The organism is Marinovum sp. PR37 (genome assembly GCF_028807375.1).
GTDB lineage: Bacteria > Pseudomonadota > Alphaproteobacteria > Rhodobacterales > Rhodobacteraceae > Marinovum > Marinovum algicola.
In genome coordinates, this window is record NZ_JARAML010000033.1 from 1 (window position 1) to 48,564 (window position 48,564).

Genomic DNA, 48,564 nt, shown 5'->3' on the forward strand with positions numbered 1-48,564 from the left:
TCATTCAGGGGATTGCCTTCGAAGACGGCATCAAGCAACTTCCAACCGCCGCCTGATCACACCGTCACCAACTTTCGGGCATAGCTCCATCCGGTGTCCCGGATGCCCTGATATCGTTGCCCAAGCGGTCTCCGCCGTCAGAAGCGGTCTCTCCCATAGCAAACACAGGGTACGCGCGATGGCGGCCCTCACCGTCCTTAAGACGAGAGCCAAAATCCCAAGCGGAAGACCTGAACATTATCTACGAGGTCAGCGAACTGCCTCCACGGCTCTGATGAGACAAGGGTCCTTCCGCCTGGGCTCATCCCCTCGAAGAAGGGGCGACAGGGTTCGCCGTGTTTGACCACGGAGTGTACGGTGCGCGCCATTTTCGCGGCGATCGCGGCGTAGGCCTTGCGTCGCAGATGGGCATTGTGTCGGTCCCGCGCGATCACTGCAAGATGGAGGGCATACCTGATCGCCCAGGCTCCAAATTCAAGATCAGACCCGATGGCCAGGAGCCGAGATGAGGGGAAACCTCATTATTCACCAATAACTTATTCAAGCATACAAAGCCGAACCTGCTGAGTCATCGCCTTCTTTCGAGCGCACCGGTACGGCGCAACTGAAGCCTAGGAGGGCCGCCCCCGGCTGCTTAGCTATGGCAGGCCCCGGTCGTTCCCGCCGCCCCTCCAACATCTTGCATTTTCGGTCTGCAGCCAGCGCACATGACCGGCCTGCGCCTGCTCCTCGGTTTGATGGGGCGATGAGAGAAGTGCGCCCTTGGAACTGTCGCTTGAATATAACTTTTCGTCTTGGATGAACGATAGAACTTTCATTATCCATTACCAAAAATATGGAGTTAAGTCATGAACAAGAGCATCGGGATCTTAGGGAGGACTTGGGATGCAGCGTACCATTTTGCCTGTCCTGCGCGGAAAACACGCGCGGTTGACGGCCTCTGCACAACGTCGGCCCTCGGGTCTGCAAACGCTCACGAATGCGCTGGAGCAGTCTGAATGACGGATATTCAAGTAGGTTTCGTGGGCATCGGGCTTTTGCTGACGTTGATTGCCCTGCGGGTGCCGATCGGGGTCAGCCTGATCGGCGTGTCGTTTGGCGGCATCTGGGTGCTGGTCGGCGAACGCGCGGCCTTTGGCTCGCTGGGGATCATTCCCTACAACATGGCGGCCACTTGGCAGCTGAGCTCGGTGCCGATGTTCCTTTTGATGGGGTTCTTCAGTTTTCATGCCGGTCTGACCAAGGGGCTCTTCGATGCGGCCCGGGTCTGGCTTTCTGGCTTGCCGGGGGGGCTGGCCATCGCGTCGGTCTTCGGGGCGGCGGGTTTCGCCGCGGTCACCGGGTCCTCGGTGGCCTGCGCGGCGGCCATGGGACGGATCGCGGTGCCGGAGATGCTGCGGCGCGGTTATGACGTCAGCCTGGCCACGGGTACCGTCGCTGCGGCGGGCACCATCGGCGCACTCATTCCGCCGAGCATCCTGATGATCATGTACGGCATCATCGCCGAAGTGCCGATCAACCAATTGTTCCTTGGCGGCATCGGCGCCGGCGTGATCACCGCCGCAGGCTATATCCTGGTCATCATGGTCCGGGCCACCTTGCAGCCCGAGCTGGCGCCGCGTCTGAAAGAGACCGTGCCGCTGTCGGAGAAGCTGTCGGCGCTCAAGGAAATCTGGCCGGTGCTGGTGCTGGTGATCTGCGTCTTCGGCGGGCTTTTCGGGGGGATTTTCACCCCAACTGAAGCCGGCGCCGTCGGGGCCTTCATGTCGATGGCCATTGCCGCGATCAAGGGCCTGCTGACGCTCAAGAAGATCCGCGACGCCCTGCTCGAGACGCTGCTGACCTCTGGCGCGCTGTTCATCATCGCCATTGGCGCAAGCATGCTGACCCGGTTCCTGGCCTTCAGCGGCGCCGGCGACTACCTGAGCGAGATCGTCATCGCCATCGGTGCCAATGAGGTCCTGCTGCTGCTGGCAATCGCCGTGATCTACCTGGTGCTTGGCATGTTCCTCGAGCCGTTGGGGGCGATGTTGCTGACCCTGCCGATCCTGTTGCCGATCATCGAAAGTACGGATTACTCGCTGGTCTGGTTCGGTATCGTACTGACCAAGTTCCTCGAAATCGGGATGATCACGCCGCCGATCGGGCTCAATGTCTTTGTTATCAAGGGCGTGGTCGGCAATCTCGCCTCCACCTCCACCGTCTTCCGCGGGGTCATGTGGTTCCTGGTCGCCGACCTGCTGGTGGTGGCGCTGCTGATCCTGTTCCCGGAAATCACCCTGTACCTGCCCCGCGTGCTGAACTGAGCCCCGCCCGGCCTGTCAACCCATCCGTTCCGGCCCCTGCGCCGAAAAGCTCGAGAGGAGTACCCCAATGATGCATGAGAAACTCGACGTTGTCGTCGTCGGTGCGGGATTTGCCGGCATGTATCTTCTGCACCGTCTGCGCACGATGGGCCTGACCGCCCGGATCTACGAGGCTGGCTCTGACGTCGGCGGCACTTGGTACTGGAATCGCTATCCCGGCGCCCGCGTCGACGTGGAAAGCATGCAGTATTCCTACCAGTTCGACGAGGAGCTGCAGCAGGAATGGGAGTGGAGCGAACGATATTCGCCGCAGCCGGAAATCCTGCGCTATGCCCGCCACGTTGCCGACCGCTTCGATCTGCGTCGCGACATCCGCTTCGACACCCGCGTCCAGGCGGCGCATTTCAACGACGACAGCCAAACCTGGCATGTCACCACCGAACCGGGCGAAACGGTCGAGGCTCGGTACTTCCTGCTGGCCGTCGGCTGCCTGTCGTCCTTCAACAAGCCCGACATCCCCGGCATCGATGACTTCAAGGGCAACACTTATTTCACCGCGCAATGGCCGCATGAGCCGGTGGACTTTACCGGCCAGCGGGTGGCGATGATCGGCACCGGGTCGACCGCCATGCAGTCAAGTCCGGTGATCGCCAGCCAAGCGAGAAGTCTGACACTGTTTCAGCGGACGCCCAACTACTCGATCCCGTCGCACAACGGGCCGCAGGACCCCGAGTATGTCGTCTACGTCAAAGAGAACTACCCCGAGCTGCGCGCCAGGGCCAAGCGGATCTACGGCGGCGTGCTCGACGATTTCGGCGAGAAAGAGGGCAAGACGACGCCCAAGGACGAGATGCAGCGCGAGCTTGAACGGCGCTGGGAGCGGGGCGGTCTGACCTTCCTCGGCGGCTACACCGACTCGATGTACGACAAGGAAACCAACGAATTTGCCGCCGAATTCGTGCGGCAGAAGATCAGGCAGATCGTCAAGGACCCGGAAACCGCCGAATTGCTCTGTCCGAGCAACGAGATCGGGGTCAAGCGGATCTGCGTCGACACCGGCTACTTCGAGATCTTCAACCGCCCCAACGTCGACATCATGGAGGTGCGCCAGACGCCGATCGAGCGAATTTCCGACAAGGGCATCGTCCGCGGCGGCATCGAGCACGAGTTCGACAGCATCGTCTATGCCACCGGCTTTGACGCCTTCACCGGCAGCTACAACCGCATCGACATCCGCGGGCGCAACGGGCTGAAGCTGCGCGATCACTGGAAGGACGGCCCGCGCAATTTCCTCGGAATGGCGGTCGCCGGTTTCCCCAACATGTTCACGGTGACCGGCCCGCTCAGCCCGAGCGTCTTTACCAACATGCTGCCGTCGATCGAACAATCGGTCGAATGGATCACCGAAACCATCGACTACGTCCAGAAAAACGCCCGCACGGTGATCGAGGCTACGCTCGATGCCGAAGACTACTGGGTACGCCATTGTGACGAGGTCGCCCGCCCCAGCCTGCGCTACCACGCCGACTGCTGGTACCTGGGCTCCAACATCCCCGGCAAGCCACGGGTTTTCATGCCCTACAACGCCGGCCTGCCTGCCTACATCGAGAAGTGCAACGAGGTCGTGGCCAATGGCTACCAAGGCTTTGCCGTAGCCTGACCCGGCCCTTCCGACAGACGACCTTCAAGTGCGAGCGGCTGTCCCTGTTCGCGCACCGGCTGAGTTCAGCCTGCCACCAGAGAAATCTATGCCTGAGGAACTGACATGAGCATTGATCGTAAAGACGAAGCCGGTCACCGCGCCGCCGAAAGCCCCGAGTATGATGCCATCGTGATCGGGGCCGGAATGTCCGGGATGTACCAGCTCTACCGCCTGCGGGAACTGGGCTTGAAGACCCTGGTTCTGGAGGCGGGGTCCGGTGTTGGCGGCACTTGGTACTGGAACAAGTACCCTGGCGCGCGCTTCGATTCAGAAAGCTGGTCCTATGGCTATTCCTTCAACGAAGAGATCCTGAAGGAATGGAGCTGGTCAGAGCATTTCGCTGGCCAGCCCGAGATCAAGCGCTACTGTGATCTGGTCGCCGACAAACTCGAGCTTTGCGATGACATCCGCTTCAAATCGCGGGTGGCAGAGGCGCAGTATCTGGAAGACCGCAACATCTGGCGGGTGCAGCTGACCGACGGAACCGAGTTCTTCAGCCGCTACCTGATCACCGGCATCGGCCTGCTGTCGATCCCCACCATGCCGAGGTTCGAGGGCGTCAATGATTTCAAGGGCACTTGGTGCCACACTGGTCTCTGGCCCGAAGAGGGCATCGATTACGACGGCAAGCGCGTCGCCGTCATCGGCACCGGTGCCAGCGGCATTCAGGCGGTGCAGGAAATCGCCAAGACCGCCAAGAGCCTTACGATTTTTCAACGCCGTCCGAACTGGTGTACCCCGCTGCACAATTCGCCAATCTCCGAACAGAAAATGGAGGATATCCGCAGCCGCTATCCCGAGATCTTCAAGCATTGCCAGACCACCGCGGCCTGCTTCATCCACACCCATGACCCGCGTGACGCGCGCGCGGTGTCCAAGGAAGAGCGGCTGGCCTTCTGGGAAGAGCTCTACAAGACGCCGGGTTTCGGCATCTGGCAGGGCAATTTCCACCAGATCCACACCGACCGCGAGATCAACCGCGAGATTTCGGACTTCGTGGCCGACAAGATCCGCCAGCGCGTCAAGGACCCGAAAGTGGCCGAACAGCTGATCCCCAAGGATCACGGCTTCGGCACCCGTCGGGTGCCGCAGGAGACCGGCTATTACGAGGTCTTCAACCAAGACAATGTCGAGCTGATCCCGGTGCTGGAAACGCCGATCGAGCGGATCACCCCGACCGGCATCCGCACCACCGAGCGAGAGTTCGAGTTCGACGTGATCATCTATGCCACCGGTTTCGACGGCATCACCGGCGCTTTCGACCAGATCGATTTCCAGGGCGCAGACGGCCAGACCCTGCGCGAGGAATGGAAAGACGGGCCTACCACCTTTGTCGGCATGATGGTCAAGGGCTTCCCGAACATGTTCATGGTCATGGGTCCGCACGGCGCGCTGGGCAACCAGCCGCGGTCGATCGAACATAATGTTGACTGGATCAGCCGCATCATCGGCCACATGGAGGAGGAGGGGATCACCAAGGTGACGCCCAAGCCCGCAGCGGTCGACGAATGGCATGACTTCGTTGCCGAAAAGGCCAAAGGCCTCTTGGCCAACGAGGTCGACAGCTGGATGACCGGCGTCAACATGAACGTCAAAGGCAAGGAAAAACGTGGGCTTGTCCGCTACAGCGGCACCGCACCGGAATTCCGCGCCCGCTGCGAGGCGGTGATCACCGGCGGCCACCGCGAGCTGGAGTTCACCCGGCCGACGATCGCCTTTCCGCTGTCGAACGACTTTACCGGAACCAAATCCAAAGGAACGGGACAATGACGGAACACATGCATGCGACCTCTGCCGCCAGTACATGGGGCCGGCGGCTCTTTCATCCGGCTCTCGCGGCGCTGACGCTCGCGCTTTCGGGCGTGGCACTGCCCGCCAGCGCCTGCAGCGTCGAGGCCTGGGCCGAGTGCCAGGGCAAGCCCTGGGTCGACGGCGAGACCATGGACACCCCGATGGGCGAGAAGTGGTGGCCGAACCCGCTTTGGGGTGAAGGTGACGAGGCCGGCTCGACCAACTGGTATCTGGATCCCGAGGTGGTGCTGCGCGCAGTGTCGCAAATTCAGACCGGCAAGGTCTATCGCCTGGGCCATGACTACCACTCTGAAATGCCGATGTTCGGCGTGCGCAAGTGGACGATGCATATTCCCGGCGCGCCGACCGGCGGCCCGTTTGGCACCAACGCGCTGATCTGGAACGACGAATACCTCGCCACCGAGATCGGCCAGGTCGGCACGCAGTTCGACGGTCTGGGTCACGTCGGGGTACAGGCCGGCGCGCCCGGCGACAAGTCGAAGATGTACTTCTACAACGGCTTCACCGCCGAAGACATCAACGGCACCTACGGGCTCAAGAAGCTGGGCGTCGAAAAGCTGCACCCGATCGTGGCGCGCGGCGTGCTGATCGACTTTACCTCGCTCAAGGACTGGGACGTCGGCGACTGCGCCTCCGTGGCTGACGTTCAGACGGCGCTGAGCAACCAAGGCATGGCGGATTTCGAGTTCTTGGACGGCGATGCCATCCTGCTCCGCTTCGGCTGGGAGCAATTCTGGACCGATCCGGCCAAGTACAACTCGGGCGAGCCGGGCCTCTGCATGGATGCCGCCCGCTGGGTGGTGGCGCAGAACCCCGGGGTGACCGGCGGTGACACCTGGGGCGCAACCGATCCGGTGCCTTACCCGGACCCGACCTGCGCCTCCTGCGTCCACAGCTTCTTCCAGACGCGCCACGGCATCGTCAACCAGGAGAACCTGCGGCTGGGGCAACTGGCCGACGATGGGACCTTTGTCTTCACCTACATCTACAGCCCCATGCCGATCCGCGGCGGCACTGGCTCGCCCGGCTCGCCGATCGCCATCCGCTGAGAGGCACGCGGTCAGGCCGGGCACAAGCGACCCGGCCTGACCGGCCCAGGACCGCAAAGGAGCAAGCGCCATGAGGCTTGAAAACAAGGTCGCCGTCGTCATCGGCGCAGGACAGTCGCCGGGCCAGACCATCGGCAACGGGCGGGCCACCTGTCTCGTCTTCGGCCGTGAGGGCGCCCGGGTGCTCTGCGTCGATCGTGACCTCGCCAGCGCCGAGGAAAGCGCTGCCATGGTGCGCGAGGAAGGCGGCACTGCGCAGGCCTTCCAGGCCGATGTCACCCGCGAGGTCGATCTCGCGGCGATGGCCGCCTTCTGTGTGAAGGAGTGGGGCCGCGTCGACGTGCTGCACTACAATGTCGGCATCGGCACGGTTGGCGGCGACGCCCAGCTGCCTGGCATCACCGAAGAGGCCTTTGACCGGGTGATGGCGGTGAACCTGCGCGGCAACATCATGGCCTGCAAGCACGTAGTGCCGATCATGAAGGCGCAGGGTGGCGGCTCGATCATCAACATCTCGTCGCTGGCCGCGATCGAGAAGAACCCGATGGTGACCTACAAGACCAGCAAGGCCGCGATGGTGGCCTTTACCGAGCAATTGGCGATCACCAATGCTGCCGACGGCGTGCGCGCCAACGCGATCCTGCCGGGGCTGATGGACACGCCCATGGCTATCGACATGCGCGCGCCGATCCTCGGCCAGACCCGCGCCGAGATGGAGGTGTCGCGCAACAAGCGGGTGCCCTTGCGCAACAAGATGGGCACCGCCTGGGACGTGGCCAATGCCGCACTCTACCTCGCGTCGGATGAATCCGGCTTCGTCACCGGCATCTCGTTGCGCGTCGACGGCGGCGCCGGCGTGAACGTCGGCTGAGCCAGGGTCAGGAGGGCAGTCATGGATACAGTCAGTCAGCGCAGGGGGATCGCCGGAAAGGTGGTTCTGGTCACCGGCGGAGGCCAGGGCATCGGCGCCGCAATCGTACGCCGGTTTCATGCCGAGGGCGCGCTCGTGTGCATCAGCGACATCCACATCGGCCCGGCCGAGGTGCTGGCAGAAGAACTGAACGCCACCGAGGGACGCCCCCGCGCCCAGGTGGTCAGGCTCGATGTCACCCGCGCCAAGGAGTGGGACAGGGTCGTGACGCAGCTGACCGAAGATCACGGCGGCGTCGATATCCTGATCAACAATGCCGGCATTCTCGACCCTGTGCCACTGGACGAGATCGACGAAAACGCATGGGACCTGACCATGGCGGTGAATGCCAAGGGACCCTTCCTCGGCGCGCAGAAAGTCCTGTCCGCGATGCGCCAGCGCGGCGGCGGGGCCATCGTCAATGTCTCCTCCATGGCCGGCATCATCGGTGGGCGGGCGGCGCATTACGTCTCGTCCAAGGGGGCGGTCCGGATGCTGACCAAGTCGGTGGCGCTGGTGGGGGCTGCCGCCAATATCCGCTGCAACTCGGTGCATCCCGGCATGGTGGAGACCGCCATGGCACAGGCGGCGGTGGCCCGACCCGGCGCGCGCGAGGCGCGGCTGGCGCGCCTGCCGCTTAACCGCTTCGGCGAGCCGTCCGAGATCGCCAACGTGGTGGTCTTTCTCGCCTCATCCGAGGCGTCGTTCATGACCGGGGCCGAGGTCTGTGTCGACGGTGGCGGAGCGATTGTATGAGCCACAGCCCAGCCCCCCGGACCCGCTTTGCCCCTGCAGCCCACTGTTACAGACAGGAAAACCCGTGATGGATTACGATTACATAATTGCCGGCGCGGGGTCGGCAGGCTGTGTCCTGGCCAACCGGCTCTCGGCGGATGCCAAGATCAAGGTGCTGCTGCTCGAGGCCGGGCCAGAGGATCGCCACTTCTGGCTCAGCATCCCGCTGGGTTTCGGCAAGGTGCTGACCAACGAAAAGCTCAACTGGTGTTACGAGAGCGAGCCGGAACCCCATGCCAACAACAAGCGCGATTTCCTGCCGCGCGGCAAGGTGCTGGGCGGGTCGAGCTCGATCAACGGCATGATCTACATGCGCGGCAACCGGCGGGACTACGACGGCTGGGCGCAGATGGGCTGTCAGGGCTGGTCTTACGACGAGGTGCTGCCCTATTTCCGCAAGTCCGAGAACAACCAGCGCGGCGAAAGCGAGTTTCACGGCACCGGCGGGCCGCTGCAGGTGACCGACCAGACAGAGGTCATGCCGGTCAGCAAGGCGCTGATCGCCGCCGGCGCCGAGGTCGGTCTGCGGCACAACCCGGATTTCAACGGCGCCGAGCAGGAGGGTATCGGCCTAGCCCAGGTGACGATGTCGCGCGGCCGCCGCTCCAGCACGTCGCAGGCTTATCTGAAACCGGTCCGGTCTCGGCCCAACCTGCATGTCCATACCCTGTCGCATGTCCGCAAGGTTCTGTTCGACGGCAAGCGCGCCACCGGCGTGCGCTACGAGCGAGAAGGCCGGATGACCGAGGCGCGGGCCCATCAGGCGGTGATCCTCTGCGGAGGGGTCTACGGCTCGCCGCAGATTCTGGAACTGTCGGGCATCGGCGACGCCGACCGGCTGCGCGACATCGGCGTCGAAGTGGTTCACCATCTGCCGGGGGTCGGCGAGGGCATGCAGGACCACCAGGTCTATCGCCTGCGCTGGAAGCTCAAGAACGCGCCGGGCACCTTCAACGAACGCACTCGCGGGTTGCGGGCGCTGCGCGAGGGGATCCGCTACTACATCAACGGCACCGGCGTGCTGGCCAGCCCGACCAACCCGGTCAACGCCTTCTTCCGCACGCGGCCCGATCTGGCCACGCCCGACACCCATCTGCAGGTCTTCCCCGGCACCTATACCTCAATGCAGGACCGGCGGTTGCACGATCATCCCGGCATCACCCTCGGCCCGACGCTGCTGCGGCCGCAGAGCCGCGGCTCGGTACATGCAAAGTCGTCAGACCCTCATGTGCCGCCGGCGATCCTGACCAATATCCTCGGCACCGAGGCCGACCGGCAGACCGCCGTGCTGGCCATGCGGTTTACCCGAAAGATCATGGAAACCACGCCGATGAAGGCCTTCTATGATTGCGAGATGACGCCGGGCAAGGCGGTGCAGACCGATGATGAATTCCTGGCCTATGCGCGCGAGACTGGCGGCAGCAACTTCCACGCCACCAGCTCCTGCCGGATGGGGCGCAGCGATGATCCGATGGCGGTGGTCGACACCCGGTTGCGGGTGCGCGGCATCGAAGGCTTGCGGGTGGTCGATGCTTCGGTCATGCCGATGGTGGTCGCCGGCAACACCAATGCGCCGACCATCATGATCGCCGAAAAGGCCGCTGACCTGATCCTCGAGGATGCCAGGGCCAAGGTGGCGGCCACATGACCGGCGCTCTGACCGAGACCTGAGACCAACCGCAGCAAAGGTGCCCGATGCCCGAAGACGTTCATCCGCAAGTCCAGGCACTGCTTGATCGCGCGCAGGAACTGGGGCTGCAAAGCCTGCAGCATCTCGATCTGGCAGCCGCACGCGCCCAGGCCGAAGGTCTGGCAGCAGCGCGCCGGGCGTCTTATCCGCCGCCAGAGGTCCATCAGGTCGAGAACACCACCACCGGGCCGGGCTATGGCCATGTGCCGGTGCGGATCTATCGGGTGTCCGACGCCGCTGATGCCCCGGTGGTGGTCTATTATCACGGCGGCGGGCATGTGGTCTGCAGCCTCGAAACCCATGACACCCTGGCGCGGTTCCTGGCCTTAAAGAGCGGCTGCACGCTTGTTTCGGTGGATTACCGGATGGGGCCGGAACACCCGTTCCCGGCGGCGGTCGAGGATTGCTACGACGCCACCCGCTGGGTGGCCGACAGGGCCGAGGCCTTGCGGGTCGATCCCGACCGTCTGGCGGTCTGCGGTGACAGCGCCGGGGCCAATCTGGCCGCCGTAGTGGCGCTGATGGCGCGCGACAGCGGAGACTTCTCGGTCACCGCGCAATCGCTGGTCTACCCGGTGATCGACTACCGCGGCGGCACGGCGTCCTATGACCGTTACGGCAGCGGCTACGGCTCGCTCGAGACCGAGACGGTGCGTTGGTTCATGGAGCGCTATCTGCCGGATCCGGCGCTGCGCGACGACTGGCGCGCCTGCCCTGCCAACGCCCGACTTGATGCCCGCCTGCCGCCGGCGCTGGTGCTGACCGCCGAATGCGATGTGCTGCGTGACGAGGGCGCGGCCTATGCGCAGCAGCTGCGCGCCGCCGGGGTCGACGTGCAGTACCAGAACTTCATGGGCATGACCCATGGCTTCATGGGCTTTCTCGGGCTCGTCGATGCGGCGGAACAGGCGCATGTGGCTGTGGCCAGCTTCCTCAACGACATCTGGCGCAAGACGCCCGCGTGACCGCGCGCAAGCGGAGTGAGGCCTGCCTTGGCGGTGACGCCAGCGGCGGGCTTTGTCGTGCCGGCGACCTTCCATAAGTTGTATTACTTTTTGAACCGTTAAGTAAACGCCTATTCATTATGCATAACAAAACATTTGGCCGAAGATGGTTCGGGAAGAACATTTCGATTGGGAGGAATCAAATGGAACTGCCGTCACTTACCGGGCCCCGAGGTCTGAAGGTCGCCAGTGCGACCGCGCTCGCAGCCGCGCTGGCCTGCGCCTCGGTCCAGGCCTCGGCCGAGCCACTGAAGGCGGCTGTCGGCCTGCCCCCCAAGAATTCCACGGTCAAGAGCTACGAGGCCTTTGCCGATTACGTCGCCGAGAATTCCGACCTCGAGATCAAGGTCTACTCGCTGTCGCTCTTGAGCATGAAGGAAACCTCACCCGGTATCCGCGACGGTCTGGCCGATCTCGGCTTTGTCCTGCCGGTCTATTACCCGGCCGAGTTCTCCGAGAGCAACCTGGTGGCCAACCTGTCGATGCTGTCGACCGCGGGTCGCAAGGTGCCCAGCCCCGGTGCCGCGATGACCGGCGCGATGAGCGAATATATCTTCTTCGAATGTCCCGAATGCCTGGCGGAATACACCGCGCAGGGGCAGGTCTTCCTCGGCAGCATGTCCAGCGCCTCCTACGTGCTGCTGTGCAACCGCCCGGTCGAGACTGTGGCGGACCTGCAGGGCACCAAGCTGCGCTCGGGCTCGCCCAATTTCTCGCGCTGGGCCGAAAGCTTCGGCGCCATCGCGGTGTCGATGTCTGGCAATGACCAGTACGAAGCCCTGGGCCAAGGCGTGATCGATTGCACCATGGCGGCGATCAGCGAGCTGACCAACAACTCGCTCGCCGATGTCACCAAGTACGTCACGCTCGACGTGCCCGGCGGCGTCTTTGCCGGCGCGGCGACGGCCAACTTCGGCATCGACAGTTGGCAGGGTCTGAGCGGCGACCAGCGCGCGGTGCTTCTGCGCGGCATGTCGATGATGCAGGCCGACATGACGCTGGGCTATCAGGACCTCTCGGATGAGGACAAGGCCGGCGCGGCGGGCCGCGGCGTGACACTTGTCGACCCGACGGACGAACTTGTGGCGCGGACCGATGCCTTCGTGATGGACGACATCAAGGTGATCGAGGAACAGTTTTCCAGCGACTACGGCGTCTCCAATACCGTCGAGAAGGTCGAGACCATCAAGGCGCTGGTCGAGAAGTGGAAGGGCCTGACCGCCGAGGCTGGCACCGACCGCGAACGCCTGGCCCAGGTCTATTGGGACAACATCTATGCCCGGCTCGATCCCGAGACCTTCGGCATGCCGTAACCTCGAATTCGACAGTCACGCCCGCCCGTTCCTATGCTCCCCGCGCGGACCAGGACGGGGGTGTCTGTCGGATGCCACGTGGGGACTGGCCGACCTGGCTTCCGCGTGGCACCTTGAACCTGACCTGATGGGTGGAGTTTGAACGATGTACTTGATTGGCCGCGCGATGGCCGGAATGATCCGGGTTCTGACCTGGGTGGGCATGTTGGCGATCATCCTTATGATGCTTCAGATCACGATCGACGTGGCGGGCAAGTTCCTGTTCAACGCGCCCATTCCGGCGACGATCTCGATGGTGTCGAGCTATTACATGGTGGTGGTGGCCTTCATCCCGCTGGCCTATGTCGAGACCCGCAACGAGCATATCACCGTCGAGGTGGTAACCGAGTTCCTGCCGAAGACCGCGCGCTACCATCTCTACTCCTGGACCTACCTCGTGTCGGCGGTGGTTTTCGGGCTGCTGGCCTACAAGACCTGGCAGGAGGCCGGCAATGCCTACAACGCTGGCTCCTTCATGATCGAACAGGGGTTCAAGGTGATCACCTGGCCGTCCTACTACCTGCTGCCCATCGGCACCGGGCTGATGACGGCGGTGCTGATCTATCGCTGGCTGGTCTATATCACCGGCGCCAAGAGCGGCCTCGGCGAGGCCCCCACGGTCTGACGCCCTCGCGCGTCCCATCTTCACAACCAGGATCGCGGCAGCTGGCTGCGGTCCCGCCGCCCCGGATCGGCCTTGTCCGGTCCTGCCGGCGAGAACTCATGGAACATCGCACATGTCGCCCCGTCTGAACCCCCATACCCCCGAGACCATGACGCCGCGACAGCGGGAGATCCACGATGACATCGTCTCGCGCCGGGGGCGTCTGGGCGGGCCGTTCCCGGCCTGGCTGCGCAATCCGGAGCTGGCCGAATGCGCCCAGAAGCTCGGGGCCTATTGCCGCTACGATTCCAACCTGACGCCGCAGATGTCCGAGCTTGCCATCCTGGTGGTCGCGCGGCACTGGACCGCCTCGGTTGAATGGGCGATCCACGCGCCGATTGCCGAGCGTGTCGGGGTGCCGGCCGCAGCCATTGCCGCCATCCGCGACAATGATCAGCCCGAGTTCGACGATCGGACGTCCCAGGTCATTTACGCCTATGCCAGCGAGTTGCTCAGGACAACGCGGGTGAGCGATACGCTGCACGAACGCGCGGTCCAGGTGATCGGCGAGCGCCGCACCGTCGATCTGGTGGCGCTGATCGGCTACTACAGCCTTGTCGCTCTCACGCTGAATGCCTTTGACATGCCGTTGCCGGCCGGGGCGTCAGACCCCTTTGCGCCGCAGAGCCGCTGACCCCATGACCCGCGACCCCAGCGCCGCGCCGCGATTTTCGCCCCGAGGGGCACAGGAACAGCTGCACGCCGAGGCGGGCGGAGATGAACACAGGGAGGAGAGCCGGAGATGAATAGCCAAGATCTCGACGTAGTCGTTGTCGGTGCCGGGTTCGGGGGCATGTACCTGCTGCACCGGTTTAGCAAGATGGGCCTGAAGGCCCGGGCCTTCGAGGCCGGTTCCGACGTCGGCGGAACCTGGTACTGGAACCGCTACCCCGGTGCGCGGGTCGACGTGGAAAGCATGCAGTATTCCTATCAGTTCGACGAAGAGCTGCAGCAGGAATGGGACTGGCCCGAACGCTATTCGCCGCAGCCGGAAATCCTGCGCTATGCCCGCCACGTGGCCGACCGTTTCGATCTGCGCCGCGACATCCAGTTCGACACCCGAGTCCAGGCGGCGCATTACGACGATGCGACACAGGCCTGGGATGTCACCACCGATGACGGCAAGGTGACGCGGGCGCGCTATTTCGTGCTGGCGGTCGGCTGCCTGTCGTCCTTCAACAAGCCCGACATTCCCGGTCTCGAGGATTTCGAAGGCAACACCTATTTCACCGCGCAATGGCCGCATGAGCCGGTGAATTTCACCGGCCAGGATGTGGCAGTGATCGGCACCGGCTCGACCGCGATGCAATCAAGCCCGGAGATCGCCAAGCAGGCCAAGAGCCTGACGGTCTGTCAGCGCACCGCCAATTACTCCATCCCGGCACAGAACCGGCCGCAGGATCCGGAATACGTCGCCTATGTAAGGAAAAATTACCCCGAACTGCGCGCCGAGGCCAAGACGCTTTACGGCGGGCTGCTTGACGACTTCGGCGAAGTCCGGGCCGTCGACACCCCGCGCGAAGAGGTCGAAGCCGAGCTGGAGCAACGCTGGAAGAAGGGCGGGCTGACCTTCCTCGGCGGCTTTTCCGACATGCTCTATGATGAGCGCGCCAATGTCATCGCGGCCGAGTTCGTCAAGGCCAAGATCCGTTCGATCGTCAAGGACCCCGAGACCGCCGAACTGCTCTGCCCCAGGAACATCATCGGCGGCAAACGGCTCTGCGTTGACAACGGTTTCTTCCAGATCTTCAACCTGCCGCATGTCAGCCTGATGGACGTCGGCAGCAAACCCATCGAGCGGATCACCCCGCGCGGCATCCTGCGCGGCGGCACCGAGCACCGGTTCGACAGCATCGTCTATGCGACCGGCTTCGACGCGATCACCGGCAGCTACCTGCGGATCGACATTCGCGGCCGCGACGGGCTGAAGCTCAAGGATCACTGGGATGCCGGGCCGCGCACGTTCCTCGGCATGACGGTCTCGGGCTTTCCCAACATGTTCATGGTCACCGGGCCCGGCAGCCCCAGTGTGCTGACCAACATGCTGCCGTCGATAGAGCTGTCGGTCGAATGGCTGACCGACGCCATCGCCGCGCTGCGCAAGGCCGGCAAGACCACGATGGAAGCCACGCCCGAGGCTGAGGCGTCCTGGGTGGCGCATGTCAACGAGGTCGCCCAGGGCAGCCTCCGCTCCAAGGTCAAGAGCTGGTACAACGGCGGCAATATCCCGGGCAAACCCTCGGTCTTCATGCCCTATATCGGCGGGCTCCCGGCCTATCTTGAGAAGTGCAACGAGGTGGTGGCCGCAGGCTATCGCGGCTTCAAGATGACCGGAGCGCCCCGCCCGGTGGCGCCACCGCCGCAAAACCCCGTGACGGCAGAGGAACAGACCACATGAGGCTCGAGAACAAGATCGCCATTGTCATCGGCGCCGGCCAGTCGCCGGGGACAACCGTCGGCAATGGCCGCGCCACTTGTCTGCTCTTTGCCTGTGAAGGCGCCAAGGTGGTGTGCGTTGACCAGGACTTGGCCAGGGCCGAAGAGACCGCCGCTGCGGTGCGTGCCGAAGGGGGCGAAGCGGTGGCGGTGCGGGCCGATGTCACCTCCGAACAGGAGCTGGCGCAGATGGTCGAGCAGTGCCGCGACACCTACGGGCGGATCGACATCCTCGATTACAACGTCGGCATCAGCCTTGCCGGCGGTGACGCCAAGCTGCCGGACATCACCGAAGAAGCCTTTGACCGGGTGATGGCGGTGAACCTGCGCGGCAACATCATGGCCTGCAAGCACGTCGTTCCGGTGATGCGGGCGCAGGGTGGCGGCTCGATCATCAATATCTCGTCGCTGGCGGCAATCGAGAAGAACCCGATGGTCGCCTACAAGGCCAGCAAGGCCGGGATGGTCGCCTTTACCGAACAGCTGGCGATCACCAATGCGGCCTATGGCGTGCGCGCCAATGCGGTGCTGCCGGGGCTGATGGACACGCCGATGGCCGTCGACACCCGCGCGCGGATGTGGGGCCAGAGCCGCGAAGAGATCGAGGCCGCGCGCAACAAGCGGGTGCCGCTGCGCAACAAGATGGGCACGGGCTGGGATGTTGCCTATGCCGCGCTTTATCTGGCATCCGACGAGTCCGGCTTTGTCAGCGGCATTTCGCTTCGGGTGGATGGCGCGGCCGGTGTCAATGTCGGTTAGGGCAGGGGGCCACAGATGAACTTGCACGACAAGGTGGTGCTGGTCACCGGAGGCGGCACCGGCATCGGCGCGGCCATCACCCGTCGTTTCGTGGCAGAGGGCGCGGTGGTCGTCATCGGCGATATCGACACCGGGCCGGCAGAGGCCCTTGCCGCCGAACTGACCGCAACGGGACCGGGCCGTGCCTCTGCCATGGCGCTCGACGTAGCTGAGGCAGAGGCCTGGGGCGTCGTTGTCGCCCAGATCACCGCGCAGCACGGCGGCATCGACGTGCTGGTCAACAACGCGGGGATCTACCAGAACCTGCCGCTGGAAGAGATCGGCGAAGACGACTGGGACCAGATGATGGCCGTGAATGCCAAGGGGCCGTTCCTCGGCACCCGGGCGGTGATGGCGGCGATGCGCGCGCGCGGTGGCGGCGCCATCGTCAACGTCTCGTCCATGGCCGGGATCACCGGCAGCCGCTCGGCGCATTACGCGGCCTCGAAGGGGGCGGTGCGGCTCTTGACCAAATCGGTGGCGTTGGCCGGCGCGCCTGACATCCGCTGCAATTCGGTCCATCCCGGCATGGTCGAGACCGAGATGGCCCGCGCCGCTGTCGAGGCGCCCGGCGCCCGCGGAGGCCGGCTCGCGCGCATCCCGATGGCGCGCTTCGGCGATCCGTCGGAGATCGCCAACGTGGTGGTCTTTCTGGCCTCCGACGAGGCTTCCTTCATGACCGGGGCAGAGATCGCCGTTGACGGTGGCTGCGCCGTCGCTTGACCTGACAGGCCGCGCTAGATCAGCGCGGACAAGTCTGCCTCGGGCACGGGCGGGTCCCACCGGTCGGCGTTCGAACGGTTGCGCGACGCGGTCTGAATCGCCCGGATCATCAACTCGATGGCCGGTTTGAATTCGACATCCTCCTTGCGCAGGATGCCCACCGGGCTGACGCTGTGCGAAGTGTCGATGGCCAGCGCCTTGAGGTCACCCATGGCAATCTCTCGCGCAAAGACCCCGGCGGGCACCACGCTGATCGCATTGGACTCCAGCAGAAGCGCTCGGATGAATGCCGGGGCCATGGCAACCACCCGGTCGGGAATGTCATCGACCAGCCCGATCGAGGCGATCAGCCGCGCCACATGGGCGTTATCGCTCGGGCTGTTTTCCGGCAGGATCATCTCGTAGCGCTTGAGCAGGGAGCTGTCGCAGGGGCTGGCGTCGGCCAGCGGATGGCCGGCGCGCACGACAAAGGTGAAGGGCTCGACATAGAGATGCTCGAAGGTCAGCCCGACCATCTGGTCCAGCGCAGGCATGTGCCCGACCACCAAGTCGATGACATCCTCCTGCAACCGGTCAACGAGGTATTTCAGCGGCCCGGTCGAGATCTGAATAACCGCGGTGTCGACCTCGCGTTGGACCTGGTTGACCGCGGCTGGCAGCAGGCCAGTTTCGCTCGACGGCATGGCGCCGATATGGACGTGCCACTCGAGCTGGGAATGCGCCGCCATAACCGTGTCGACCGCGCGGTCCAATTCCATCAGGCAGGCCGCCGCGCGGGGCATGAAAACCTCGCCCTGGATGGTCAGCTTGACGCCGCCGCGGCCGCGCTCGATCAGCTTGGTGCCGAGGATAGTTTCCAGTTCTTTCAAGGTCTTGGTCACCGCTGGCTGGCTCAGCGACAGCACTTCTGCCGCGGCGCTGATGCCACCGGAGCGGAAGACGGCCATGAAACCGCGCAGGTGTCTCAACTTCAGGCGATGGTTGATCATAGTATTACTTCTTGGCCAGTAAATGGCCCCTATATTTCATGTTACATAAGCAAACATTTACCTATACTCCCTGTCAAGCGGCATCACTTTTGGGAGGAAAACGATGGTACTTCGTAACTTGGTCCTGGCACTTGGGGTGGCGACAGCGGGTCTGTCGGCGCAGGAAGTCGGGGCGAAATCCCTGACCCTGGCGGTCGGCGTCGGGCCGAAAAACTCGATCACCCTGACGATGCAGGGCTTCGCCGATTACATGGCCGAACACACCGACATCGACATCAAGATCTATCCCCTGTCGCTGCTGAACCTCAAGGAAACCCCGCCGGGCCTGCGCGACGGTCTGGCCGACATCGGCTTTGTCCTGACACCCTATTATCCCGCCGAATACTCCGAAATGAACCTCGCGGCCAACCTCGGGATGCTGTCGACCGCCGGCGTTCAGGTGGCGAGCCCCGGGGCCGCGATTGCCGGTGCGATGTCGGAATACGTGCTCAACTGCCCGGAATGCCTGGCCGAGTTCAAGGCGCAGAAACAGGTCTACCTCGGCAGTGGCATCGGCTCGACCTACATGATGCTCTGCACCGCGCCGGTGCAGTCGGTGGCCGACATCAAGGGCAAGAAGTTCCGCTCCGGCTCCGACAACTTCTCTCGCTGGGCAGAGCATTTCGGCGGCATCGCCGTGTCGCTGCCCGGCAACGACCAGTATGAGGCGATGTCGCAGGGCGTGATCGACTGCACCATGGCCTCGGCCACGGAGCTGACCAATTACTCGCTTTTCGACGTCACCAAGTCGGTGACCCTGGGCATCCCCGGCGGCAACTTTGCCGGCGTGGCCACCAACAACTTCAACGTCGACGTCTGGAAGGAGCTGACCGACGATGAGCGCAAGGCCGCACTGATGGGCTCGGCCCGCTCGGCGGCGGACCTGACCTGGCGCTACTACATGGACAGCGAACGTGACCTGACGGCGGCGCCTGAAAAGGGCATCACCGTGCTCGAACCCAGCGCCGAGGTACGGGCCATGTCCGATGCCTTCGTGATGGAAGACCTGAAGGTCATCGAAGAGCAGTTCACCAGCGGCTACGGGCTGATCAACGTCGGCGAGAAGATCGCAGAATTCAGCCGGCTGGTGGAAAAGTGGAAGGGCCTGACCGCCGATATCGGTGGCGATCAGGAAGCCCTGGCGCAAATCTACTGGGACGAGATCTTCTCCAAGGTCGACCCCGCCACCTACGCGATGAACTGAGACCACCGAGACCCCTGAGGACGGCTGCAGCTTCGGCTGCGGCCGTACCTCCAACTCCCCCAGCCTTGCCAGGACCGGACCCGCCCTCTCATCGCGTGAGAGCGCCTGATGTCGTGCGCCGGTCGGGGAATGACGGCCCGCGCGGCCCCAACCACAGCAGGCCCGATGCAGCCATGGGCGCTGCCGCAAACGATCCGCCGACGCGCGGCGAACAAGAGGTAAGTGATGCTTGACGCATATGTATACGACGGGCTGCGCAGCCCATTCGGCCGCCACGCCGGAGCCCTGTCGGGCATCCGCCCCGACGATCTGGCCGCCCAGGTCATCGCGGCGCTGGTCGCGCGGTCCGAGTTGTCGAGCGATCAGATCGAAGAGGTCGTCCTCGGCAACGTCTGCCAGTCCGGCGAAGACAGCCGCAACGTCGCCCGATTTGCCGCGCTTCTGGCCGGCCTGCCGATCGAAGTCGGCGCGCAGACCGTGAACATCCTCTGCGGTTCCGGCATGGCCTCGGCCCTGCATGTGGCGCGGGCGGTCACGACCGGCGAAGGCGCGCTTTATGTCGCCGGCGGGGTCGAAAGCATGACCCGCGCGCCTTTTGTCGTGGCCAAGTCGGCCTCGGCCTGGGAACGCGTGCCGCGGATGTATGACAGCACCATTGGCACCCGCTTTCCCAACCCGAAATTCGCCGAGGCTTTCGGCGATTTCAGCATGCCGCAGACCGCAGACAACCTGGCCGCCGATTTCGGCATTTCCCGCGAGGCCTGTGATGCCTTTGCCGCCGATAGCCAGCGCAAGTACGAAGTCGCCCGAGCCGAGGACTTCTTTGCCGACGAGATCCTGCCGATCCGGATCGAGGGCCGCAAAGGCGCGGTGACCGAGGTCTCGACCGACGAACATCCCCGCCCCGAGGCCGCCGATCCGACGCGGCTGGCGCGGTTGCGCAGCCTGTTTCCTGGCGGTGTCGTCACTGCCGCCAATGCCTCTGGCGTCAATGACGGGGCCGGGGCGCTGATGATCGGTGCCGGTGACCTCGGGCCCAAGCCACGCGCGCGCATCCTGTCGGGCGCCGTGGCTGGCGTGCCACCGCGCATCATGGGCATCGGTCCGGCGTATGCGGTGCCCAAGGCGCTTGCCCGCGCCGGGCTGAGCCTTGACGACATGGACCTGATCGAGATCAACGAAGCCTTTGCCAGCCAGGCGCTGGCCTGTTGCCAGGCGTTGAACCTCTCGCCCGAGGACAGCCGTCTGAACCCCAACGGCGGCGCGATTGCCGTGGGCCATCCGCTAGGCGCCTCGGGCACGCGCATCCTGCTGTCGGCCATCCGCCAGCTGGAACGCAGCGGCGGGCGCTATGCCTGCCTGTCTATGTGCATCGGCGTCGGGCAGGGCATCGCCATGGTCATCGAGCGCTGCGAATGAGCGCGCTTGTGACAGAAGACCGCCCCGCCGTCGTGCAGAGCGAGGTCGTTGGTGAGACAGGGCTGATCTGCCTCTCGCATCCGCCGGTCAACGCGCTGGGCGCGGCGGTGCGGCAGGGGCTGGTGGCCGAGGTCACCCGCCTCAATGCCGACCCTCGGGTCAAGGTCATCGCGCTGATGGGCGCAGGCCGGGTGTTTTCCGCCGGGGCTGATCTGGCCGAGTTCGGCAAGTCCGTTCCGCCGCCGACACTGCCAGACGCGTTGGCCAAAGTTGCCGAAAGCCTGAAGCCTGTGATTGCCGTGTTGCACGGTGTTGCCTTCGGCGGCGGGCTGGAACTAGCGCTGGCCGCGCAGTTGCGCATCGGGCTGCCGGGGCTGCGGCTGTCGCTGCCAGAGGTCAAGCTGGGCCTGATCCCCGGCGCTGGCGGCACCCAGCGTTTGCCCCGGGTGATCGGAACCGCCGCCGCCGTCGACATGATCTGCTCGGGCCGCGAGGTCGTGGCAGAAGAAGCGCTGGCACTGGGCCTGGTGGACCATCTCGCCAACGGCAGCCCGCGCGAGTCCGGTCTCACCGCCGCGCAAGCGGTGTTGGAAGGTCAGCTTTCACCACGCAGGACCGACAGTCTCGAAGCGGTCCCGGACCCCAAGGCCATCGAAGCCGCCCGTCAGAAGCTGCTCTCCCGCCAGCCGGTCCTCGCTGCGCCCCTCGCGGCGCTCGAGGCGATCTACCTGGCGAGCGAAGTCGATGTCGCCGAGGGCATGACGCAGGAGCGCGCCGGGTTTCTCAAGCTGCGGGATGGCCCGGACCGACAGGGCTTTGTGCATGCCTTCCGCGCCGAACGCGCCACGGCGAAGATTCCCGAAGCCACGCTGCCGGCCCGGGAGATCGCCACGGTTGGCGTGATCGGCGGCGGCACCATGGGCGTGGGCATCGCCACGGCGTTTCTGATTGCCGGTCTCTCGGTGCGTCTGATCGAAACCAAAGAGAGCCGCGCCGCCACCGCGCGCGCCAATATCCTGCGCAATCTCGACGGAGCCCTCACGCGTGACAAGCTCGATGCCACTGCCCACGTGGCGGCCACGGCGGCGCTCACGACCTCCACCGAGTTGGAGAGCCTGGCGGCGATGGACCTCGTTATCGAGACGGTCTTCGAGGACATGGCGGTCAAGACCGAGATTTTCGGCAAGCTCGGCCGCATCTGTGGCCGCGACACGATACTCGCCACCAATACGTCTTATCTCGACATCAACGAAATTGCTGGTGCTACCGACCGGCCCGAGGCGGTCATCGGCCTGCATTTCTTTTCGCCTGCGCATGTGATGCGCCTGATTGAGGTGGTCGTCGGCGACCGAACCGCGCCCGAACTGGTCTCGACCGCCTTTGCCTTGGCGCGGAGGATGCGCAAGGTGCCGGTGCGGTCCGGCGTCTGTGACGGCTTTATCGGCAACCGGATCCTGGCGGGATTTCGTAAGGCGACCGACTATCTGGTGCTTGACGGTGCCGGTTTCGATCAGGTCGACCGCGCGCTCGAAGGCTTCGGTTTTGCCATGGGGCCTTTTGCGGTCTCTGACCTCGCCGGGCTCGACATCGGGCTCTTCACCCGCCGCCGCAAGGCCGCAACCCGTCCGCTGCAGGAACGCTATTCCCGGGTCGCCGACCGGATCGCCGAGGCCGGCTGGCTTGGGCGCAAGACCGGGCGCGGGTATTACCTCTACGAGGCGGGCAAACGCACCGGCGTGAACCCCGAGGCTGCGCAGATCCTCACTGAGGAACGCGCCGGAGAGGGCATTACGCCCCGGGCCTTCACTGATCAGCAGATCATCGACCGCTGCATGACCGCGATGATTTCCGAGTCGATCCGCGTACTCGACGAAGGCATCGCGCCGCGGCCGATCGACATCGATGCGGTCAAGCTCTTTGGCTACGGGTTTCCGCGCCACTTGGGCGGGCCGATGAACCTGGCCGACCGCATCGGCGCGCCCGAGTTGCTGCGCCGGATCGAGTCCTATGCTCAGGAGGACCGCCACTTCTGGCAGGTGCCGGACCGCCTGCGGCAAATGGCGGCCATGGGCGAGACCTTCGCCGCACTGAACGAGGGCTGAGCCGATGGATTTGCGCTATTCCGAGGCCGAGATTGCCTTTCGCCAGGAGGTTCGCGACTTCCTCGCATCCGAATTGCCGCGCGACATCTCTGACAAGGTGGCGCAGGGCCGGAGCCTCGCCAAGCAGGATTACGAGCGCTGGCATGCCATTTTGAACCGCCGCGGCTGGCTCGCCGCGACCTGGCCCGAGGCGCATGGCGGCACCGGCTGGGCGGTGACCGAGCGGCATATCTTCAGCGAGGAATGCGCCTTGGCTTCGGCGCCGCGGCTGGTCAGCTTCGGGCTGGTGATGCTGGGGCCGGTGCTGATCGAATTCGGCACCGAGGCGCAGAAGGCGCATTATCTGCCGCGCATCCTCGACGGCAGCGACTGGTGGTGCCAGGGCTATTCCGAGCCCGGCGCGGGATCGGACCTCGCTAGCCTAAAGACCCGCGCCGTGCGGGACGGCGATCATTACGTGGTCAACGGTCAGAAGACCTGGACCACCCTGGGCCAGCACGCCGACTGGATTTTCTGCCTCGTGCGCACCGCGACCAAGGGCAAGCCGCAGGCGGGTATCAGCTTCCTTCTGATCGACCTGAAAACGCCGGGTGTCAAGATGCGCCCGATCCGGCTGATCGACGGTGGCCGAGAGGTCAACGAGGTCTTCCTGACCGACGTGCGCGTGCCGACAGGCAATCTCGTCGGGGCCGAGAACGAAGGCTGGACCATCGCGAAATACCTGCTGTCGCACGAGCGGACGAATATCGCCGGTGTCGGGTTTTCGACCAAGGATCTCGAGCGGTTCTATCGCCTGGCCGCGACCATCCAGCGCGACGGCCAGAGCGTGCTGGACAATCCGCTGATGGCGCAGCGCGCCGTGGAGCTCGAGGCCGATCTTGAGGCGATGCGCGTCACCAACCTGCGCCTTCTGGCCAAGGCCGCCGTGGGGGGCGCCGGCGACTACCGAAGTTCGCTTCTCAAGATCAAGGGCACGCAGATCAGGCAGGAGCTGCAATCGCTCTACCGCGCGGCGCTGGGGCCAATGGCCGCGCCCAACGCCGATGACCTGTCGGACGCGGATCTGGCCGTCCCGGTCGAGGCCGCCCGCGCCGCGCCGGTCTATTTCAACCACCGCAAGCTGTCGATCTACGGCGGCTCGAACGAAATCCAGCGCAACATCGTCGCCAAAGAGCTGTTTCGGGAGTGAGCCATGCAATTTGACCTGAGTGAAGACCGCCGGATGCTCGCCGACATGCTGCGCCGCCTGTTAGCGCAAGACGCGGGGCTGGAGCGGCGCAATGCGGCGGCGTATGTTGCGCCGTATCACGCGCCGGGCGACTGGCAGACCCTGGCTGAGCTTGGGGTGCTGGGGGCGTTTCTGCCGGTGGCCCAGGGCGGCTTTGGCGGCACCGCCGGCGATATCGCCGTGGTGTTCGAGGAGGTCGGGCGCGGGTTATGTCCCGAGCCGTTGCTCGGCGCGCTTCTGTCGCTGCCGCTCTTGGCGCGGTTCGGGCAGGACGATCTGGTCCGGCAGATCATCGCCGGAGAGGCGCGCTCGGCGCTTGCCTTTGCCGAGCCCGGGCTGACCTGCGATCTGTCAGTGACCGAGACGCGCGCTGAAGTGGCGGGCGACCAATGGCGGCTGACCGGGCGCAAATGCGCAATCTACGGAGCGCCGGGCGTGCGGTTGCTGTTGGTCACCGCCAGGACTGCGAAGGGTCTTGGCCTCTTTCTCATCAAAGATCCCAAGATGATCGAGGCGGGCATGGTCGACGGCGCCGGTATCGCCGACCTGATCCTGCAGGCCACCCCGGCGGTCTGCCTGTGCGACGACGCCGGTCCCACGGTCGAAGGCGCGCTGGACCTCGGTCGTATCGCGCTCTGTGCCGAGGCAGTGGGGGCGATGGATCGGTTGGTCGAAATGACCGTCGATTACATGAAACAGCGCCGCCAGTTCGGCAAACCGGTGGCCGCCTTTCAGGCGCTGCGGCACCGGGCGTCAGACATGGTGATGGAACTGGAGCAGGCGCGGTCGATCGTAATCCGCGCGGTGGCCAGCCATGGCACCGCAGAACAGGCGCGCTGCGTCGCCATGGCCAAGAACCTGATCGGTCGGATCGCTCCGAAGATCAGCGAAGACGCGATCCAGCTGCACGGCGGCATCGGCTTGACCTGGGAATATCCCGGCGCGCATTACGCCAAGCGGCTGGTGATGATCGACCATCAACTGGGCGATCGGTATGACCAAGCGCTCCGGCTGATCGCGATGCGGCGGGCGGGTGAGCTGACCGAGGCCGATGAGGCGCTGGTTGAAAGAGAGGTCGTCGATGCCTGACGCCGCTCCCATCGGCCGCATCCTGAGCGAGACCCGCGGCGCTACCCGCATCCTGACGCTGGACACGCCCAGCAAGCGCAATGCGCTGGTTGCGGGGCTCTATCCGCAGATCATGGCGCAGTTGGCCGAGGCGGAGGGTGATCCGGCCACCGCCAATGTCATACTCACCGGAGCGGGCGGGTTCTTCAGCGCGGGCGGCGATCTCTCGGCGCTGGCGGGGCGGGCGGCGCTGTCTTTGCCCGAGCGCGAGGCGATCATCGAGAGCCTGCACGAGATGATCCGCCAGCTGCGCGACCTGTCGAAACCGGTGATTGCCGCGGTCGAAGGCGGGGCTGCTGGCGTCGGCGCCTCGCTGATCTTTGCCGCCGACATGATCGTCGCCGCCGAGGACAGTTTCATCTCGATGGCCTATGTTCGGGCCGGTCTGGTAACCGATGGCGGCGCGAGCGGGTATCTCGCTCAGGTGCTACCACCGCAACTGGCCAAGGAGATTGCGCTGCTGGGTGACCGTATCCCGGCGCCTCGGCTGGCCGAATTGGGAGTGGTCAACCGGCTCTGCGCCAGCGGCGAAGCTCTGGACGAGGCCTTGGCGCTGACCACACGCCTCGCCGATGGCGCGCGGTCGGCACAGGCAACGATCCTCGAACTGATCGACGCACCTGACAAGCCGGCCTTCAACACCAATCTCTACCGCGAGCGCCGCGCCATGGCCCGCGCGCTGGGTGGGGCCGAGGCCGCCGAGGGCATTCGCGCCTTTCACGACAAGCGCGCGGCGGTCTTTCCGGCTCCGGCCCCCCCGGCAGCGCAAGAGGACCCCGGATTTGACACCGCCATCACACGGCTCTTCGGCACCCGGTTGCCGATCGTGGCCGGCGGGCTGATGTGGCTGTCTGATGCCACCTATGTTGCGGCGGCGGCCCATGCCGGGATCATCGGCTTTCTCACCGCGGCCAGTTTTCCTGAACCGGAGGCGCTGCGAGCCGAAATTCGACGCTGCCGGGCGCTTTGTGGTGCGCGACCCTTCGGGGTGAACATCTCGATGCTGCCCAAGCTGATCGCCGAGGACCGGACTCGTGCGGTATTCGAACTGGTGGCCGAGGAGGGCGTGCGCTTCATCGAGACCTCTGGCCGCAGCCCGGAGCCCTATCTCAACATTACCCGCGCCGCCGGCATCAAGGTGCTGCACAAGAGCGCCAGTCTGCGCCATGCCTGCAAGGCCGAGGCCATTGGCGTCGACGCGGTCAGCATCGTTGGCGCCGAATGCGGTGGCCATCCCGGCACCGAGATGATCGGCAGTCTTGTGATCGCCGGGCTGGCGCCGGGACGGCTCTCGATCCCGTGGCTGATCGGCGGCGGGATCGGCACCGGGGCGCAGCTGGCCGGCATCCTTGCCATGGGCGGGGCGGGGGCGGTCGTCGGCACGCGGTTCCTGGTGGCCGACGAGATCTGGGCGCATGGCGACTACAAAGACCGGCTGGTCGCAGCGCTGGAGACGGACACGGCGCTCGGCATGCAGAGCCTGCGCAACACCGTGCGCGGCCTCGCCAACGAGACAATGGCCGAACTGGCGCGGGTCGAGACCGAGACGCCCGAAGTCACGATCCAGCAGCTGATGCCGCTGGTCAGCGGCCAGCACAGCCGCCGCGCCTATGAGACCGGCGACAGCAGCAGGGGCGTGCTCTCGGCCGGTCAGAGCCTTGGCATGACGGATCGCCGGGCGCCGCTGGCAGAGCTTGTGGCGCAGATGGAAGCCGAGCTGCGCGCCGCCGCGCGCGCGAGCCTGCACCTGTTCGAGCAGGCGTGACACACCGTCCTGCGTCCCCTGAGGGACGCGAGGAGATATCGCCGAATGGCGGCCCGGCAGAGCGGCGGTCATGGGGCCGCTGGCTTGCCGGGGACGTCATTCTCAACCGCAGATCCAAGCGTGAAAGCAGGCCAGACATGCCAGATTATCCAGAGCTCAAACTCTTCATCAACGGCGCATGGCGCGCGACGTCAGAGACCGAGCCGGTGCTTAACCCTTTCGATGGCTCGGTGATCGGCGGGACGCCGGTTGCCAACACCTCGGACCTCGACGATGCGCTCAACGCGGCCGAGCGCGGCTTCAAGGTCTGGAGTCGTACGCCCGCCGGCGAACGCGCCGCCATCCTGATGCGCGCCGCCGCGATCATCCGCGAGCGCGCCGACGAGATCGCGTATTGCAACACGCTCGACATGGGCAAGCCGCTGGGCGACAGCCGCGCCGAGGTGATGCGCTGCGGCAAGATCCTCGAATGGGACGCGGCGGAATCGCTGCGGATGTATGGCCGGGTCATCGAGGGCCCCGCCGGCTATCGCAACACCGTCTTTCGCCAGCCAATCGGCCCGGTCGCGGCGTTTTCGACCTGGAACTTCCCGGTCAGCACCGCCATGCGCAAGATCGCCTCGGCGCTGGCCGCCGGTTGCGCGCTGATCCTCAAGGCGCCGGAAGACACGCCTTCGGGCGCCTTTCACGTGACCCGGGTGTTCCGGGAAGCGGGGCTGCCCGACGGTGTGCTCAACCTGGTCTACGGCGTGCCGGACCAGATCTCCTCCTACCTGATCCCGCAGGACAGGATCCGGCTGGTGACCTTCACCGGCTCGACCGCCATCGGCCATCACCTCAACAAGATGGCGGCGGATCACATGAAACCGGTGTTGATGGAGCTGGGCGGCCACGCGCCGGTGATCGTCTGCGATGACGTCGACCCGGCGCAGGTGGCGACGCTGGGCGCGGCGCGCAAGTACCGCAATTCCGGCCAGGTCTGCACCTCGCCGACGCGGTTCTACGTGTCGGAGGGTCAGGTCGAAGCATTTACCGAAGCCTTCCTGACCAAGGCGAGATCCGTCGTCGTCGGCAACGGCCTCGACCCCGCGACGGAGATGGGGCCGCTGGTGCATGAGCGGCGCGTGACAGCGATGTCGGCGCTGGTGACGGACGCGGTCGATCAGGGAGCCGAGCTGCTGCTGGGCGGCAAGCGCAGAGGCAACACCGGGTTCTACTTCGAACCGACGGTGCTGGCCAATGTGCCCGACAGCGCGCGGATCATGCAGGATGAGCCCTTCGGCCCGATCGCGATCCTCAATACGATGTCCTCGCTCGACGATGGCATCGCCAAGGCCAACCGGCTGCCCTTTGGCCTGGCGGCCTACGGGTTCACCAATTCGGCGGCGAATATCGACCAGATGGTGCGTGAGGTCGAGGCGGGGCAGTTGTCGCTGAATACCTTTGACACCTCCTTGCCGGAGACGCCATTCGGCGGCGTGAAATCCAGCGGTTTCGGGCGCGAAGGCGGGGCGGAAGGGCTGAACCACTACACGGTGGTCAAGAACGTCGGCCATAAATCCGTGATCGGATGATGCCACACTCCGTCGGCTGCAGGGGTCGGTAAGGCGTGACCTTCCGCTATCCATGACCAAGAAAAAAAGCGGCACCGACCATGGGTTGATGCCGCTCTTTGCACGAAAGGGCCCGCGCCCTGCCTTATTGCACGATCAGCTCGGCAACCGCGCTGTCAACGTGCAGCTTTGCGCCGGTCACCCGTTGCAACTCATCAAACGACAAGGTCGCCAGCTTTTCCCGCAACACGAAATGTCCGTCTTCGATGTCGATCACCGCCAGCGAGGTGTAGACCCGCGTGACGCAGGCGACACCGGTCAGCGGCATGGTGCAGGCCTCCACCAGCTTGGGCGCGCCGGTGCGGGTCACATGGTCGGTCACCACCGCCACGCGCCGGGCGCTCTGCACCAGGTCCATGGCGCCACCCACTGCCGGCACCGCGCCGGAGCCGGTCGACCAATTCGCCAGATCGCCTGTCTGCGCCACCTGGAAGGCCCCCAGAACCGCTAGGTCCAGATGCCCGCCGCGCACCATGGCAAAGCTGGTGGCGTGGTCGAAGAAGGCCGCCCCGGGTTTCAGGGTGATGGCTTTCTTGCCGGCGTTGATCAGGTCCCAGTCCTCGGAGCCTTCCTCGGGTGCCTGCCCAAAGCCCAGCACGCCGTTTTCGGTGTGAAAGATCACGTCGCGACCGGGTACCTGAAAGCGGGCAATCTTTTCCGGGAAGCCGATGCCCAGGTTCACATAGGCCCCGTCCTCGATATCCTGCGCGGCGCGCCAGGCGATCTGGTCGTTGGTCAGCTTGATCTGGTCGAGCAGGGGGCTCATGCGGCGTCCTCCGGGTAGCAGCTTCGGCTGCGGATCAACAGTTCTTCCTGTTGCGGCTCTGCGACCTCGACCAGGGTGTCTACGAAGATGCCGGGCGTGACCACATGCTCGGGGTCGATGCCGCCCAGCGGCAGGATGCGCGACACCTGGGCAATCGTGTGGGTCGCCGCCATCGCCATGAGCGGGCCGAAGTTGCGCGCGGTCATGCGGTAGGTGAGGTTGCCCACGGTGTCCGCGCTGTCGGCCTTGATCAGCGCGAAATCCGCCTTGAGCCATCGTTCCTGCACGTACTGCCGGCCGTCAAACTCGGCCACCGGCTTGCTCTTGGCGAGATCCGTGCCAAAGGCCGTGGGGGTGTAGAAGGCCGGAATGCCCGCGCCGCCGGCGCGGATGCGTTCAGCCAGGGTGCCCTGCGGCACCAGTTCCAGCTCGATCTTGCCGGCGAGGTAGAGGTCGTGAAAGACCTTGGGATCGGACGACCGTGGGAAGGTGCAGATCATCTTCGCTACGATGCCCTGCTCGATCAGCGCCGCGATGCCGACGTGGCCGGTGCCGGCGTTGTTGTTCACCACGGTCAGACCGCGCGGCCTCTGATCGATCAGCGCGTGGATCAGCTCAACTGGCGAGCCGGCGCCGCCGAAGCCGCCGATCATCACCGTCGCACCGTCGTGAATGCCGGCCACGGCCGCCGCGATATCGCTTGCTCTCTTGTCCAATGTGATTTCCTCCCGAGGTCCACTTGCGGATCTGCTAGGGGCGGGGACGGCGCGTCGGCAAGGAGAATGTTCATATATTGATATTTGTTCACATCCTGAATACGATTAGTCGCATGTTGAACAAGACCGATACAATTGCCTCCTTCGCCAAGGGGCTGAGCGTGATCGAGAGCTTCAGTGCCGAGCGTCCGAGGATGGCGATCAAAGACGTGGCCGAGGTCACCGGTCTCGACCGGTCGACGGCGCGGCGCTGCCTGCTGACGCTGACGTCGCTGGGCTATGCCGAGTTTGACGGCAAGTATTTCACCCTCACGGCCAAGATCATGCGGCTGGGGATGGATGCGCTCTCCACGCTGCCTCTGCCCCGAACGGTGCAGCCCTGGCTCGAGCAATTGTCGGAGCAGCTGGGTCAGGCCTGTTCGGTCACTATTCTCGACGGCACCGAGGTTGTCTTTGTCGCCCGCGCCGCGAAGCGCCGGATCATGTCTGTGGGGCTGATGGTGGGCTCGCGCCTTCCGGTGCATTGCGCGGCGATGGGTAGGGTCATGCTGGCTGCGCTGCCTGAGGCGCAGGCGCTGGCGATCCTCGAGGCCTCTGACCTCTCGCCACGCACGCCCAAGGCGCTGACCCGGACCGAGGACATCATGGCGCGGATCGCCGAGGCGCGGGCCAACGGCTATTGCTTTGTCGATCAGGAAACCGAGATCGGCCTGCGGTCGCTGGCGGTGCCAATTCTGAACAAGCACGGCCAGACGGTTGCCGCGGTGAACACCGGGATGATCGCCACAGAAGAAGACCCGCAGGCAATCATCAGCCGCTGCCTGCCGTCGCTTCTGGCAATGCAGAGTTCGCTCAAGCGCGTCCTGCCCTGATTTTTCGGACCGCCCTGCCAGCCTTTCATATATAACTTTTCGTGCGGATTTCCGCGCGTGAATTCATTTTGCATAATGTCAGCTAAAGGCAATCATCCGGCAACAGTCTAACATCGATCAGGAGGAATCGAATGAAACTTGCGCCGTCGCTCAAGGCAACCGCTCTCACTCTGGCCCTGTCTCCCGCACTTGTCGCCGGGGCCGCCTCCGCCAAGACATTGAATGCCGCGATCGGCATGGGGCCGAAAAACTCCTCTGTCGCGGCCTATAATTCCTTTGCTGCCTATGTCGCCGAGCACACCGATATCGACATCAAGGTTTTTCCGATGTCGCTGCTCAGCATGAAGGAAACACCGCAGGGCATCCGCGACGGTCTGGCCGATCTCGGCTTCGTGGTGCCGGTGTATTTTCCGGCCCAATACAAGGAGAGCAACCTCGTCGCCAACCTCTCCATGCTGGCGACTTCCGGCGTCAAGGTGCCCAGCCCCGGCGCGGCCCTGTCGGGCGCGATGACCGAATATCTCTTCAACTGCACCGAATGCCTGGCGGAATATCAAAACCAGGGCCAGGTCTATCTCGGCAGCGTGTCGAGCCATGGGTACGACGCGCTCTGCACCAAGTCGATCCGTACGCTCGACGATCTGAAAGGTGCCAAGATGCGCTCGCCCGGGGGCAATTATTCCCGCTGGGCCGAGAGCATGGGCGCCGTTGCCGTCTCGATGCCCGCGGGCGACACCTATGAGGCGATGAGCCAGGGCGTCATCGACTGCCACATGGGCTCGGTCAGCGACCTGACCAACAATTCACTGGTCGATGTCACCAAATACGTGACCTTCGGCGTGCCCGGCGGCGCCTTTGCCGGGGTGGCCACCAGCAATTTCAACACCGGCGTCTGGCGCGACCTGACCGAGGCCGAACGCGCGGTCATCCTGCGTGGCGCGGCGCGGATGCAGGCCGAGATGACGCTGGGCTATTACGACCTGGCCCAGAAGGACGCCACCGGCGCGCCTGCGGCCGGGGTCGAGATCGTCGATGCCGACGCCGAGCTCGTCGCCGCCACGGATGCCTTTGTTCAGAAGGACCTGCCGGTGATCGCCGCGCAATTCGAGAGCGACTACGGCGTCGAGAACGTCGAGGCCAAGATCGGCGAGATGGTGCGCCTGGTCGAGAAGTGGAAAGGCCTGACGAAGGACCTCCCGGGCGACGTGGCCGGGCTGGAGCAGGTCTATTGGGACGAAGTCTTTTCGAAACTTGATCCCAGTACTTACGGGATATATTGAGCCATTGGCTCGTGGGCCGCGCATGTTGGGCAAGCCAGTGGCCTGCCCCCCTCGAGTGGTCCGATTTAATTGTTAGTGCGTGGTTGGCCTGAGCTGCTCCCCAACCTTGGACCGCCGGAAGCTGGAACTTTCCGGCACAATCCCGCGACAGTTCCAATGCAGACACGCCGAACCCGCAATAGGATACACAAGCGAGAATAAGAGTGTAGGCTCATAGGCAATTCTCTTGGCGTCACATCTCGCGAGAGGTCGGGAACTCATCAATTTCCAGACCCATACCGACATGCAATTTCCTCGATCCGTTGGGCGACGCGTTCCGAGAACTCCAATGTGATCTTGGATGTCGGCCGATCCAGCGGGCGCAGCAGATAGACCGTCTGCCAGACTTCGGGCACGAACCTGACGATGTCCAGCTGGTCCCGGTACCGATGTGCGGTGATTGCATCGATCAGCCCGACCCCGAGACCCCGGCGGACAAAGCCGCAGACGGATTCAAATGTCTGCGTCTCCACAGCTGTGCCGGGGTAGGCCACACCGGCCTGATCGAACCGCTCTGAGAACTGGATGGCGCTTGGGTGTGTGGCGCTGACGCAGATCAGGGTCTCGGCGGTCAGATCTTTGGGCGTGACCGTCAAAGTGCCGGGCGGTGCCTTCCCTCGGGGATAGGCAATCATGCAGGGGATCGCGAATTCCCGCACATCGAGGGTGTGGGCTTCGGCCGATCGCGTCGAGATCGCGAGATCGAAGTCGTGGGTTTGCAAAAGTCCGGTCATCATCTCGGATCGGCGCGCCTGCAGATGTACCCTCACCGAGGGCCGGTCGGACAGGAAGTCGCTGAGCGCTTCGGGCAGGAAGTCGATGGCGATGTCGGGGTAGGAGACGATGACCAGGTCGCCCCTGAGGTTGTCGCGGATTTGGCGCGCGCGGTGTTCGGTCAACTCGACGCTTTCAAGCGTGCGTTGCACGTCCGGCATCAGGAATTTCGCCTCGGGCGTGGCGACCAGGCGCCCCTTGACGCGGTCGAAGAGCTTGAACCCCAGCGCGTGCTCGAGGTTCGCGATCAGGCTGCTGGCCGAGGGCTGGGCGATGCCCAGGTTTTGCGCAGCCTGCGTCATGTTTCCGCTCATCATCACGGCACGCAAGCACTCAAGTTGCCGAATATTGATCACATCCAAGATCCATAGTTTTTGCCTATGACTGGCGTAAAATATAGTATTATCTTCTATGAACGGCTCTGTCTACGCTCTCTGCAAGCAGTCGAATCTGCGACCAGCAAGACGCGTAACAAGGACTGGGAATACCATGACAGGAGTGTCGGAACTTACCAAAAGCGGCAGCTATGCCCTGGCCCCTGAACTGGTGCTGACGCCGGAGGGTGCCCGGACAGATACGGTGGTGCAGGTCGTCGACGGTGAAATCTCGTACGTTGGTTCGCGCGATGGTATCGACGCTGGAACGTCCGTGGTCGACTTGCCCGACCGGGCCATCGTTCCGGGCTTCATCGACGCGCACACCCATCTGGGACAGGCCTTCGGCAAGGCGATCACCGGCGGTGAGCCGGCGCAGATCTGGCGTCGCATCTGGGCGCCGATGGAATCCAGCTATGACGCCGAGACGGTTTATGTTTCGGCAAAGTGGATGTTCCTCGAGGCCCTGCGAGGCGGATTTACCGGTATCGTCAACTTCGCGGTGATGAACGGTGAGAAAGCCTCGGCGCTGCATCAGGCGGCGGCGGATGTGGGTATCCGGCTGGTGTCGTCCACCGGAGCTGCGCTGCCCGTGGATGAGGCGCAGCAGCCGTCGTCCTGCCAGATCGCCGAGAGCATCGACGGCGCCCTGAAACGCGCCGAAGCGCATATCTCGGCCTGCAAGGACCAGCCGCTGATCACGCCGTCGCTTTGCGTCCCCGCAGTGCAAAGCGCGCCGGGCGAGATGATCCGCGCACTGTCGGAATTTGCCGCAGAGAAGGGCGCGCTCTTCCAAATCCACACCAACGAACACCACGTCGAGGTGCATTGGAGCGTTTGCACTCACGGCAAGCGCCCGCTGGAGTACTTCGCCGAGCACGGCGCGGTGGGTCCGCATACGCTGCACCATCACTGCACGCTGGTCACCGACCGCGAGATCGAAATCCTGCGCGAAACCGGCTCTGCCGTCAGTTACAACCCGCTTGCCAGCGCCTGGAAAGGCGATCGGGTGGCGCCGGCTTTGGCCTTCGCTTCTCGTGGCGTGCGCTTCGGGATCGGCACCGACAGCACCCGCTCGGACGCTCTGCGTTTGCTTGAATCGGCCGAGACCGCACAGCGCCTGTCGCAAGGCATGCAGAATGCCGACTTCTCCTGCGGTGCGGCCTGGACCTGGATCGACGCCGCGACGCGCGGCAGCGCAGATGCGGCCGGCCTCGGCGGGGTCACAGGGCAGATCGCCCAGGGACATCGTGCCGATTTCCTGGTGCTTGATCGGCGCCAGCCCGAGGTCAGCCCGTCATGGGATTTCGAATGGGAATTGGTCCGGCTCTACAACCGCGACCAGATCGAGGCGGTGGTCATCGATGGCCGCTGCGTGATGGCACACTCCCGGCCTGTAGGCTGGGATGCCGAGGACTTTCTGAAAACCAACCGGACACGCGCGCAGGAGGCGGTCAGCGCCGCGCCGATCATCCGGTGTCATGGCCGTTCGGCCGATTTCCGGAACAGATGAAAGGGCATCGCGATGGAAACGCATCTCAAGAAATACGGCCAGCTCGCCGTCTCGCTCTCGGGCGTGATCGCGATATGGTGGATCGTCTCGGGCTTCGGGCTCGTCAACCAGAACCTCTTTCCCACGCCACCACAGGTGCTGGCCGCCGCGGTCGAGCTCTACAAGGACGGGGTGCTGATTTCGGACCTGCAGATTTCGCTCAAGCGCGCTGCCATCGGGTTCACCATCGGATCGACGCTGGGCGTGCTGATCGGGCTGCTCACCGCACGGGTCTTTGCGTTTTCCGTAGCGCTTGAGCCCTTCCTGACGCTGCTCCGGCCCATTCCCGCCATCGCTCTGGTACCGATTGCAATCGTCTGGTTCGGCATCGGCGAGGGATCGAAATACTTCGTGATCTCGTACACCGTGTTCCTTGCCGTCTGGCTGAATACCCACGCCGGGGCGTCCACGGTGGCAGGCACCTATATCCGCGCCGCAAGGTCGCTGGGCGCCAACCGCTTCCGCGAATTCTTCGAGGTTGTCGTCCCCGCCGCCGCGCCGCATATCGTCGTGGGTCTCCGCCTCGGTGCCGCGCTGGCCTTCCTCAGCCTCGTCGCCGCCGAACTCAGCGGCGCCTCGTCGGGCATAGGCTTCCGCCTGCAGGACGCCCGCCAGTTCATTCAAACCGACCGCATGTTCGTGGGGCTCATCGAGCTCGGCATCCTGGGCGCCCTTCTCGACTCGGTCTTTGTCCTCATCAGCCGTCGGCTGGTCCATTGGGAGAGCGCATGATGCAGAATGCAGCACTGAAAATCGTCGAGGAAGATCAACCCATGTCCAGCACCGAGATCGGCAGGATTGACGTCGAAGGTGCCGCCGTCACCTTCAAGGGACCGAAGGGCAAGAAGATCGAGGCCCTTGCTCCGACCGACCTCGTGATCGAACCCGGTTCCTTCATCTCGCTGATCGGCCCCTCGGGCTGCGGCAAGTCCACGCTCCTGAACGCGGTCGGTGGCTTCGTGCCGCTCTCGGAAGGCGTCATCAAGCTGGACGGCGAGCCGGTGAAAGGCATCAATCCCGACGTTGGCGTGGTGTTTCAGCAATACGCGCTGTTCCCGTGGTTCACCGCGCTCGGCAACGTCATGTTCGCGCTGAAACGCTTTCCGTATTCCAAGCAGGAGCGCAAGGATCGTGCGATGGCCGCCCTGAAGGAGGTCGGGCTGGAGGGCCGCGAGAACAATTACCCCGGCCAGCTTTCGGGCGGCATGCGCCAGCGGGTGGCGCTGGCGCGGACCTTCGTGACCTCGCCCAAGGTGCTCTTGATGGATGAACCCTTCGGCGCGCTTGATGCGCAGACGCGGGTGGTGATGCACGAAATCCTGCTCCGCGTGTGGGAGGCCCACAAGGCCACCGTCATCTTCGTCACCCACGACGTCGACGAGGCGCTGATCTTGTCCGACCGAGCCCACATCATGAGCGCCGGCCCCGGGCGCATCATCGAGACCATGGAGATCACCGACGAACGCCCTCGGCGCGCGCACCAGGTGACCGAGAGCTTCCTCAAGAACCGCAACCACATCATCGGTCTGCTGCGCCAGCCTGGCGCGGACGACCACTGAAAGAACAAGACCAACAGGAGGTAGAAATGCACCACTCACTCAAGACCACCGTCCTTGCCGGCAGCCTCGCGGTCCTCGCGACCGGCGCCGCCGCGCAGGACACCGAGATCACCTTCGGCGGCGGCGCCTATCTCGACATTCCGCAGCTGTCGGTCGCGATGGACCATGACCTTTTCGCCAAGCACGGGCTCGAGGTGAACGTGATCCCGTTCCAGTCCGGCCGCTCCGCCTTCGAGGCGCTGCTTGGCGGCCAGCTCGATGTTGCCGTCATGGCCGAGGTCCCCGCCGTCATCGGCGCCATGCGGGAACAGGACTTCAAGGTCATCGCCGGCCTCTCGCAATACCAGGCCACGCGCATCATCCACACCGGTGACGCAAGCATCGACAGCGTCGCCGCTCTGGATGGTAAGCCGATCGGCGTGACCGCCGGTACCAACGTTCATTTCTGGCTCGAGAACGAGATCGCGGATGCCGGCATCGAGGCCGAGATTGTCTCGGTTGGCCCCACCGACATCGTCCCGGCGCTGGCCCGCGGCGACATCTTCGCCGGCGCCATGTTCCCCTCGTTCTACGGCGGCGCAAAGAAGACGCTGGGCGACAAGTACCAGGAAATCCCGATCTCCAGCTACAACACCCACTTCATCCTCGTTGCCACGCAAAAGCTGATCGATGACAACCCCGAGGCAGTTACGTCGGTGCTGCAAGCCCTGATCGAGGCCGAAGGCGTTGTGGCGTCGGACCCCGTGGCCTCCCACGAGGCGGTCTCGCGCGTGTTGAGCGGCACGTTGAAACCCGCCGAGGTGGCAGAAGCCTCTGCGAACTATGCCTTCGCAGTCGGCCTGACCGATGCGCTCGTGGACCTGATGGTCGCGGAAGGCGAATGGATCAATGCCCGCGGGTCGATCAAGGGCGATGTGCCGACCCGCGCCTCGATCGGCGCCTATGTCGACGACAGCTTCCTGTCTGAGATCGACGCCGGGCGGGTTTCGCTGAACTGATCCCACCTTCACTCCCCGCCTGGCCGGATCATACCCGTGGTCCGGCCCTTTTCATGGAGTACGCCATGGACCCGGCGCTTCTGTCCTTGCTCAGCCTCGCGGTCTTCGGTGCTGCCATGCTGCAGGCGGCTACCGGGATCGGCTATGGCGTCATCGCCGGTCCGATCTTCCTCGTGGTGCTGAACGGCACGGAGGCCATCCAGATCAGCACGCTGCACAACCTCGCTATTGCGCTTGTCCTTGTTCCGCGGCTGCGCGGGGGCGTACAAAAACCGGTGCTTGGGTGGCTGACCGTTGGAAGCATCGCCGGGATCGCGGTGGGCCTTGGCCTGCAAGGCGCTGTGAGCGTCGTCGCGCTCAAGCTGGTCGCTGCCGCCATGGTGACCTTCGTCGCCTTCACGCTTGCTGCCGACATGCGCCGGGTGCGCGGCCAAGCGCCGGCGTCACCGCCGGCCGTCCCCGAGATCATCTCCGTCGGTACCCTGGCAGGGATCATGGGGGGCATGCTGGCCATGCCCGGGCCGCTGGCCGCAACCTGGATGTCGGTGCGCGCCTTCGACAAGGCGTCGGTTCGCGCCACGATCCTCGCCTTCTTCGTCTTCGCTTACGGGGCCAACGTGCTGAGCTATGCGCTCGTCTCGGGCTTCGCCCTGCCGACGCTGAAACTGGCGGCCTGGCTCGCGCCAGCGCTTGCTCTTGGAGTCGCCGCCGGCGCGGGCGTGTCCGCGCGACTGTCCGAAGCTCTGTTTCGCAAGGTTTTGCTGGGTGTGCTGACGGCGACCGTCGCCATGCTGCTTCTGAGCCTGTGGTGAGCCCACATAAATCCCGGATTTGTCGTGAATGATTTTTGGATAATCAAGAGCGTCTTCAGCGGTCTCTGATCGACGCCAACATCTCCTATCAAACCTCCGCAGGATGACCGTTGCGCCCGATCAGGTGAGTTCGTTCGTCAGAACGGACATGAAATCCTGAACCAGTGCGTGGGGATCGGGGGGGGTGAGCGATATAGAATCGGGACGTCCACTCCAGCCAGAGACCGAGGCCATCGCCACCGCATCTGGCAACCCGGCCAGTTCTGCCTTTTGCAGGTACGGACGCACCGCCATCGGATAAGTCGCAATCTCTTCGAGTGACAGCGATCCTGGCTCGCGGGCAAATAGCGCGTGGCTGCAGCCACAATAGAAGCCGGGTTCCACGACGCAGAACGGCGTGTAGAACATGTTCGGCTGGCGGTTCGGGAACTGGCAGATTACCCCGCTACGGGGTCAGCTTTCCACGCCTGTTCACATCAAAGCCAAATGGACCCTTCCCATCGAATGGCATGTTTTCGGTGTCGCGTTGACTCAAAAACGAGACAAGCCCCCCCACGGATCGCGCTGGAGTTTCCACCGGTTGGAGTGCTGCCAAGCCAAGGGTGTCGATCTCTGCGGCGGCAGGACCGACCAGTACTGGTTGACCCAAGACAACAAGCAAGTTATACGTATTAACAGTTATACGCATAACTGGAGATTCGGAATGTCCGGACGACGCCTCACACAGAAGGAAATCGCCAAACGTGCCGGCGTCAGTCAGGCCTCTGTTTCGATCGTGCTCAACGGGGCGGAGCGGGACAGGAAGCGGATTCCCGACGAGACCCGCAAGCGAATCCAGAAGGTCATTGACGAGACCGGTTATGTTGCCGACCCGATTGCCCGCCGAATGGCCAAGGGACGCAACAACATCCTTGGCGTCTTTACCTACGAGCCGGCCTTTCCCCGGGCGCAGGCGGATTTTTTTGCGCCGTTTCTCTTTGGCATCGAGGCGGCGGCCCAGGAGCAGGGCTATGATCTGCTGCTGATGACCTCGGCGGAACGCGACGCGAGCGGCGCCAAGCGCATCTTCGGTGAGCCGAACCGAATGCGGATCGCCGACGGTTGCCTGCTGCTGGGCCGCAAGTTCGACAGCCGCGATCTCGAACGACTGGTGCAGGGCGATTTTGATTACATGGCAATTGGTCGCCGCGATGATGCGGGCGGACCGGTAGATTACGTCGGGGCCGATTATGCCGAAGCCACCCGGACGCTGGTGGAGCGGGCAAGGGAGCTCGGCCATACGCACTTTGCCTATGTGGGACAGGACGGAGGGGCAGAATCCATCGCCGACCGCTGGGCGGGGTTCAACGCGGGACTGGCCGAAGGCGGCAGTCTGGCACTGCATATCCCCGAGGTAGGCCTGCCCGCAGATCAGCTTCTCACGGATGTGCGGGCCTCGGGCGCTAGTGTCGTCTTCTTCATCGAGCTGGCTGACGCCATCCCCTTCAAGCGCGCCGTCACGGCGGCCGGGTTAAGCGTGCCCGGCGACCTTGCGATCGTCGTTCTGGGTAGCCACGTGCGGCCTGACGACACCGGCACCCACTTTGCCACCTATGCCATCCCGCGAGAGGAGATGGCGCGCCGCGCGGCGACGGCGCTGATCGCCCGGCTCGAGGGGCGTGACTACGACAGGCAGTCGCTTCTGCGCTGCGACCTGATCGAGGGGGAGACCCTCGGACCCATCAAAGAAAAGAGTGTGACGTGAAAGAACTTAAGACCGATATCGCGATCATCGGCGCCGGCGTCGGTGGTGTTGCTGCCGCCTTGGGTGCCCTCAGATCCGGGCGAAGCGTGGTGATGACCGAACCCTGCGACTGGATCGGGGGCCAGCTGACAAGCCAGGCCGTGCCCTCCGACGAGCATTCCTGGATCGAGCAGTTTGGTGGCTCCCGCACATACCGCGAGCTCCGGACCGCGATCCGGCAGTTCTATCGCGATCACTATCCGCTGACCGAAGGCGCGCGCGCCTGGGGCGATCTGAACCCCGGCGCGGGCTGGGTCAGCCGGATGTGTGTCGAGCCGCGCGTGCCCGTCGCCGTCATGGAAGCCTGGCTCATGCCCTATATTGGCTCGGGTCGGCTGACGTTGCTGAAACCCTACCAGCCGGTCGCGGCCGAGATGGACGGAGACCGGGTGCGCGCGGTGACCGTGCAGCATGTGAATTCCGGCGCGCAGGTGCAGATCGAGGCGGCTTACGTGATCGACGCCACCGAGCTGGGCGATCTGCTGCCGCTCACGAATACCGAATATGTCACCGGCTTCGAGAGCCAGTCTGACACCGGCGAGCCCAGCGCGCCCGCCGAGGCGCAGCCTGACAACCAGCAGGCGGTCTCGATCTGTTTCGCGGTCGATCATGTCGACGGCAACCACGTCATCGACAAGCCCACGAACTACGACTACTGGCGCAAGGTGCAGCCGGAGTTCTGGGGCGGGCCGCTCATCGGCTTCAAGTCGCCCAATCCCCGCACGTTGGAAACCGCGACGCGCAGCTTTACCCCCAACCCCGGCGACAATTCGCTCGCGGTCGATGCCGACCAGCGCCGCAATCCGGGCGACGGCAACCTCTGGACCTTCCGCCGCATCGCCGCGCGCGACAATTTCGTCAAGGGCGCCTATGTCTCTGACGTCTGCCTCGTGAACTGGCCGATGATCGACTATTTCGAAGAGCCGATCATCGACTGCACAAAGGCGGAATACGACGCCCGCATCGCCCGCGCGGCCGAGCTTTCCTATTCCGTCTTCTACTGGCTCCAGACCGAGGCGCCGCGCGAGGATGGCGGCCAGGGCTTCCCCGGCTTGCGCCTGCGTGGCGACATTACCGGCACCGATCACGGCCTCGCCATGGCGCCCTATATCCGCGAGGCGCGGCGGATCAAGGCGGTCACAACCATCTTGGAACAGGACTTGTCCTTCGAGGTGCGCGGCAAGGCGGGAGCGGTGAACTATCGCGACAGCGTCGGCACCGGCATGTACCGGATCGACCTGCACCCCTCGACCGGCGGCGACAACTACATCGATGTGCCATCCTGCCCGTTTGAAATCCCGCTGGGGGCGATGCTGCCCAAGGAACGCTCGAACCTGCTGCCTGCGGGCAAGAACATCGGCACCACGCATATAACCAACGGCTGTTACCGGCTGCACCCGGTGGAATGGAACATCGGCGAGGTCGCGGGCCTTCTGGCGGCGCATTGCCTGAACGAGGGCACCGACCCGCATGCCGTACAGGGGAATGATCCGCAACTCGAAGCCTTTCAAGAGCTGCTGCGCCAGCAAGGCGTCGAGATGCGTTGGCCCGACGTGCGCGGCTACTGATCAACGAGACCAATATATCAGGGAGGAAATAACATGAACCGACTGACACCCCTTGCCGCTTTGGCAATGACAACAGCGCTGGCAGGCGCTGCTGGAGCGCAAGACCTGCGTATGACGATCTGGAGCGCGAACGAGGCGCATCTGGCCGTCTTTAACGAGATCGCCGACAGCTTCATCGCCGACCGCCCGGAGGTGAGCTTGACCTTTGAATCGCTGCCCTTCGCCAGCTACACCACCACGCTGACCACCCAGATCGCCGGCGGCAATCCGCCGGATCTGGCCTGGATCCTCGAACGCACCGCGGCGGACTTCGTGAACTCCGGCATCCTCGCGCCGCTGAACGAGGCCTTCACCAATACCGAGGGCTTCGACTACGGCGACATGATCGAGAAACCCACCGAGCTCTGGCGCGTGGACGGCGAATTGTATGCCGTGCCGTTCTCCACTTCTCCACTGGCGATCTTTGCCAATACCGACCTGATCGAAGCCGCAGGCGCGCGTACCCCGGCAGAGCTGATCGAGGCCGGTGAGTGGACCTGGGAAAACGCCATGGCCACCGCCGCCAAGGTGGCCGAGGGCGACAAGGACGGCATCATAGTCCGCGACTTCAACTACCAGACCTGGCAGAATCTCGCCGCGATCTGGCGCGGCTGGGACGCTTCGCCATGGAGTGAAGACGGCAACACTTGCACCTTTGCCGATGCCGAGATGGTCGCGGCCATGACCTTCATCCACGACGCCATCTTCGAACAGGGCGCCATCCCCGGCCCGGGCGAAAGCGTCGACTTCTTTGCCGGTGACGCCGGCATGAGCATTACCCAAATCTCGCGCGCCTCGCTGTTGCCGCAGGGCGACGACGCCTTTGCATGGGACCTTGTGCCGCTGCCCGCTGGGCCGGCCGGTGAATACTCGGTGATCGGTCAGGCTGCCATCGGTGTCTTTGAGGACAGCGAGAATTCTGACCTAGCGGTGGAATTCCTGGCCCATATGACCAATGCGGAAAACTCTGCCAAGCTGGCCCAGTTCTTTCCGCCGATCCGTGAAAGCTTGCTCAATGCCGAAACCCTGGGCAACACCAATCCGCTGCTGACGCCCGAAATGATCGAAAGCGTTGTTGTGCAGGGCATTGCCAAGGGCGGGGTGCTGCCGGTGCATGAGGGCTATTCGGAAATCCAGCAACTGGTGCGCGCAGAGCTTGATGCGCTCTGGCAGCCGGATGCGGATGTCGAAGAGGTGCTGGGCGCGGTCTGTCGCTCGATCCAGCCGCTGCTGTAAGGGATACCGATGACTGTCGTGGCCACCCATTCCGATCCACCCCGTCGCAAGCGCCTCTTCTGGACGATGGACCGCCGCGACAGTCTCGTCGGCTATCTCTTCATCGCGCCGCAGGTTCTGGGCATATGCATCTTTGTGCTGCTGCCGCTGGTGCTGGTGTTCTGGTATTCGCTGCATGAATGGAACGTGCTGGCGCGCACCTTCCGCTTTACCGGGACCGAGAACTACCAGCGCCTGCTCTCCGACCCCGGTCTCGTCAAGGTGCTCGGGGCGACCGCGATCTTCTCGGTCTTCCTTGTCATCCTCAACATGTCGCTGGCGCTATTGCTGGCGGTGCTGCTGAACCAGAAGCTGCGCGGCATCACCATCTTCCGCACGCTGTTTTTCTCGCCCGTCGTGGTGTCGCTGGTCGCCTGGACCATCGTCTGGAGCTTCCTGCTGCAGAACAACGGCGGGCTGAACGGCATTCTTCAGGTCTTTGGCATCGAGGGGCCGAACTGGCTGCGCAATCCGACCACGGCGATGATCTCGGTCGTGGTGGTGCAGGTGTTTAAGAACGTCGGGCTGAACATGATCCTGTTTCTCGCAGCTCTGCAGGGCGTGCCGAAAGAGCTTTATGAGGCCGCCCGCGTCGACGGCATCCCGGCCTTTGCCCAGTTCCGCCGTATCACCCTGCCGATGATCAGCCCGACGGTGCTTCTGACCTCGATCATCACCATCGTGGGCTCGCTGCAGGTCTTTGCCCAGATCGCCGTGTTGACCAAGGGCGGGCCCGGCATGTCGACCACGGTGCTGGTCTACTACCTCTATCAACAGGCCTTCGAGTTCCACAAATTCGGCTATGGCGCCACCCTGTCGATCCTGCTGTTCCTGATCGTCGCGGTGCTGACCTTCGTGCAATGGCAGATGCGGAAGAGGATCGTCTTCTATGAAAAGTAACCTCTCGCCCCGGATGAAGGTGGCGGTGTACGGGCTGATGTTGGTGTTGCTCATTCCCTTCGTCTTTCCGACCTGGTGGATGGTGACCTCTTCGGTCAAGCCGATCTCGGACATCTTCGCCTTTCCGCCGGAAATCATCCCTAGCCGCTTCGATTTCACCACCTATGCCCAGGCCTTCGAGCTGCAGCCCTTTGCCCGGCAATACTGGAATTCGGCCTATATCGCGGCCATCGTCACCTGCGGCACGCTGCTGTTCTCGGCAATGGCGGGCTATGCCTTTGCCCGAATCGACTTCCCCTTTGCCGATGCGCTTTTCATGGTGCTGTTGGTGGGGCTCTTGATCCCGTCCGAAGTGACCATCGTGCCGCTGTTTCAGCTGTTCCTCGGCTGGGACATGATCAACACCCATTGGCCGCTGATCCTTGTGCCGATCTTTGGCGCGCCTTCGGTCTTTGCCACCTTCGTCATGCGGCAGTTCTTCATCGCGCTCCCGAAGGAACTGGAAGAGGCCGCCCGCGTCGACGGGTTGGGACGGTTCAAGATCTTCTGGACCATCGCCCTGCCGCTGGCGAAACCCGCCCTCGGCGCGGTGGCGATCTTCACCTTCCTGCATTCCTGGAACCTCTATCTCGAACCCATCGTGTTCCTCTCATCCCCCGAGAAGTTCACGCTGCCGCAGGCGCTGACCCAATTTACCGACGCCTATGGTGGCGCGATGTGGAACATCCAGCTTGCGGCCGCAACGATGACCGCGATCCCGGTGCTCATCGTCTTTGTCATAGCCCAGCGCCAGTTCGTCGAAGGACTGGCCCATACCGGACTGAAAGGCTGATCGTCATGGCCCAGGTAACCTTCTCGGACGTGCAGAAATCCTATGGCGCGGTCAATGTGATCCACGGCGTCGAAATCGACATCGCCGACGGCGAGTTTGTTGTGCTGGTCGGTCCTTCCGGCTGTGGCAAATCCACCCTTTTGCGGATGCTGGCGGGTCTGGAGACCATCAGCGGCGGCGAGATAGTGATTGGCGATACCGTGGTCAACGATCTCGAACCCAAGCAGCGCGACATCGCCATGGTGTTCCAGAACTATGCGCTTTACCCGCACATGACCGTCGCCGACAACATGGGCTTCTCGCTGCATCATCGTGGCGCCAGCAAGTCCGAGATCAAGGAGCGGGTCGGTTGGGCTGCGGGCATTCTCGGACTTGATGCCTATCTCGAACGTCGCCCGGGCCAGTTGTCCGGCGGCCAGCGCCAGCGCGTCGCCATGGGCCGTGCCATCGTGCGTGACCCCAAGGTGTTTCTGTTCGACGAGCCGTTGTCCAACCTTGATGCCAAGCTGCGCGTCGTCATGCGCGGCGAGATCAAGGCGCTGCACCAGAAGCTGAAGACCACGACGATCTATGTCACTCACGACCAGGTCGAGGCGATGACCATGGCCGACAAAATCGTGGTGCTGAATGGCGGCAAAATCGAACAGATCGGCAGCCCGCTTGAGCTTTATGACAACCCGGTCAACCAGTTCGTCGCCGCCTTCATCGGCTCGCCCTCGATGAACTTCATCGAAGGTCGCGTGGACGGCGGCACCTTTGTCGCGGGTGACGCGCGGCTGCCCGCGCCCTCCGCCCTGCCGAACGGCAAACCGGTTGTCTATGGTGTCCGTCCCGAGCATTTCCGCCTCGACCCCGATGGCGGGGTCAAGGCCGAGGTCGTGGTGGTCGAGCCGATGGGCTCGGAAACGCAGGTGACGATGATCATCGCGGGCCAGAAGGTCTTTGGTGTCTTCCGCGAACGGATCTTGGCCCAGCCCGGCGAGGTGCTGCATCTGGGTGTGGATCAGGCGCACACGCATCTTTTTGATGCGGCCTCCGGGCTGCGGCTGGCGGCCTGAACCGCCCCCATGGCCCCTGCAAGACCCACGCTGCTTTTTGCCATGGACCCCGTGCTGACTGCGCGGGTGTTCACGCCCGAGGCGTCGGCCCGTCTGAATACGCTTTGCACAGTGCTGGACCCCAGGCCCCTGCACGGCTGGGACACGGCGCAGGCGGTCGCGTTGTTGCCAAGGGCCGAGGTCCTCGTCACTGGATGGGGCGCGCCGCCGCTCGGGCCGGAGGTTCTCGACCGGGCAAAGGCGCTGAAGCTGATCGCCCAATCCGCGGGTTCGGTCAAACGGCTGCTCACCGACCCCAGTCTCTTTGCGCGGGGCATCGCCGTGACCACCGCCGCCGACGCCAACGCGGTGCCGGTAGCCGAGTTCACTCTTGCCGCGGTCCTGCTCGCCAACAAGCAGGTGTTCCGCTTCCGAGAGCTTTACCGACAGGACCGCTCGCGCCGGTGGACCGACGCGCTGGCCGCCAGCCCCATCGGCAATTTCGGCCGGACGGTGGGGATTGTCGGCGCCTCGCGCATCGGGCGGCTGGTGGTCGAGAGACTCAGGAATTTCGACCTCGATGTGCTGATCCACGATCCCTTTCTCGGGCCGGACGATCCGGTGCTGGCCACCGCCCGGCAGGCCGATCTGACCGAGCTTCTGTCCCGCTCCGATGTCGTGTCGCTGCACGCGCCCTTGCTGGACGACACCCGTGGCATCATCGGCGCGCAGGAACTGGCGAAGATGGCCGATGGCGCAACCCTGATCAACACCGCGCGTGGCGCGCTGGTCGATCAGAACGCGCTGATTGCCGAACTGGCGACGGGCCGCCTGAGCGCCGTTCTCGACGTGACCTTCCCCGAGGTTCCCGACACGGCCTCGCCTCTCTATGATCTGCCCAACGTGTTTCTCACGCCGCATGCGGCAGGGGCGATGGGGCTCGAACAGGGGCGGCTTGGTAATCTGGTGGTGGGCGAAGTGGCACGCCACTGCGCGAACACGCCCCTGCGTCACGCCCTGACCGCCGAGGTCTATGCCCGCAGCGCCTGATGCCAAGGAGCCTGCCATGACGGATCACAAGCCCCGCCAAGGTGCCCAAAAGGTCGCTGACATGCCGAGCACCAGCGGCATGGACGTGACGGTGAGTGACGACGCCAACGCCCTCGTCGCGCCCGAGGTGGCACAGATGGCGCTGGTGGTGCCGGTCATCACCGGCGAAACCATGCCGCGTGAAAAGATCACGCCGTTGCTTGATGCGCTCCGGAACGGCACGGGCATGGCGGGTTATCACCACTGCATGTCCGCCACCTTTCGCGACCTGCCGCAGTTTCGCTACGCCGCTGGATGCACCTGAGTCGCCCAACCCGGCAACATCATGAGCTACCGGGTGCGCGTCACCCGGCCCGACGATCCGATCATGGCCGGGATCAAGGATTTCGATCCCCTGTCCGAGCAATTTTACATGCACTTCGATCCGGCGGTGGAGGTGCTGGCCGAGACGGCTTTCTCTGGCGAGCAACATCCCTGGCGGACAAGCATAACCATGCCAGTGACCTTCAAGACGCATTATGGTGCGGGGCGTATCTTTTTCACCGCGCTCGGCCACACCGCAGACGAGCTTGACCTCTCCAATGTCCGCCGGATGTTGCACCGCGGACTACTTTGGTCGGCCGGTATGCCCAGCGAAAGGCTGGGCACTGTGCTTTAGCGCTTCGTTCGCCGGAACTCTCGAATTCCCCAGCAACGCTGATGCCCCGCCCTATATCGGTTCCTCATCGATGGCGAATGTCTGCAGGATGATGATGCTCGGCTCACAAAAATTGAAGAGCGACTTGGATCCGTATCCTGGACGTACTTCGGGCAAGCGCAACACGTTGCGAATTAGGAGTATTATCACTAATTTCCGCCGGGAGGGAGTCTGCCTGCCCGGAACTTGAGTGCTCTATCGGCAGGGAGCGGGCTACGGGATGCTGCTGAAACGAGCACGAATTCACCGCTAAGGACACTCAGGTGACAGGATTGTGTCACCTGCGCCGAAAACCGCTGCATTGTGAGATCCAGCCCTTGCTGTCGGACGAACACTTCTCGGTCGATGGCACGCTGATCAGGGCGCGGACCTCGATGAAAAGCTTCCAACCGAAGGAACGCGCGCCGCCGTCGGATGATGACCCCGACAATCCACCTCCGCCATCGCCCGATGACATGCCTTCAAATTCCGACCTGCCTCAAACGCCCGAGTCCCCCGCGCTGTAGGAGCGATATTGGCCGTTTCTGAAAAAACCAAGGCCGACCAATACACAATGCTGACATCGCCGGCCCGCAGTCTGGGGGCTCTAATGCCGCACACCGTATTGTTCCCAGCAGGAGGCCGGATGCGAACTAGCCGAGATGCTGCTCAAGAGGAGCCGCGGCGCGGCATCCGGGGGCTGCCGGAAACTGGCAAAATCCACGCTACGCATTGACGGAAAGCCGCATGGGACACTCTAACCTCTGAGGATCTCGCGACGATGCTTTGCTCGATGCCGTGAGATGGCCTATTAAAGCCGTGCCCTCGGCAAAGGAGATTGAGGCTTGGACCGCGGCAACTTCGATCTTCGACTTCTCGGCTACTTCTTCCGTAACCGCCCGATTTGAACCGCCTGCTCGTATGTCCCGGTGAT

At 64.1% G+C, this 48,564-nt stretch carries 40 protein-coding genes and 3 pseudogenes; 37 read left to right on the top strand and 6 right to left on the bottom strand.

Annotated features, from left to right (window positions below):
- Positions 1–197 precede the first annotated feature (197 nt).
- Positions 198–431, bottom strand: a pseudogene (locus tag PVW49_RS20840) (hypothetical protein); the annotation flags it as partial.
- Positions 432–998: 567 nt separating this feature from the next.
- Here PVW49_RS20840 and PVW49_RS20845 point away from each other — a divergent pair.
- From PVW49_RS20845 to PVW49_RS20910, 14 genes are all read left to right on the top strand, one after another.
- The gene (locus PVW49_RS20845) at positions 999–2,306 is read left to right on the top strand and encodes a TRAP transporter large permease (RefSeq protein ID WP_274591471.1); all 1,308 of its coding nucleotides are present in this window, start codon (positions 999–1,001) and stop codon (positions 2,304–2,306) included.
- A gap of 67 nt (positions 2,307–2,373) precedes the next feature.
- Positions 2,374–3,966, top strand: coding sequence for a flavin-containing monooxygenase (locus PVW49_RS20850; RefSeq protein ID WP_274591472.1), 1,593 nt, complete (start codon positions 2,374–2,376; stop codon positions 3,964–3,966).
- A 105-nt stretch (positions 3,967–4,071) separates the two neighbouring features.
- A complete protein-coding gene (locus PVW49_RS20855) occupies positions 4,072–5,778 on the top strand; it encodes a flavin-containing monooxygenase (RefSeq protein ID WP_274591473.1) in 1,707 nt (568 codons plus the stop codon).
- Positions 5,775–6,869: a cyclase family protein gene (locus PVW49_RS20860; protein ID WP_274591474.1), complete on the top strand. Its 1,095-nt coding sequence runs from the start codon at positions 5,775–5,777 to the stop codon at positions 6,867–6,869. Before PVW49_RS20855 ends, PVW49_RS20860 begins: the two co-directional genes overlap by 4 nt.
- A 70-nt stretch (positions 6,870–6,939) precedes the next feature.
- Positions 6,940–7,740 carry an SDR family NAD(P)-dependent oxidoreductase gene (locus PVW49_RS20865; RefSeq protein WP_274591475.1) on the top strand — a complete coding sequence of 267 codons (801 nt, stop codon included), beginning with the start codon at positions 6,940–6,942 and terminating at the stop codon, positions 7,738–7,740.
- Between the two features lie 21 nt (positions 7,741–7,761).
- Positions 7,762–8,535, top strand: coding sequence for an SDR family NAD(P)-dependent oxidoreductase (locus PVW49_RS20870; protein WP_274591476.1), 774 nt, complete (start codon positions 7,762–7,764; stop codon positions 8,533–8,535).
- Positions 8,536–8,602: 67 nt separating this feature from the next.
- Entirely contained in the window at positions 8,603–10,222 is a 1,620-nt protein-coding gene (locus PVW49_RS20875) for a GMC family oxidoreductase (protein WP_274591477.1), read from the top strand.
- A gap of 47 nt (positions 10,223–10,269) precedes the next feature.
- Positions 10,270–11,229: an alpha/beta hydrolase gene (locus PVW49_RS20880; RefSeq protein ID WP_274591478.1), complete on the top strand. Its 960-nt coding sequence runs from the start codon at positions 10,270–10,272 to the stop codon at positions 11,227–11,229.
- A 182-nt stretch (positions 11,230–11,411) separates the two neighbouring features.
- The gene (locus tag PVW49_RS20885; protein WP_274591479.1) at positions 11,412–12,581 is read left to right on the top strand and encodes a C4-dicarboxylate TRAP transporter substrate-binding protein; all 1,170 of its coding nucleotides are present in this window, start codon (positions 11,412–11,414) and stop codon (positions 12,579–12,581) included.
- Between the two features lie 145 nt (positions 12,582–12,726).
- Entirely contained in the window at positions 12,727–13,245 is a 519-nt protein-coding gene (locus PVW49_RS20890; RefSeq protein WP_274591480.1) for a TRAP transporter small permease, read from the top strand.
- A 112-nt stretch (positions 13,246–13,357) separates the two neighbouring features.
- Entirely contained in the window at positions 13,358–13,918 is a 561-nt protein-coding gene (locus PVW49_RS20895; RefSeq protein ID WP_274591481.1) for a carboxymuconolactone decarboxylase family protein, read from the top strand.
- Positions 13,919–14,026: 108 nt separating this feature from the next.
- Positions 14,027–15,682, top strand: coding sequence for a flavin-containing monooxygenase (locus PVW49_RS20900; RefSeq protein WP_274591482.1), 1,656 nt, complete (start codon positions 14,027–14,029; stop codon positions 15,680–15,682).
- Positions 15,679–16,479, top strand: a complete 801-nt coding sequence (locus tag PVW49_RS20905; protein WP_274591483.1) for an SDR family NAD(P)-dependent oxidoreductase — start codon at positions 15,679–15,681, stop codon at positions 16,477–16,479. The genes PVW49_RS20900 and PVW49_RS20905 overlap by 4 nt, the downstream gene beginning before the upstream one ends.
- A 15-nt stretch (positions 16,480–16,494) precedes the next feature.
- A complete protein-coding gene (locus PVW49_RS20910) occupies positions 16,495–17,241 on the top strand; it encodes an SDR family NAD(P)-dependent oxidoreductase (RefSeq protein WP_274591484.1) in 747 nt (248 codons plus the stop codon).
- Between the two features lie 14 nt (positions 17,242–17,255).
- On the opposite strand, the gene PVW49_RS20915 is transcribed toward PVW49_RS20910, so the two are convergent.
- The gene (locus PVW49_RS20915) at positions 17,256–18,230 is read right to left on the bottom strand and encodes a LysR substrate-binding domain-containing protein (RefSeq protein WP_274591485.1); all 975 of its coding nucleotides are present in this window, start codon (positions 18,228–18,230) and stop codon (positions 17,256–17,258) included.
- 103 nt (positions 18,231–18,333) lie between these two features.
- On the opposite strand from PVW49_RS20915, the gene PVW49_RS20920 reads away from it, so the two are divergent.
- From PVW49_RS20920 to PVW49_RS20950, 7 genes are all read left to right on the top strand, one after another.
- Positions 18,334–19,473, top strand: a complete 1,140-nt coding sequence (locus PVW49_RS20920; protein ID WP_274591486.1) for a C4-dicarboxylate TRAP transporter substrate-binding protein — start codon at positions 18,334–18,336, stop codon at positions 19,471–19,473.
- 225 nt (positions 19,474–19,698) lie between these two features.
- Positions 19,699–20,892 carry an acetyl-CoA C-acyltransferase gene (locus PVW49_RS20925; RefSeq protein WP_274591487.1) on the top strand — a complete coding sequence of 398 codons (1,194 nt, stop codon included), beginning with the start codon at positions 19,699–19,701 and terminating at the stop codon, positions 20,890–20,892.
- Entirely contained in the window at positions 20,889–22,994 is a 2,106-nt protein-coding gene (locus PVW49_RS20930) for a 3-hydroxyacyl-CoA dehydrogenase NAD-binding domain-containing protein (protein WP_274591488.1), read from the top strand. Before PVW49_RS20925 ends, PVW49_RS20930 begins: the two co-directional genes overlap by 4 nt.
- Positions 22,995–22,998: 4 nt before the next feature.
- Complete coding sequence (locus tag PVW49_RS20935) at positions 22,999–24,183, top strand: acyl-CoA dehydrogenase family protein (RefSeq protein ID WP_274591489.1); 1,185 nt, start codon at positions 22,999–23,001, stop codon at positions 24,181–24,183.
- 3 nt (positions 24,184–24,186) lie between these two features.
- Entirely contained in the window at positions 24,187–25,311 is a 1,125-nt protein-coding gene (locus PVW49_RS20940) for an acyl-CoA dehydrogenase family protein (RefSeq protein WP_274591490.1), read from the top strand.
- Positions 25,304–27,115 carry an enoyl-CoA hydratase-related protein gene (locus PVW49_RS20945; RefSeq protein ID WP_274591491.1) on the top strand — a complete coding sequence of 604 codons (1,812 nt, stop codon included), beginning with the start codon at positions 25,304–25,306 and terminating at the stop codon, positions 27,113–27,115. The genes PVW49_RS20940 and PVW49_RS20945 overlap by 8 nt, the downstream gene beginning before the upstream one ends.
- Positions 27,116–27,252: 137 nt before the next feature.
- Positions 27,253–28,689: an NAD-dependent succinate-semialdehyde dehydrogenase gene (locus tag PVW49_RS20950; RefSeq protein WP_274591492.1), complete on the top strand. Its 1,437-nt coding sequence runs from the start codon at positions 27,253–27,255 to the stop codon at positions 28,687–28,689.
- A 124-nt stretch (positions 28,690–28,813) separates the two neighbouring features.
- Here the strand turns inward: PVW49_RS20950 and PVW49_RS20955 are convergent, their stop codons facing one another.
- Complete coding sequence (locus PVW49_RS20955) at positions 28,814–29,494, bottom strand: 3-oxoacid CoA-transferase subunit B (RefSeq protein WP_274591493.1); 681 nt, start codon at positions 29,492–29,494, stop codon at positions 28,814–28,816.
- Complete coding sequence (locus tag PVW49_RS20960; RefSeq protein ID WP_274591494.1) at positions 29,491–30,210, bottom strand: 3-oxoacid CoA-transferase subunit A; 720 nt, start codon at positions 30,208–30,210, stop codon at positions 29,491–29,493. The genes PVW49_RS20955 and PVW49_RS20960 overlap by 4 nt, the downstream gene beginning before the upstream one ends.
- 113 nt (positions 30,211–30,323) lie before the next feature.
- Between PVW49_RS20960 and PVW49_RS20965 the strand changes: the two genes are divergently transcribed.
- Entirely contained in the window at positions 30,324–31,082 is a 759-nt protein-coding gene (locus PVW49_RS20965) for an IclR family transcriptional regulator domain-containing protein (RefSeq protein ID WP_274591495.1), read from the top strand.
- Positions 31,083–31,213: 131 nt separating this feature from the next.
- Entirely contained in the window at positions 31,214–32,362 is a 1,149-nt protein-coding gene (locus PVW49_RS20970; protein ID WP_274591496.1) for a C4-dicarboxylate TRAP transporter substrate-binding protein, read from the top strand.
- Between the two features lie 260 nt (positions 32,363–32,622).
- Here the strand turns inward: PVW49_RS20970 and PVW49_RS20975 are convergent, their stop codons facing one another.
- Entirely contained in the window at positions 32,623–33,531 is a 909-nt protein-coding gene (locus tag PVW49_RS20975) for a LysR family transcriptional regulator (protein WP_274591510.1), read from the bottom strand.
- Between the two features lie 226 nt (positions 33,532–33,757).
- Between PVW49_RS20975 and PVW49_RS20980 the strand changes: the two genes are divergently transcribed.
- From PVW49_RS20980 to PVW49_RS21000, 5 genes are all read left to right on the top strand, one after another.
- Positions 33,758–35,062 (top strand): amidohydrolase family protein, encoded by a 1,305-nt coding sequence (locus PVW49_RS20980; RefSeq protein WP_274591497.1) that lies wholly within the window; start codon positions 33,758–33,760, stop codon positions 35,060–35,062.
- Between the two features lie 12 nt (positions 35,063–35,074).
- Positions 35,075–35,833, top strand: a complete 759-nt coding sequence (locus tag PVW49_RS20985; RefSeq protein ID WP_274591498.1) for an ABC transporter permease — start codon at positions 35,075–35,077, stop codon at positions 35,831–35,833.
- Positions 35,833–36,660, top strand: a complete 828-nt coding sequence (locus tag PVW49_RS20990; protein ID WP_274591499.1) for an ABC transporter ATP-binding protein — start codon at positions 35,833–35,835, stop codon at positions 36,658–36,660. The genes PVW49_RS20985 and PVW49_RS20990 overlap by 1 nt, the downstream gene beginning before the upstream one ends.
- Before the next feature lie 26 nt (positions 36,661–36,686).
- A complete protein-coding gene (locus tag PVW49_RS20995; RefSeq protein WP_274591500.1) occupies positions 36,687–37,658 on the top strand; it encodes an ABC transporter substrate-binding protein in 972 nt (323 codons plus the stop codon).
- A gap of 65 nt (positions 37,659–37,723) precedes the next feature.
- Positions 37,724–38,470 carry a sulfite exporter TauE/SafE family protein gene (locus PVW49_RS21000; RefSeq protein ID WP_274591501.1) on the top strand — a complete coding sequence of 249 codons (747 nt, stop codon included), beginning with the start codon at positions 37,724–37,726 and terminating at the stop codon, positions 38,468–38,470.
- Between the two features lie 120 nt (positions 38,471–38,590).
- On the opposite strand, the gene PVW49_RS21005 is transcribed toward PVW49_RS21000, so the two are convergent.
- Positions 38,591–38,878 (bottom strand): hypothetical protein, encoded by a 288-nt coding sequence (locus PVW49_RS21005; RefSeq protein WP_274591502.1) that lies wholly within the window; start codon positions 38,876–38,878, stop codon positions 38,591–38,593.
- Between PVW49_RS21005 and PVW49_RS21010 the strand changes: the two genes are divergently transcribed.
- The 9 genes and pseudogenes from PVW49_RS21010 to PVW49_RS23815 all read left to right on the top strand — a co-directional run.
- Entirely contained in the window at positions 38,877–40,214 is a 1,338-nt protein-coding gene (locus PVW49_RS21010) for a LacI family DNA-binding transcriptional regulator (RefSeq protein ID WP_274591503.1), read from the top strand. The genes PVW49_RS21005 and PVW49_RS21010 overlap by 2 nt on opposite strands.
- Positions 40,211–41,821: an FAD-dependent oxidoreductase gene (locus PVW49_RS21015; RefSeq protein WP_274591504.1), complete on the top strand. Its 1,611-nt coding sequence runs from the start codon at positions 40,211–40,213 to the stop codon at positions 41,819–41,821. The genes PVW49_RS21010 and PVW49_RS21015 overlap by 4 nt, the downstream gene beginning before the upstream one ends.
- Before the next feature lie 111 nt (positions 41,822–41,932).
- Positions 41,933–43,096 (top strand): ABC transporter substrate-binding protein, encoded by a 1,164-nt coding sequence (locus tag PVW49_RS21020; protein WP_274591505.1) that lies wholly within the window; start codon positions 41,933–41,935, stop codon positions 43,094–43,096.
- Between the two features lie 9 nt (positions 43,097–43,105).
- Positions 43,106–44,035 (top strand): carbohydrate ABC transporter permease, encoded by a 930-nt coding sequence (locus PVW49_RS21025; protein WP_274591506.1) that lies wholly within the window; start codon positions 43,106–43,108, stop codon positions 44,033–44,035.
- Positions 44,025–44,867, top strand: a complete 843-nt coding sequence (locus PVW49_RS21030) for a carbohydrate ABC transporter permease (protein WP_274591507.1) — start codon at positions 44,025–44,027, stop codon at positions 44,865–44,867. The genes PVW49_RS21025 and PVW49_RS21030 overlap by 11 nt, the downstream gene beginning before the upstream one ends.
- 5 nt (positions 44,868–44,872) lie before the next feature.
- Entirely contained in the window at positions 44,873–45,925 is a 1,053-nt protein-coding gene (locus PVW49_RS21035; RefSeq protein ID WP_274591508.1) for an ABC transporter ATP-binding protein, read from the top strand.
- A gap of 9 nt (positions 45,926–45,934) precedes the next feature.
- Positions 45,935–46,954 carry a hydroxyacid dehydrogenase gene (locus tag PVW49_RS21040; protein WP_274591509.1) on the top strand — a complete coding sequence of 340 codons (1,020 nt, stop codon included), beginning with the start codon at positions 45,935–45,937 and terminating at the stop codon, positions 46,952–46,954.
- A 16-nt stretch (positions 46,955–46,970) separates the two neighbouring features.
- Positions 46,971–47,612, top strand: a pseudogene (locus tag PVW49_RS21045) (ThuA domain-containing protein).
- A 347-nt stretch (positions 47,613–47,959) separates the two neighbouring features.
- Positions 47,960–48,079: pseudogene (locus PVW49_RS23815) on the top strand (IS5/IS1182 family transposase); the annotation flags it as partial.
- Between the last annotated feature and the right edge of the window lie 485 nt (positions 48,080–48,564).

Bases quoted from the DNA above. Each gene is read 5' to 3' on its own strand.
- PVW49_RS20890 (WP_274591480.1), top strand. From the start codon at position 12,727: ATGTACTTGATTGGCCGCGCGATGGCCGGAATGATCCGGGTTCTGACC.
- PVW49_RS20885 (WP_274591479.1), top strand. From the start codon at position 11,412: ATGGAACTGCCGTCACTTACCGGGCCCCGAGGTCTGAAGGTCGCCAGT.
- PVW49_RS20875 (WP_274591477.1), top strand. From the start codon at position 8,603: ATGGATTACGATTACATAATTGCCGGCGCGGGGTCGGCAGGCTGTGTC.
- PVW49_RS20925 (WP_274591487.1), top strand. From the start codon at position 19,699: ATGCTTGACGCATATGTATACGACGGGCTGCGCAGCCCATTCGGCCGC.
- PVW49_RS20870 (WP_274591476.1), top strand. From the start codon at position 7,762: ATGGATACAGTCAGTCAGCGCAGGGGGATCGCCGGAAAGGTGGTTCTG.
- PVW49_RS20860 (WP_274591474.1), top strand. From the start codon at position 5,775: ATGACGGAACACATGCATGCGACCTCTGCCGCCAGTACATGGGGCCGG.
- PVW49_RS20955 (WP_274591493.1), bottom strand. From the start codon at position 29,494: ATGAGCCCCCTGCTCGACCAGATCAAGCTGACCAACGACCAGATCGCC.
- PVW49_RS21020 (WP_274591505.1), top strand. From the start codon at position 41,933: ATGACGATCTGGAGCGCGAACGAGGCGCATCTGGCCGTCTTTAACGAG.
- PVW49_RS20900 (WP_274591482.1), top strand. From the start codon at position 14,027: ATGAATAGCCAAGATCTCGACGTAGTCGTTGTCGGTGCCGGGTTCGGG.
- PVW49_RS20880 (WP_274591478.1), top strand. From the start codon at position 10,270: ATGCCCGAAGACGTTCATCCGCAAGTCCAGGCACTGCTTGATCGCGCG.
- PVW49_RS20910 (WP_274591484.1), top strand. From the start codon at position 16,495: ATGAACTTGCACGACAAGGTGGTGCTGGTCACCGGAGGCGGCACCGGC.
- PVW49_RS20990 (WP_274591499.1), top strand. From the start codon at position 35,833: ATGCAGAATGCAGCACTGAAAATCGTCGAGGAAGATCAACCCATGTCC.
- PVW49_RS20905 (WP_274591483.1), top strand. From the start codon at position 15,679: ATGAGGCTCGAGAACAAGATCGCCATTGTCATCGGCGCCGGCCAGTCG.
- PVW49_RS20920 (WP_274591486.1), top strand. From the start codon at position 18,334: ATGGTACTTCGTAACTTGGTCCTGGCACTTGGGGTGGCGACAGCGGGT.
- PVW49_RS20850 (WP_274591472.1), top strand. From the start codon at position 2,374: ATGATGCATGAGAAACTCGACGTTGTCGTCGTCGGTGCGGGATTTGCC.
- PVW49_RS21030 (WP_274591507.1), top strand. From the start codon at position 44,025: ATGAAAAGTAACCTCTCGCCCCGGATGAAGGTGGCGGTGTACGGGCTG.
- PVW49_RS21005 (WP_274591502.1), bottom strand. From the start codon at position 38,878: ATGTTCTACACGCCGTTCTGCGTCGTGGAACCCGGCTTCTATTGTGGC.
- PVW49_RS20845 (WP_274591471.1), top strand. From the start codon at position 999: ATGACGGATATTCAAGTAGGTTTCGTGGGCATCGGGCTTTTGCTGACG.
- PVW49_RS20995 (WP_274591500.1), top strand. From the start codon at position 36,687: ATGCACCACTCACTCAAGACCACCGTCCTTGCCGGCAGCCTCGCGGTC.
- PVW49_RS20865 (WP_274591475.1), top strand. From the start codon at position 6,940: ATGAGGCTTGAAAACAAGGTCGCCGTCGTCATCGGCGCAGGACAGTCG.
- PVW49_RS21025 (WP_274591506.1), top strand. From the start codon at position 43,106: ATGACTGTCGTGGCCACCCATTCCGATCCACCCCGTCGCAAGCGCCTC.
- PVW49_RS20855 (WP_274591473.1), top strand. From the start codon at position 4,072: ATGAGCATTGATCGTAAAGACGAAGCCGGTCACCGCGCCGCCGAAAGC.
- PVW49_RS20965 (WP_274591495.1), top strand. From the start codon at position 30,324: ATGTTGAACAAGACCGATACAATTGCCTCCTTCGCCAAGGGGCTGAGC.
- PVW49_RS20985 (WP_274591498.1), top strand. From the start codon at position 35,075: ATGGAAACGCATCTCAAGAAATACGGCCAGCTCGCCGTCTCGCTCTCG.
- PVW49_RS21000 (WP_274591501.1), top strand. From the start codon at position 37,724: ATGGACCCGGCGCTTCTGTCCTTGCTCAGCCTCGCGGTCTTCGGTGCT.
- PVW49_RS21035 (WP_274591508.1), top strand. From the start codon at position 44,873: ATGGCCCAGGTAACCTTCTCGGACGTGCAGAAATCCTATGGCGCGGTC.
- PVW49_RS20945 (WP_274591491.1), top strand. From the start codon at position 25,304: ATGCCTGACGCCGCTCCCATCGGCCGCATCCTGAGCGAGACCCGCGGC.
- PVW49_RS20930 (WP_274591488.1), top strand. From the start codon at position 20,889: ATGAGCGCGCTTGTGACAGAAGACCGCCCCGCCGTCGTGCAGAGCGAG.
- PVW49_RS21040 (WP_274591509.1), top strand. From the start codon at position 45,935: ATGGCCCCTGCAAGACCCACGCTGCTTTTTGCCATGGACCCCGTGCTG.
- PVW49_RS20970 (WP_274591496.1), top strand. From the start codon at position 31,214: ATGAAACTTGCGCCGTCGCTCAAGGCAACCGCTCTCACTCTGGCCCTG.
- PVW49_RS20895 (WP_274591481.1), top strand. From the start codon at position 13,358: ATGTCGCCCCGTCTGAACCCCCATACCCCCGAGACCATGACGCCGCGA.
- PVW49_RS21010 (WP_274591503.1), top strand. From the start codon at position 38,877: ATGTTCGGCTGGCGGTTCGGGAACTGGCAGATTACCCCGCTACGGGGT.
- PVW49_RS20935 (WP_274591489.1), top strand. From the start codon at position 22,999: ATGGATTTGCGCTATTCCGAGGCCGAGATTGCCTTTCGCCAGGAGGTT.
- PVW49_RS20940 (WP_274591490.1), top strand. From the start codon at position 24,187: ATGCAATTTGACCTGAGTGAAGACCGCCGGATGCTCGCCGACATGCTG.
- PVW49_RS20915 (WP_274591485.1), bottom strand. From the start codon at position 18,230: ATGATCAACCATCGCCTGAAGTTGAGACACCTGCGCGGTTTCATGGCC.
- PVW49_RS20950 (WP_274591492.1), top strand. From the start codon at position 27,253: ATGCCAGATTATCCAGAGCTCAAACTCTTCATCAACGGCGCATGGCGC.